At 56.7% G+C, this 57,671-nt stretch carries 40 protein-coding genes and 1 other annotated feature; of the genes, 27 read left to right on the top strand and 13 right to left on the bottom strand.

Annotated features, from left to right (window positions below):
• The first annotated feature begins 432 nt into the window (after positions 1 to 432).
• Positions 433 to 2,655 (top strand): RNA polymerase sigma factor, encoded by a 2,223-nt coding sequence (locus OSO_RS47955; RefSeq protein WP_157605182.1) that lies wholly within the window; start codon positions 433 to 435, stop codon positions 2,653 to 2,655.
• 120 nt (positions 2,656 to 2,775) lie between these two features.
• Here the strand turns inward: OSO_RS47955 and OSO_RS0113930 are convergent, their stop codons facing one another.
• The 5 genes from OSO_RS0113930 to OSO_RS0113905 form a co-directional block, all read right to left on the bottom strand.
• Positions 2,776 to 3,243 carry a DUF421 domain-containing protein gene (locus tag OSO_RS0113930; protein ID WP_010583888.1) on the bottom strand — a complete coding sequence of 156 codons (468 nt, stop codon included), beginning with the start codon at positions 3,241 to 3,243 and terminating at the stop codon, positions 2,776 to 2,778.
• A 132-nt stretch (positions 3,244 to 3,375) separates the two neighbouring features.
• Complete coding sequence (locus tag OSO_RS0113925) at positions 3,376 to 3,843, bottom strand: hypothetical protein (protein WP_029246993.1); 468 nt, start codon at positions 3,841 to 3,843, stop codon at positions 3,376 to 3,378.
• 237 nt (positions 3,844 to 4,080) lie between these two features.
• Positions 4,081 to 5,787 (bottom strand): anti-sigma factor family protein, encoded by a 1,707-nt coding sequence (locus tag OSO_RS0113920; protein WP_010583886.1) that lies wholly within the window; start codon positions 5,785 to 5,787, stop codon positions 4,081 to 4,083.
• Positions 5,788 to 5,887: 100 nt separating this feature from the next.
• Positions 5,888 to 6,466, bottom strand: coding sequence for a sigma-70 family RNA polymerase sigma factor (locus OSO_RS0113910; protein ID WP_010583885.1), 579 nt, complete (start codon positions 6,464 to 6,466; stop codon positions 5,888 to 5,890).
• 405 nt (positions 6,467 to 6,871) lie between these two features.
• Positions 6,872 to 8,488, bottom strand: coding sequence for a hypothetical protein (locus OSO_RS0113905; RefSeq protein ID WP_010583884.1), 1,617 nt, complete (start codon positions 8,486 to 8,488; stop codon positions 6,872 to 6,874).
• Positions 8,489 to 8,968: 480 nt separating this feature from the next.
• Between OSO_RS0113905 and OSO_RS0113895 the strand changes: the two genes are divergently transcribed.
• From OSO_RS0113895 to OSO_RS0113835, 13 genes are all read left to right on the top strand, one after another.
• A complete protein-coding gene (locus tag OSO_RS0113895) occupies positions 8,969 to 11,101 on the top strand; it encodes a 3-hydroxyacyl-CoA dehydrogenase NAD-binding domain-containing protein (protein WP_010583883.1) in 2,133 nt (710 codons plus the stop codon).
• Positions 11,102 to 11,114: 13 nt separating this feature from the next.
• Positions 11,115 to 12,275 (top strand): thiolase family protein, encoded by a 1,161-nt coding sequence (locus OSO_RS0113890; protein ID WP_029246991.1) that lies wholly within the window; start codon positions 11,115 to 11,117, stop codon positions 12,273 to 12,275.
• 35 nt (positions 12,276 to 12,310) lie between these two features.
• Entirely contained in the window at positions 12,311 to 14,002 is a 1,692-nt protein-coding gene (locus OSO_RS0113885) for an AMP-dependent synthetase/ligase (RefSeq protein ID WP_010583881.1), read from the top strand.
• A complete protein-coding gene (locus OSO_RS43455; RefSeq protein ID WP_010583880.1) occupies positions 13,999 to 14,433 on the top strand; it encodes a PaaI family thioesterase in 435 nt (144 codons plus the stop codon). The genes OSO_RS0113885 and OSO_RS43455 overlap by 4 nt, the downstream gene beginning before the upstream one ends.
• Positions 14,430 to 15,185 carry an electron transfer flavoprotein subunit beta/FixA family protein gene (locus OSO_RS0113875; RefSeq protein WP_010583879.1) on the top strand — a complete coding sequence of 252 codons (756 nt, stop codon included), beginning with the start codon at positions 14,430 to 14,432 and terminating at the stop codon, positions 15,183 to 15,185. Before OSO_RS43455 ends, OSO_RS0113875 begins: the two co-directional genes overlap by 4 nt.
• Positions 15,186 to 16,178, top strand: coding sequence for an electron transfer flavoprotein subunit alpha/FixB family protein (locus OSO_RS0113870; protein ID WP_010583878.1), 993 nt, complete (start codon positions 15,186 to 15,188; stop codon positions 16,176 to 16,178).
• Positions 16,175 to 17,464 carry a 4Fe-4S dicluster domain-containing protein gene (locus OSO_RS0113865; RefSeq protein ID WP_010583877.1) on the top strand — a complete coding sequence of 430 codons (1,290 nt, stop codon included), beginning with the start codon at positions 16,175 to 16,177 and terminating at the stop codon, positions 17,462 to 17,464. The genes OSO_RS0113870 and OSO_RS0113865 overlap by 4 nt, the downstream gene beginning before the upstream one ends.
• 8 nt (positions 17,465 to 17,472) lie before the next feature.
• Entirely contained in the window at positions 17,473 to 18,285 is an 813-nt protein-coding gene (locus OSO_RS0113860; protein ID WP_010583876.1) for a (Fe-S)-binding protein, read from the top strand.
• A gap of 92 nt (positions 18,286 to 18,377) precedes the next feature.
• Complete coding sequence (locus tag OSO_RS0113855) at positions 18,378 to 20,141, top strand: acyl-CoA dehydrogenase FadE (RefSeq protein ID WP_010583875.1); 1,764 nt, start codon at positions 18,378 to 18,380, stop codon at positions 20,139 to 20,141.
• Between the two features lie 264 nt (positions 20,142 to 20,405).
• Positions 20,406 to 20,858, top strand: a complete 453-nt coding sequence (locus OSO_RS47950; protein ID WP_083842906.1) for a LuxR C-terminal-related transcriptional regulator — start codon at positions 20,406 to 20,408, stop codon at positions 20,856 to 20,858.
• Positions 20,859 to 21,180: 322 nt separating this feature from the next.
• Positions 21,181 to 22,812: a hypothetical protein gene (locus OSO_RS0113845; RefSeq protein ID WP_010583873.1), complete on the top strand. Its 1,632-nt coding sequence runs from the start codon at positions 21,181 to 21,183 to the stop codon at positions 22,810 to 22,812.
• A gap of 256 nt (positions 22,813 to 23,068) precedes the next feature.
• Positions 23,069 to 23,854 (top strand): hypothetical protein, encoded by a 786-nt coding sequence (locus OSO_RS0113840; RefSeq protein ID WP_157605181.1) that lies wholly within the window; start codon positions 23,069 to 23,071, stop codon positions 23,852 to 23,854.
• A 59-nt stretch (positions 23,855 to 23,913) separates the two neighbouring features.
• Positions 23,914 to 24,642 carry a phytanoyl-CoA dioxygenase family protein gene (locus tag OSO_RS0113835; protein WP_010583871.1) on the top strand — a complete coding sequence of 243 codons (729 nt, stop codon included), beginning with the start codon at positions 23,914 to 23,916 and terminating at the stop codon, positions 24,640 to 24,642.
• A gap of 69 nt (positions 24,643 to 24,711) precedes the next feature.
• Here the strand turns inward: OSO_RS0113835 and obgE are convergent, their stop codons facing one another.
• The gene (obgE, locus tag OSO_RS43445) at positions 24,712 to 25,719 is read right to left on the bottom strand and encodes a GTPase ObgE (protein WP_040591660.1); all 1,008 of its coding nucleotides are present in this window, start codon (positions 25,717 to 25,719) and stop codon (positions 24,712 to 24,714) included.
• Positions 25,720 to 26,055: 336 nt separating this feature from the next.
• On the opposite strand from obgE, the gene OSO_RS0113825 reads away from it, so the two are divergent.
• From OSO_RS0113825 to OSO_RS0113815, 3 genes are all read left to right on the top strand, one after another.
• Positions 26,056 to 28,665 (top strand): PSD1 and planctomycete cytochrome C domain-containing protein, encoded by a 2,610-nt coding sequence (locus OSO_RS0113825; RefSeq protein ID WP_010583868.1) that lies wholly within the window; start codon positions 26,056 to 26,058, stop codon positions 28,663 to 28,665.
• A gap of 163 nt (positions 28,666 to 28,828) precedes the next feature.
• Positions 28,829 to 30,277, top strand: a complete 1,449-nt coding sequence (locus OSO_RS0113820) for a DUF1501 domain-containing protein (protein WP_010583867.1) — start codon at positions 28,829 to 28,831, stop codon at positions 30,275 to 30,277.
• A 165-nt stretch (positions 30,278 to 30,442) separates the two neighbouring features.
• Entirely contained in the window at positions 30,443 to 31,489 is a 1,047-nt protein-coding gene (locus tag OSO_RS0113815) for a peptidyl-alpha-hydroxyglycine alpha-amidating lyase family protein (protein WP_010583866.1), read from the top strand.
• Positions 31,490 to 31,572: 83 nt separating this feature from the next.
• On the opposite strand, the gene OSO_RS0113810 is transcribed toward OSO_RS0113815, so the two are convergent.
• Both OSO_RS0113810 and OSO_RS0113805 read right to left on the bottom strand, forming a co-directional pair.
• On the bottom strand, positions 31,573 to 33,891 hold the full coding sequence (locus OSO_RS0113810; protein WP_010583865.1) for a M56 family metallopeptidase: 2,319 nt from the start codon (positions 33,889 to 33,891) through the stop codon (positions 31,573 to 31,575).
• A complete protein-coding gene (locus OSO_RS0113805; protein ID WP_010583864.1) occupies positions 33,888 to 34,271 on the bottom strand; it encodes a BlaI/MecI/CopY family transcriptional regulator in 384 nt (127 codons plus the stop codon). Before OSO_RS0113805 ends, OSO_RS0113810 begins: the two co-directional genes overlap by 4 nt.
• 192 nt (positions 34,272 to 34,463) lie before the next feature.
• On the opposite strand from OSO_RS0113805, the gene earP reads away from it, so the two are divergent.
• From earP to OSO_RS0113780, 3 genes are all read left to right on the top strand, one after another.
• On the top strand, positions 34,464 to 35,588 hold the full coding sequence (earP, locus tag OSO_RS0113800) for an elongation factor P maturation arginine rhamnosyltransferase EarP (protein ID WP_010583863.1): 1,125 nt from the start codon (positions 34,464 to 34,466) through the stop codon (positions 35,586 to 35,588).
• Positions 35,589 to 35,676: 88 nt separating this feature from the next.
• Positions 35,677 to 36,249, top strand: coding sequence for an elongation factor P (locus OSO_RS0113795; protein ID WP_010583862.1), 573 nt, complete (start codon positions 35,677 to 35,679; stop codon positions 36,247 to 36,249).
• Between the two features lie 533 nt (positions 36,250 to 36,782).
• Positions 36,783 to 38,249 carry a serine/threonine protein kinase gene (locus OSO_RS0113780; protein WP_010583860.1) on the top strand — a complete coding sequence of 489 codons (1,467 nt, stop codon included), beginning with the start codon at positions 36,783 to 36,785 and terminating at the stop codon, positions 38,247 to 38,249.
• Between the two features lie 154 nt (positions 38,250 to 38,403).
• On the opposite strand, the gene OSO_RS0113775 is transcribed toward OSO_RS0113780, so the two are convergent.
• Complete coding sequence (locus tag OSO_RS0113775; RefSeq protein ID WP_040592347.1) at positions 38,404 to 39,672, bottom strand: BamB-related PQQ repeat family beta-propellar protein; 1,269 nt, start codon at positions 39,670 to 39,672, stop codon at positions 38,404 to 38,406.
• Positions 39,673 to 40,045: 373 nt separating this feature from the next.
• Between OSO_RS0113775 and OSO_RS0113770 the strand changes: the two genes are divergently transcribed.
• A complete protein-coding gene (locus tag OSO_RS0113770; RefSeq protein ID WP_010583858.1) occupies positions 40,046 to 41,935 on the top strand; it encodes a metal-sulfur cluster assembly factor in 1,890 nt (629 codons plus the stop codon).
• A 243-nt stretch (positions 41,936 to 42,178) separates the two neighbouring features.
• Here the strand turns inward: OSO_RS0113770 and glgX are convergent, their stop codons facing one another.
• Positions 42,179 to 44,323, bottom strand: coding sequence for a glycogen debranching protein GlgX (gene glgX / locus OSO_RS0113765; RefSeq protein WP_010583857.1), 2,145 nt, complete (start codon positions 44,321 to 44,323; stop codon positions 42,179 to 42,181).
• Between the two features lie 231 nt (positions 44,324 to 44,554).
• Entirely contained in the window at positions 44,555 to 45,745 is a 1,191-nt protein-coding gene (locus OSO_RS52380) for a SpoIIE family protein phosphatase (RefSeq protein WP_010583856.1), read from the bottom strand.
• Between the two features lie 483 nt (positions 45,746 to 46,228).
• Between OSO_RS52380 and OSO_RS0113750 the strand changes: the two genes are divergently transcribed.
• The 6 genes from OSO_RS0113750 to OSO_RS43425 are packed head-to-tail and all read left to right on the top strand — an operon-like array spanning position 46,229 to position 54,876.
• Positions 46,229 to 47,014 carry an Hpt domain-containing protein gene (locus OSO_RS0113750; RefSeq protein WP_010583854.1) on the top strand — a complete coding sequence of 262 codons (786 nt, stop codon included), beginning with the start codon at positions 46,229 to 46,231 and terminating at the stop codon, positions 47,012 to 47,014.
• 6 nt (positions 47,015 to 47,020) lie between these two features.
• Positions 47,021 to 50,122, top strand: a complete 3,102-nt coding sequence (locus OSO_RS43440) for a hybrid sensor histidine kinase/response regulator (RefSeq protein WP_010583853.1) — start codon at positions 47,021 to 47,023, stop codon at positions 50,120 to 50,122.
• 12 nt (positions 50,123 to 50,134) lie between these two features.
• Entirely contained in the window at positions 50,135 to 50,662 is a 528-nt protein-coding gene (locus OSO_RS47945; protein WP_010583852.1) for a chemotaxis protein CheW, read from the top strand.
• Positions 50,659 to 52,902 (top strand): methyl-accepting chemotaxis protein, encoded by a 2,244-nt coding sequence (locus OSO_RS47940; RefSeq protein ID WP_010583851.1) that lies wholly within the window; start codon positions 50,659 to 50,661, stop codon positions 52,900 to 52,902. Before OSO_RS47945 ends, OSO_RS47940 begins: the two co-directional genes overlap by 4 nt.
• Positions 52,899 to 53,969: a chemotaxis-specific protein-glutamate methyltransferase CheB gene (gene cheB, locus OSO_RS0113730; protein WP_010583850.1), complete on the top strand. Its 1,071-nt coding sequence runs from the start codon at positions 52,899 to 52,901 to the stop codon at positions 53,967 to 53,969. Before OSO_RS47940 ends, cheB begins: the two co-directional genes overlap by 4 nt.
• A 4-nt stretch (positions 53,970 to 53,973) precedes the next feature.
• Positions 53,974 to 54,876, top strand: coding sequence for a CheR family methyltransferase (locus OSO_RS43425; RefSeq protein ID WP_162130541.1), 903 nt, complete (start codon positions 53,974 to 53,976; stop codon positions 54,874 to 54,876).
• A gap of 95 nt (positions 54,877 to 54,971) precedes the next feature.
• On the opposite strand, the gene OSO_RS0113720 is transcribed toward OSO_RS43425, so the two are convergent.
• Together OSO_RS0113720 and OSO_RS0113715 are read right to left on the bottom strand one after the other, a co-directional pair.
• Positions 54,972 to 56,339: a hypothetical protein gene (locus OSO_RS0113720; RefSeq protein ID WP_010583848.1), complete on the bottom strand. Its 1,368-nt coding sequence runs from the start codon at positions 56,337 to 56,339 to the stop codon at positions 54,972 to 54,974.
• A 167-nt stretch (positions 56,340 to 56,506) separates the two neighbouring features.
• Complete coding sequence (locus OSO_RS0113715) at positions 56,507 to 57,010, bottom strand: hypothetical protein (RefSeq protein ID WP_010583847.1); 504 nt, start codon at positions 57,008 to 57,010, stop codon at positions 56,507 to 56,509.
• A gap of 416 nt (positions 57,011 to 57,426) precedes the next feature.
• Positions 57,427 to 57,559 (bottom strand) — a sequence feature (16S ribosomal RNA rRNA prediction is too short).
• Positions 57,560 to 57,671: the final 112 nt, after the last annotated feature.

Genomic DNA, 57,671 nt, shown 5'->3' with positions numbered 1-57,671 from the left:
GAGACCGATCAGAGTGAGCATGTCCGAGTCGAGGGGGCTTGGGCGACGGGGCGCTTTGCTTTGTCCCGGGCAGGACTGCTTTTTCGTCTAAGGCCATCAATGATGAATTTCTGTTGCTCGTCATCATTTCTCGGGCCTGTCGGGCCGGCACCCAGGGACCGCTCGATTCGAGTGTGACACGGGGTGACTTGATCATCATTCGTGCCGAATTGAGAGTGCGGCATGAATCGACCACGATCGCAGGGCCGTCCAAAAGTGTGGAAAAATTGTGGGATTCTCGAAAAACTGAGAAAAATCGAGTTCCAAGCAAGGAGATATTCGAGGCGGATGGCTGATGGGTTCCGATGTCGAACCGAACTGACGCGAATTTCAAGGCGCCAGGACCCCAACGCGATTTTCGGCTCAGGGCACCTCTTTGAAAGGGACAACTTGATGAACTGCACTGATCAGCCTGCCGTTGCCGAGGTTCCCATCAAGGACTCTTTGGTGACGGATGGGGAGTTATTGAAACGGTTTGCCGAACATCGCGATCAGCAGGCGTTCGCAGATCTGGTCGGACAACACGGTCCCATGGTCTTTGGAGTGTGTCGTCGCATCCTGCGGAATCATCACGATGCCGAAGATGCCTTTCAGGCGACCTTCGTTGTTCTCGCCCGCAAAGCCAGTTCAATTGCGCGGCCGGCCCTGCTTGCGAATTGGTTGTATGTGGTCGCTCACCATGTTTCGACAAAGGCGCATGCCGTGGTTGCTCGAAGGAGTGTGCAGGTGAAACCAATATCGGACCTTCCTGAACCAGCGACTGTGGAATCCGAATCCTGGATCGAACTGGCACCCGTTCTTGATCAGGAACTCCGCCGCCTGGCCGAAAAGTATCGCACGCCCCTGATTCTGTGTGACCTGGAAGGGTTGACGCGCAAAGAGGCCGCGCGGCAACTGGGATGGGCGGAAGGCACAGTCTCGACACGGTTGATGAAGGCGCGTGCTGTGCTGGAACAGCGGCTGACGCGGCAAGGCTATGCGCTGCCAGCAGGGACACTCGCCGTGCTGTTGTCGCAACAGTCCGCTTCGGCGGCAGTTCCTTCGTCGCTGGCGGCATCGACAATCGCGGCGGCCAGTGCGATATCGGCTGGACAGGCGGTGCCTACGGGGGTCATCTCGGCAAAGGCGACGGAGCTTTCCCGTCAAATGCTTACCACTTTGTTGTTGGGGAAGATCAAGGTTGCTCTGGGGATCATGGTTGTGGTTACGGCTGCCGCAACCGGAGTTAGCAAAGTCGTGTGGATGAAGGCTCCTGTGGTTGCGGTGGCCGCCGATGGGATTCCCGCGAACATTCGGGCGGCCCTTGAACAGAATGCGAACGCGATCAATCCGATTGGGATTCGCTATACGACCGAGATCCGCAGCCGACTGAGTCAGCGCGAGACATTGGAAAAGCTTCAGATCGCCGCGGACCGCGTGTCGCCAATTCTTTTCGCCAAGCGTCCCTATCGGACGATCGTCGAGGGCCAGAAATTTTACTCATCCGGAACCGAGGAGTCGTTGCCGCCGCGAAGTAATCGACTGATTGTCGCTTCTGAAGAGGGGAGCTTCGACGGAGCCGTGCTCTATGGCGGAAGGAAATACAAACGTCTCGGGGACAGCATGGGCGGCGATCTGCGGATGTACGGCTGGGAACGGCAGAAGAAGTCTCATCTGTCGATCCCGACTCATCTACGTGGGCCGTACTTTACGGGCACTCCCACATATTCTGGACTTTCGTTTTCTCGGAAGGCGGGTCAGCAGAGCGAGTTGACGGCCGAATCGGACATTCTTCGTCTGTTGCGAATGAAGGGGAAGGTTCAGTCGGTGGAGAATGTCTCGCTCGATGGGCGATCTCTCGTGAAGATCGAGCTGATTGTCGAGAACCAGACTCGGGACGAAGCGGAGTGGATCGATCTGCGTCAGTTGGAAGGGGACGATTCCGAAGAGCTGGCGACTCCGGACGAGCGACGTCGCACGGCGGAGATCCTGCGCTGGCAACGGAAGCTACCGGCTACCAAGCGGGTCGTTTACTTTCTCGATCCGGCTCTCAACTATGCGGTTCGGCGGCGCGAGGACTGGTATGACCCGCACACGCTGCTGATTCGTTGCGATTGTAGTGAGTTCGAAAAACTGTCCGATCACCCCGTCTGGCTTCCTCACCGTTGTGTGAGCGAGATTCATGAGTTGCAGACAAGGCTTTTTTATCAATGGGACCATTCTCGTTTGCTTGCACCGAAACGGACCTACCAGTTTGACGACTCATTCCTGACAGAAATTGTCGAGGTCACGGAGCTAACGACGACGCCGTTTCCTGCGGAACAGTTCGTGTTGAAGTATACAGAACCGGGCATCTACATTGAGGATCACACGCTTCCAGCAGGGGACAACAGACAATTCGGAGGAATCGGCTATCGAACAGGCCAGACCCCCGCAGAAACGGCGCTGAATCTGGCCCGTGCCACGGAGCAACAGACGAACGGCAAGCGCGCGCAGCGAACCCGTGATGAGTCATCACAGGCGGCCGGTGGCCGCGGATGGACGACTTGGCACTGGTTCGTCGTCGCGAATATATCTGTCTTGTTTCTGGTCACGGTGATCGCCGGTGTGCGCCGGTTTGTTCTACGAAAAGACTAAAGGCGTCAGACCGCGTCGAATGAATGGCACCTGTCGCCCGCGGGGACGGCGTACATTGGGCTGTGTACTCCCCAGGGGCGCAATCCGAGTCGCCTGAGCGTGGCCAGCGATTGGGGGCGTCTACTTCTGGAAGGGGATGACGGAGATGCGGCCGGTGTTTTCTAGCACGGCGAATCGGACATCGGCGGGCCCTGCGCAACCGGCAGTGCGCAGGGCGGAATCCAGTTCGTGCGTTGTCATCTTGACCTGGTGCATCGCGGCGTGATCGATGCAGCCGTCGTGGACCAGAATGACGGGGCGACCTTCGACTAACGCTTCGATGCGGCGGCTGCGGAAGGTCAGCCAGCTTACGGTGGAGTTCAGGGCAATCAGCGTGAACGCCAGAATCATGCCACCGGTGATACTATTGTCGCCGCCGTTCATCGAGTTCTGGACGGCGTTGCTGAGGACGAGCAACAGCACCAGATCGAAGGGGGCCAGCTGGCCGATCTGGCGTTTTCCGCTGATTCGCAACATGACGAGCAATGCGCCATACACAATCATGCCCCGCACCACGAATTCCCACCACGGCAAGCTGGGTTGCCACATATGTTGGTTCCTGATCGAAAGTGGGGTTCGCGTTGAGACTGCAGGCGTCGGATGGCGAGACGCGCTTGATATCAGCGGCCGTTCGTGGACCGTTTGGCAGCAGACCGCGTATCGCGTCGCGATCATAGCGAGTTACGGTGCCGGGCGAGGCGAGCGATCGGCATCTTGCTTGAGTTTCAGGAAATAGCGCTGAATCTCTTGAACGCAGGACCGGCCGTTGGGGGACTGCGTGGTGCAGCGGGCCTCCGAGGACTGGGCTTTGAGGATGGCGGCTTTGGTGCGAAAGACTTCTCCATTGGCGATATCGAGTTCGACGTCTTCGCGTTTCAATCCGAAGCAACTGCAGAGCGGTGCTTCCGCGTCCTTGATGGCGATCAGGCCGTGAAACTCGCGCCGCGTGATCGCCGCCGAATAGTCGTCAAAGTAGACGACGTCGCACTGGCTGTCGGGGCAAAAGTAGGCCGTTTCGGCAAGACTTCGGCGTGTGTCGCTAGGAAGCTGGGCATTCAGCGTTTCCGGTCCAACGGGTTGTCCGATGGACTGGCAGACGGGGCAGCGGCTAGGGAACTCATCCGGTTCCCGCATAAAGGCTTTGTTCATGATCTCACGAAAATAAAAGGCTGGTCGATCCGTCGTGAACGGGAATCGTATTCCTGCGAATCCCGCTCGGAGACTCCGTGTATGGTACTCTCGAATTCTCGTGGAGCTTTAAACCCGACTGACACTTGAAGAACGCGCCACGAGCCGGCCAACGTGCCGATGAAAGAGATTCGAAAACGTGTCCGCTTTGCTGACTGTGCCACAGGCAGAGTCGGTCCACGTCCGATCGACAAGCCGTCAAGGCTGACGAATCGATTGTTCTGGTTTCAAGACGATTAACATTCGCATCCGACGAGGATCGCGCAAATTCAAATTAGAGAGCGCCAATTTCCCGGCCGGTGCCTGACGTCCCTGCACGGTGGAGTTGGCTCGGAATCCGTTGTTGAACATGAGCGAGGTATTTGACGCAGGGCTTTGGCTTAATAGTGTATTCTGCTGAGTGGCGGCCGGCTGATGATCTGTCGCGACGCGAAATGCGGCATAGGACCAGAGCGGGTCACCATTTTCCTGCCGAGCCTTATTGACGTTCAACGCTCTTGCGTCAGCAGTGTTCTCGGCACGAGATTGCTGGCGGTGTCGTAACGACTCGTTTTCACTCGGTTTGCCGGGGGCCTGGGCGACGCTAAGTGGCATGGCTGCACGAGCTCCCCGGGCGGATGTGTGTTGTTTGGGGGCCTCTTTTGCCGATGCGGACGTCTCGAGTGCCGGTGCCTGCGAGTTCACGTAGCGATTGGCGATCAGGTTACCAACCGCCGAAACTTCTTCGGGTTCTGAATTGGCTTCGTCCACGTCCGTTGGCACATTGGGGTTGGCCACGGTCTGTTGTGGATGCCGACGCGCGTCCTCTTGCAGGCTGGCCAGATCGTCAGGAGGCAGTTCGATCGGCGGTCGAGGCGTTAATCCGCGATAGATGTCGGGGTGCTGGTCCATCTGTTCACGAATCGTATCGGCCAACTCGTTTCCTGGTGCCTGAACATAAATCATGAACATGGCGTCCGTCGACTTGGCATTTTTGTCTTCGGTCGACGGGACGGGGCGTGCGTCATTGTAGGCGAGGGCGGTTTGATCGTCATTCTCGCCGATGGAACGCGTCTGCAGCTTGAGAGTCAGCATCTCCATCCCCTTGGGGACATCGACAACTTGCAGTTCAACAACCATGACCATGTTGTCGGGGTTGACCATTTGACGAACGATCACCTGGCCATTTTGAAGCGATTCCCATAAGTCGGCTTCCAGTGGGGGCAGGAACTGGTCGGCACTGACGATCAGATTCTGATCGCCCGATCCCCCGTTCGTTTGTGGCTCGAGGGCGGGGGCTGGCGCGGACCTCATCGTCGCAAGCGACGCGCTGCCATTGGGTGATGCCACGGCGGACGGTTCGGTGACGGTGTCGGCGATGGGTTGTGACAGGGCGAAGTCTGTTGCGGGTATTCCATTCAATGTGGCCGTAGGGTTGGGCGGCGTCGACTCGTACTGAAGCGCGGTGTGGTTGGCGACCGCCGTCGGAAGAGGACCGTTGGCGGCGACCGATTTCGACGCGGGCGACCTGTCTGTGATACTTGATGTACGATCCAACGGAGGATTCGCCGTCGGGTTCATGGTGACATAGACGGCTAGCGAGGCCATGGTCGCCATCATTCCCGCGGCGAAGGCTGACCATTCGCGCCGCAATGTGCGTTTGAGCGGTTTTGCTGGGGTGGCGTGCAGCGCCAGCGAGTTGATTTGTTTTTCGACGTTGGCCGCCAGTGTGGCTGGGGCCGCTTCGCGGGGAAAAGAATGCAGCAAGGCAGACAGCTTGGAGGTGTCGTCGAGCAACTGGCGAAGTTCCGACGACGATTCCAAGACGCGTTCGACCGCCTGACGTTCATCGGGCGTGGCTTCTCCGTCGAAGTACGCTGAGATCAAATCGTCAGGTATCAGATCGTCAGGAACCGAAGGATTCATGGTGCTTGCTTCTTCCCGCTGCCGCGATGGACAGCCTCTGTCGTCGATCCAATCAAAAAGGGAATCAATCCGTTCAGAGGGTGTCCGTTCCGATTTTCACTCACAGTACGTCCGATTGCAGTAATGCGTTCAGCTTGTCTCGCAGCTCAAGTCGGGCCCGATGGATACGGCTGCGGACCGTTCCCACGGGGATGTCCAACGCGTCGGCAATTTCTTCGTAGCTCATTCCATCCAGTTCTTTGAGGATCAGAGCCGTCCGGAATTCCGGAGACAGTTCCGCCAGGGCTTGCTGCACCCGTCGCTGGCGGTCGGCAACATCCATGGCATAAGACGGCTCGCTCGCCGGATTTGCGTCAGACGGCTCCATTCCATTCGATTCTCGTTGGCGATCGAGAGACGTCGACATGCGTTTCGTCTTTCGCTTCTCGGTGACCGCGCGATTGAACGCGATCCGAAACAACCAGGAATAGAATTGAGACTGTCCGCGAAAACTTGCCAGTTTTTCGTAGGCCTGAATAAAGGCATCCTGTGCCGCATCCTGAGCGTCTTCGGCCGAACCCAGCACATGCATCAGGGCGTGAAAAAGCCGGTTCTGGTACCGTTCAACGAGCAGCCCGAAGGCATCGCGTTGACCAGCCAGACATCTTTCGATCAGCGTATGGTCAGGGATCTGATTCACGGTGATTAGAGACTCAGACGCTTGGGGAAGTCACAAAGTTCCCGAATCCCGCGCGATTTCCGCGTGCTGTGTGGGAGGACGATCATAACCGATCGCCAGGGGCCGGGCGATGGAAATTCTCGGCAGTAACAATTGGCGCAGGTTATTGATATGTAATGAGATATGTTTCGCTTGGTTGGTGGCGGGAGGGAGGGGTGGGCGTGGATTCGCGGCGACGTCATGTGAAGACGTGCTTTGAAACGGTTGTCGAGGGGTTTCCCTACCACGTTTTGAACGGCGGATAGCCATCGCTTTCGGGCGGAATGAACGAGTGATGTCTTGTGATACGAAAGAATCCCGAGCGCGTTGGGGCGCTCGGGATTCTGGATTCTTGCAAGCGGGTTTCAAGTTCGCGAATCGGATGCGTCAGTTGTCGCCGGCCAGTTTGAACAGGTCGATTCCGAATTCGAGTGCCGCTTTGATGCCCAGATCTTCGTTCGGCGAAAGTTCGAATTTGAGAACGTCACCAGGGGTGCCAGCAATGCTTTTCGCTCGTTCAATCAGTTTTTGGTCGTCCCTCTCCATGACCAGGACCAGTGCCGCGGGCTTCACGTGCAGCGAAATCGGCACTTCGGTCGCCGCGGGCTTCTTGCCTGACAGGTCGAGTGCTTTCTTCAACGCGTCGAGGTTTCCGCCGCCGATGGCGACCCACAAGCTGTCGGCGCGGATCGCCAGATGGGCGGGGTCGGTGCCAAACAGTGCGGTCTGTTTGTCATTCGCGTCGGGTTCGATCGCATGAATTCGTGCCCCGGCATGCTTCGCCACATCGGGTTTCACTTTCGCGAGCTCGGGGCTCTCTTTTGAGAACTTCATGATGTCGTCGAGCAGTTTTCCGGCGTCGTCACCTTTGGCAACTCGAGTTCCGGCGACGATTCGGGCCGTGTGGTCATCCCCTTCTTCGACTCCCAGGACCGAGTGCAGTGCGCCCGATTTCAACGTTGCTTCGGCAATGTTGAACAGCCGCGTCGCGATGTCCCTGGCTGCCTTTTTGTCGGCATCGTCTTTGAGCCGTTCGTCCTTTTCGATCTCGGCCTCGGCCGTTTTTCGCATCGCGGAGAACAGTTCATTCAACTTGCCGAGGAGGCCCGTGGTGGGATGGGAGATGACGAGTCGCAACGGTGCGTCATCAGAGACGGCTTGTGCAAAGGCGGGCTTCAACTTTTGATATGCCAGCAATGCGGCCGCCAATTCGGTCTTCGGCGTCGACGTCAGTTCGAGGTCCACCGATCCCATGCCGGTTTCGCGGTTCACGTCGAGGCCAAAGGTCAGCAGGTTTCCGTCATTCGTGATGGATTTGACGACGGCCAGCATCCATTCGAGGCCCAGTTCGCGACCGCGGGCTTCGGCCTCGTTTTTCGGTTCAGGATCATCTTCCTGGCTTTTCCGCGCGCCCTGTTCGACGATGTCTAGATATTGGGATTTGGCTTCGACGGGGATGCTCGCCAGGTTCACTTCAATGGCGATATCGTAGTCTTCGTTGGTGATTTCGTCCGGCTCGGCCAACTCATCCAGAGTGTCCGCGGACGTGCTGATATAGCAGTAGTCGTTGGCGAATTTCGCGAACAGAGGCTGGCCGTTCAGGTCGATCGACCATTGATCGTCTTCGGCTTTCAGATCCGGCACAAACTTGCGAACCAGCGCTTCGAATTCGTCTTGGTCCGAAATGGGCAGAAAGCCGACAAGGTTGGCCAGGTCGGCTGCGTTATCGCCATTCATCGACCAGTAAAATCCCAGGCCGCGTGTGCGGTCGATGCCGGCGAGTCCCGCGCCGCCGGTGACCCCTTCGAGATTTTGTTCGGCGAGTGTTTTCAATCCACTCTGGCCAAAGGATTCACCGATGAAATCGGCATCATCCAGGATCTCGTCGATGCTCTTCAGAGTGACGACGAGCGTCGGTGTTTCGGCAAAGGCCGGAATTGCGAACACCGCCGCCATCACCCCAAACGTGAACGCGATCCGAAGTCCCATCGAGAGCTTCATCATTCAATCCCTTTTTCGATAAATACCAGACTCGTTCCGACGTCGAATTCTTCAAACGGCGCATGGCGTCGCGAATGAGAATTCTTGCCAATTGTTCAGGCGTCTTGTGCAGAACGTCTCCACGAGGCAATGGAATACGGCCTTATTTGCGACAGTCCGTCCCGATGGCGGTTCTACGTCGAACGTGAAATCGTCTCAAGCTTGAATTAGATAAGTACTAATGAATTTCACACAATCGAAACAAATCTCGCGTTGAGGGCTCGATTTTCCGGGCGGACAGTGGTGAAACCGATGCAATTTGCGTATTGAATTCACCGACTTTCCTTTCGATTCGTTCACGCGCGGCGTTTCCAGCTCGATAGAATAAATCCTTCGCATTTTGAAACTCGGCTGCCAAACCGGCAGTATTGTGTGGGTATCTCTGGACCCCCGTCCAATTGGTGGGGTGTCTGACAATCTCCCTACGGATATGGCGAAAACTGCATGGGTCACCATCTGAAATTGGAACCGCTGACAGGCGGCTTGGCGATCTTGACCTTCGATACGCCAGGGCAAAAGGTGAATACCTTCTCGGCCGCCGTGCTGCAGGAATTTACCGAGGTCGCGGCAGAACTTGCCAAGCGGACCGATCTGCGCGGGCTGCTGTTTACGAGCGGTAAGGCCGGGCAGTTCATCGCGGGGGCCGATCTGACCGAAGTGTCTGCCTCGCCCGAAGGGACGATGGAAACCATTGGCCGCGGGCATCAGTTGTTTACGGCCTTCTCGCAACTGCCCTTTCCCACGGTCGCACTGATCAACGGGGCCTGCATGGGTGGGGGGACCGAACTGGTTCTGGCGTTTGACTACCGGCTGGCCGTCGACGGGCCGCAAACCAAGATCGGTTTGCCGGAAGTGAAGATCGGTCTGATTCCCGGGTGGGGCGGGACCCAGCGCCTGCCTCGCGTTGTAGGCATTGATGCCGCCATTGAGATGATTACCTCGGGTGAGCCGGTCGATGCGCGCAAGGCGATCGACATTGGATTGATTTATGACGCGGTTCCTGTCGAAAAGCTGATCGCCGAGGCGACCTATTTGATCGACGAAGCCCATCGAACGGGCGAGTGGACGGCATTGCGGCAGCGTCGCAATCAGCCGCTTGGTTTGAGTGAAGACCAATTCAACTTTGCGTTCGGGGTGGCGGAAGGCGCTGTGAAGGGGAAGACGCGCGGTCAATATCCGGCACCTCTAGTTGCGCTCAAGGCGATTCGAGACGGTATCAATCGGCCGCTTGAAGAGGGGCTTGTCATTGAGCAAGCGGCCTTCCGGGAAGTGGGCAGCACGACAATCGCCGCCAATCTGATCGCTCAATTCTTCAATAATACTCGCCTGGCACGAGAATCGGGCGTTGACGATCGAACCGTACAGCCGCGGTCGATTCAGAACGTGGGTGTGCTGGGGGCGGGGCTGATGGGGGCGGGAATCGCCACCGCGTGTGCTCGTCGTGGCGTACGGGCGACGATGGTGGATGTCGATGCGGCACGCGTCGAACTTGGGATGAAGAATGCCCGGCGAGTGGTTGAAGATCGAATTGCCATTCACCGCGCCACGTCCAGCGATCTGGCCGACATGCTGTCGCGATTGACGGCAACGACATCGCGTCAATCGTTCTCGGAGTGTGACCTGGTTGTTGAAGCCGTCACCGAGAATGAAAAGCTGAAGACGCAGATCATCGAAGAATGTGCCAAGGTCGTGCGGCCGGACGCTCTGTTCGCATCGAATACCTCAACAATCTCGATCACGCGGCTGGCCAAAGCGTGGCCACAGCCCGAGTCGTTCGCCGGCCTGCATTTCTTTTCGCCCGTCGATCGGATGCAACTGGTGGAAGTGGTACGCGGGGAAAAGACGAGCGATGAAGCGGTTGTCTCGCTTGTCGCGCTCGCCAAGAAAATTGGCAAGACCCCGATCGTGGTTCGCGATTGCCCCGGGTTTCTCGTCAATCGCATCCTGATGCCGTACATGGCCGAGGCGCTGGTGCTGCTGGAAGAAGGCGTCGACATGGACCGGATCGACAAGATTGCCACCAAATGGGGCATGCCGGTCGGGCCGATCACGCTCTATGACATGGTTGGGATCGATACGGGCCTTTACGCGGGGCAGGTCTTGCAGGCGGGCTATGCCGATCGCGCGGTGGCAACGCCGATTTTGGCGCAACTGGTGGAACTGGGGCGGCTCGGCAAGAAGTCGGGGAAAGGGTTCCGCGGGGTCGACAAGAAAGGCAAGTTTGTTGCCGACCCGGAAGTGCAGCAACTGATCGCCCATCGCGTGACGAAGAAATCCGAATTGTCGGACGACGACGTGGCGGATCGCTTGTTCCTGTGCATGGCACTCGAAGCGATTCGAGCACTGAGCGACAAGATCGCGCGTCAGCCGGGTGACATCGATATGGCGATGATCCTGGGGGTAAATTTCCCCGCGTTCCGTGGCGGTCCTCTTCGTTGGTGCGACACGGAAGGTGCCGCCAAGATCGCCGAGCGGTCGAAAAAGTGGGAATCGCTTGGTCATCGATTCGATGTTCCCGCCGCCCTGGCTGAGGCCGCTAAAAACGGCACGCATTTCTATCCAAAATCCCCCAAATAGTCGTGAGGTCCACGTGAATTCTGCTGTGATTGTGGACGCTGTCCGCACGCCGATTGCCAAGGCATCGCCCGAAGATGGTTTCTTTCGTGACGTCCGTGCGGACGACTTGTCGGCCTCATTGATGACGGCACTCATCAATCGAACGGGGATCGAACCGCGATTGATCGAAGACGTCAAGTGGGGCTGCGTGCAGCAACAGGGCGAACAGGGAGTTGATATCGCGCGAAACGCCGTGCTCATCGCCGGGTTGCCGGTTGAGGTTGGCGGCGAGACGATCAATCGAAACTGTGCGTCAAGCTTGTGCGCACTAAACAACGCTGCGATGAGCATCATGGCGGGATGTGAAGACATCCAGTTCGCCGGTGGTGTGGAGCACATGCACCACGTACCGATGACTAAGGATTACAATCCGGCTCCGTCGATGTTTCGGATGAATAGTTCGGGCATCATGTACATGGGTCTGACGGCCGAATACCTGTCGATGAAGTATCGAATCAACCGCCAGCGGCAGGATGAGTTCGCACTGCGTAGCCATCAGAACACGGCCGCGTCCTACGCGGCGGGCAAGTTCGACAGTGAGATCGTGCCTTCGATGGGGCGTAATCCCGAAGGGCGAAAACGACCGATCGCCAAAGATCAGTGTTTCCGCGCCGATTCGACGATCGAAGCATTGTCGCGGTTGTCGCCGGCGTTCAATCCGGCTGGTGGCTCGGTGACCGCGGGTAACAGTTCTCCGCTGAGCGTCGGGGCTTCGGCCGTGCTGATGATGTCGGAATCGCGTGCGAAGGAGCTGGGATTCCGTCCGCTGGCGCGGGTCAAGGCCATGGCGATTGCCGGCGTCGAGCCCGGCGAGATGGGGATTGGGCCGGTCCCCGCGATTCACAAAGCATTGAAGCGTGCCGGACTTAAGCTGGAGGACATCGGTGCCATCGAAATCAATGAAGCATTTGCCGTTCAGGTTCTATCTGTATTGAAACTGCTGGGAATCGATGAAAGTCGGGTGAACACACGCGGCGGAGCGATTGCGATTGGTCATCCGCTGGGAGCGAGCGGGACTCGCATTGCAACCACGCTGCTTTACCGGATGCGTGATGAAGGCGTGCGCTACGGTCTGGCGTCGCTATGTATTGGTCAAGGCCAGGGTGCCGCGACGATTTTCGAAAGCTGCAATTGAGTTTTGCTCGCGATTCACTCTCGATGGGGCGCTTCATGTCCAAGCCTGATTTCCCAAGCCTGTGTGCCATGCATCGCGCGGCGTGCGCGAAATTGGGCCCCCTGCCCGCGTTGCGATTCAAAGTCGATGGAATGTGGCGACACATTTCCTGGAATGACTACCGGCGTCAGGCCGACGAAGTCGCGGCTGGCTTGATGGAATTGGGGGTGAAGCCGGGGGATCGGATCGCACTGCTTTCCGAAAACCGATGGGAATGGCTGGTTGCAGACCACGCGATTCTGTCGACAGGCGCATTCGACGTGCCGATTCATGCGCCATCGACACCCGCTCAGATCCAGTTTCAATTGGAACACAGCGGTGCATGCGGCGTCGTGCTAAGCTCCGTCGCTCAATTGGAGAAGGTCTTGTCCGTCAAATCGCAGTTGCCTGATTTGCGATTTGCCGTCATTTTCGATCGGTGTGCAGCGACGCCATCGGATCAACTGACGACCTATACGTTCGACGCCATCCGGCAATCGGGCGTTCGCGCAGGCGATGCGGGCCGAAAGGAGATCGCCGCTCGCGAAGCCGCGATCACCGCAGACGATGTCGCCACCGTGATTTATACGAGTGGCACGACGAACCGCCCGAAGGGCGTGATGTTGTCGCAGGGAAATCTGGTGACAAATTCGAAGGCCGGAGCCGAGGCGTACGGGTTTGATTGTACTCGCGTGTGGCTGAACTGGCTGCCATTCAGTCACGTGTTCGCGCGATTGGTCGACGACTATTCGACGACACGAATGGGTGTCACGATGGCGCTGGCAACTTCGTCGGCGACCGTGATGGACGACATTCGTGAAATTCAACCGACGTATTTCACCAGCGTGCCAAGATTGCTTGAGAAGGCCTGGGCGCATCTGGTGTCGTTCCCCGAGTCGGCACGGGTGGGCGAAGCCCGCAAGATGTTCGGGCATCGGCTGATTCATATCTCGTCGGGTGGAGCACCCCTTCCCTCACACGTTGCGACGGATTTGCGTGAGGCCGGTGTGATCGTGCTGGAAGGATATGGTCTTACAGAGTCCTCGCCGATTATCTCGTTCAACCTGAAAGACAGTTGGAAGATCGGGACTGTCGGGCGGCCGATTTCGGGTGTTGAGATCAAGATTGCCGACGATGGCGAGGTTCTGACGCGCGGGCCGCACGTCATGCTGGGGTACTGGCATGATCCGAAGGCGACTGCGGAAGCGATTCAAGACGGTTGGCTGTATACCGGTGACCTGGGAGCGATTGATTCAGAGGGCTTCCTGTCGATCACGGGACGCAAGAAGGATTTGATCGTGACGTCCGGCGGGAAAAATATTGCGCCGTCGGCACTTGAAGCACTGATGATCAGCGACCCATTCATTGAACAAGCTCTGGTATTTGGCGATGCGCGCCCGTATGTTTGCGCGATCATCGTCCCCAAGTTCGAGAAGATTGACGAAGCCGTGAAAGAGTCTGGCGGCGTTTTCACGAACGAGGGCGATGTTGTCATCGACGCGAAACTGATCGCGTGGTTCCAGAAACGTGTCGATACTGTGCTGAAGGTTGTCAGTCAGGTCGAGCGTGTCAAGAAAATTATCGTTTTGAACCGTCCGCTCAGTATTGATGCGGATGAATTGACCGTCACCCAAAAAATCCGACGAACGGCCGTGTTTCGTCGCTATCAAAAGAATCTCGAAGCACTCTACCAGGGTTCGTCTGAATGACCTCGTCTCTTGATCAACATCCTTCTGCCGATGACCATCCTTGGAAAGTGAATCAGTTTGCCAATACGCTGCACTTGCCGACTGTGACGTTCGTCGAAGGCATGTCGCGGATGGAAATGACTGTTGAAGAAATCCATCTGCGACCGGGAGGGCTTGTTCATGGTGGTGTTTTCGCCACATTGCTCGATACGGTGATGGGATATGCGGCGCACCGTGCGGCACCCAAAGATGCCGAGGTTTTGACGATCCAGCTCAATTTGAGTATGACCGCGACGGCGCGATTGGGCGAACAAGTGATCGCCACGGCGAAAGTGGTTCATGCGGGCAGGCGAACCGCCGTCGTGAACGGCGAGATTCGGCGGCCTGATGGCAAGCTACTGGTGACGGGCAATGCGACGTTTTTCATTGTCGAAGGGGGACTGGTTTCTTGAAGATTCTCGTACCTTTAAAGCGTGTCCCTGACTATGACACGAAGATTCGCGTGAACGCGGCCGGATCGGGAATCGAAACGGACGGCGTGAAATATTCGATCAATCCCTTCGACGCGATTGCGCTCGAAGAAGCGATTCGGCTGCGCGAGGGCTTGGGCGACGTTGAAATTGTGGCCGTCAGCATCGGCACGGAAGAGTGTCAGGAACAGCTTCGCGCGGGAATGGCGATGGGTGCCGATCGTGCGTTGTTGGTACGCCACGACGCGTCGCTCGACTCGCTGGCGGTCGCCAAGATCCTGGCTGCCGTCTATCGTCGCGAACAACCGAATCTGGTGCTGATGGGCAAACAGGCGATTGATGACGATGCGAATCAGGCAGGGCAAATGCTGGCCGCGTTGTTAGGAATCGGACAGGCGACATTCATTTCCAAGCTGGAACTGCCCAAAGACGCGAAGCAGGTTGTCTGCTGCCGTGAAACGGATGCCGGTTTGGAAACCGTGTCGGTGCAGTTGCCTGCCGTCATTACGGCCGATCTGAGGTTAAACGAACCTCGATATGTCACCGCACTGGGGATCATGAAGGCCAAGAAAAAGCCGCTGGAAGAAATGACGACAGCGGATCTGGGCGTCGATGCCACTTCGCGTACTCGTGTGCTCTCGCTGCGAATGGCTCCGCAGCGTAAGGCGGGTGTGCGCGTGAAGTCGGTGGACGAGTTGCTGCAAAAACTTCGCGAAGAGGCACGAGTGATCTAGATGACGAACCCGCTCAGTTCAACCAAGATTTTGATTGTCGCGGAACACGATCGCGGTCACCTGAAGCTGGCGACGCTGGCAGCGGTCTGCTGCGCCCAGCAAGTCTGTCAGGCGACGGGGGGAGCGTTCGAGATTCTGGTGCTTGGCGAGCAAGTTGCCGACGTGGTCAGTTCGCTGGCACCGTATGGTGCAGCGGTTGTCTTGAAAGCCGATCACTCGTCACTGCTGAATCCGGTGGCCGATCAATACGCACAGGTCATCTCCAAGGTCGTCAAGGACCGCGGTGCGACAATGGTCGCGGCCGCCGCGTCGACCTTCAGCAAAGACGTTCTTCCACGCGCTGCGGCGCTGGTTGATGCCGGGATGCTTGGTGATGTGGTTTCGGTCACGCCAGACGGTGACGACTTTACATTCGAACGAGTCATGTTTGCAGGGAATGTCATCGCGACCGTCAAGCTGGACGGCCCGCTGAAAGTGTTGACCGTTCGTTCTTCGGCGTTTTCCGTGCCGACCAAGGTGGATGCCGCGTCGCCAGTCATCGATGTCAGCGTGGATTCCAGTTCGCAGTCAGGCCTGACCACGTTTGTTTCGCGTGAAGAGAAGCCCTCGGGACGTCCGGATGCGACGGAAGCACGGATCGTCGTTTCGGGGGGGCGAGCACTCAAGAATTCGGAAGACTTTGAACGTCTGGTTGGTGGTCTGGCCGACAAGCTGGGGGCGGCGGTGGGATCATCGCGAGCGCTTGTTGATTCGGGCATCACTTCGAACACGCTGCAAATCGGACAAACGGGAAAGGTCGTGGCGCCGGACCTGTATATCGGACTGGGGATCTCGGGAGCCATTCAGCATCTGGCGGGGATGAAAGATTCGAAAGTCATCGTGGCCGTGAATCAGGATTCGGACGCGCCGATTTTTGAAATTGCCGACTACGGATTGGTCGCGGACGTCTATCAGGTGGTACCGGAACTCATCGGGAAGCTGGGGCAGAAATGACGCCCACGCGCGAAACATTCGGGAATATCTCGACGTCGTCACAGGTGGTGTTCTACGTCGTCGCGGTCGCGTCGATGGCGGTCTTTGGTTACGGCATCTGGCGTCGTTTCCGTCTGTGGCGGCAAGGGCAGTCGATTTCGCTGAAGCAACTTGCCACCGGAACCGTGTCGCAAATCGCGACCAAGATCGGCCCTGGACTCCGTCGGCTATTGGTCGATGGATTGGGGCAGCAACGCGTGCGAGGCCGGGGATTGCCGAGTTGGGCGCACGGATTGATGTTTGCCGGATTCATGATGTTGTTCCTGGGAACAACGTTGCTCGAGATCAATCATTTGGCGGAAATGGTTTCGAAGAATCTTGGGTTCCATCATGGTTTATATTACATCATTTATGAACTGACGCTGGACCTGTTCGGGCTGCTCTTCATCGTTGGCACGTCGCTGTTTTTCGCGCGACGGCTGTGGAAGCCGCCAAGTGTCGGGCATCGCGGAACAGATTGGCTGGTGCTGATTCTGTTTCTCGCGATTGGCATCACGGGGTACTTCGTCGAAGCCTTGCGAATCGTCTGGCAGCAGCCGACCGGCATCGGCGCGCAGTGTTCGCCTGTCGGTCTGTGGCTTTCATCTGCATTTCGTGGGTGGACCGAAGGTCAGGCGCGTGCCGCACATCTGACGGTCTGGTGGGTGCATGCCCTGCTCGTTTTCGGATTCATTGCGGCGATCCCGTTTACACGGTTGTTTCACCTGATCGCCGGTCCGATCAATTTGTTCCTGTCGAAAACGGTGCTGGGGCAACTCAAGCCGATTACGCTCGAAGAAGCCGAACGCGATGGTCGAATCGGTGTGAGCGATATCCGACATTTGACCTCGCAACAGCTTGTCAGCCTGGATGCCTGCATGGAGTGCGGGCGGTGTGAGGATGTTTGTCCGGCGTTTGCGACGCAGAAGCCCCTGTCGCCCAAACGCGTTATCCAGGACCTGAAGGGTGTGATGGAGCATCTCGCTGATGCTACGCCTGATACTCCGTTAAGTCCGCACGATGTGATCAAGCCGGAAACGCTTTGGTCTTGTACGGCGTGCAGCGCCTGCGTGTTCGTGTGCCCGGTGCGAATTGATCAGCTTACGCTGATTCTCGATATGCGCCGCCATCTGACCAGCGAAGGTGGTTTGAGCGGCACGGCGGCAACGGCTCTGCGGCGGATGCAATCGAGCGCCAATCCGTGGGGATTTCCTCAGAGCGAACGCGCAAATTGGGTGCCTGAATCGACGTCCCCGCCCCCGAATTGAGTGAACGAATGACCGAAGAACAGCAGAGCGAATCCAAGCCGGTCGCACCGACCGTCAAGCAGAATCCCGACTTCGAGATCCTGTATTGGATCGGGTGCGCCGCATCATACGATCGCCGAGCCCAGCGCGTCGCGCGGGCGACGGTGAAGTTGTTGAATGCCGCGGGAGTTAACTTTGCCATCCTCGGCAAAGAAGAGAAATGCACGGGCGATTCCGCTCGGCGGCTGGGTGACGAGTTCCTCTTTCAGGAACTCGCCGAAGCGAACATAGCGACGCTGGCCAAATACAAGGTACGTCGGATCATCGCGCACTGTCCGCATTGTGTGAATGCGTTGCTCAAAGATTACGTCCAGTTCGGCGGTGAGTACGAAGTTTTGCACCATACGCAGTTTTTGTCGCAACTACTAAGTGACGGACGCCTCAAGATTGAGGGTGAGATACCGGCGAGCCTTTCTGGTCCGCTGACGTATCACGATCCTTGTTATCTTGCCCGTGTCAACGGAATCCACGAGGCGCCGCGCGACGTCTTGAATCAATCACTTGCGGGACGCGCGGGCGAACAAGGGGTTCGAGAGATGACGCGTTGCCGCGAGAAAACCTCGTGCTGTGGTGCAGGTGGGGGCCGCATGTGGATGGAAGAACCGCCACAGCAGCGTGTCTCAACTGCTCGCGCGGGAGAAGCCCTGGCGACCGGTGCCACCACCGTCGCGGTTGGCTGCCCGTTTTGCCTGACCATGCTGACCGACGGAGTTGCCGCCAACGAGAGTTCGGCGCGTGTGCTCGATGTCGCGGAAATTTTGACGGAACGACTTGGACTTTAACGCCGTAGCGTATCGCTTGTACGTTGCATTGCATCACGCGATCCCATCGCAATCACCCTTCTCGACAATCTTCAGAGAGAAAGTGCTCGATCATGAAGCCACTGCCATCCCATCTGACCGGCGGACATTTCCTGCTCACCGAAACCGATCCCTCACTGGTGTTCACGCCGGAAGATCTGTCGACGGAAGAGCGTCAGATCATGGACAGTGCGGAGAAGTTCATGGACAAGGAAGTTTTCACGCGGTTAGAAGCGCTCGAACACCAGGAACCGGGGTTGGCCGTCAAGCTGTTCAAGCAGATTGGCGAATTGGGGCTTCACGCCCTCGAAGTGCCGGAAGAATACGGCGGTCTGGGGCTAGGCAAGATCGCCTCCACCGGAGTGGCGCAGCAACTGTCGCGTCTGGGCGGATTCGGTGTCACATGCGGCGCGCACACCGGGATTGGCTCGATGCCGACAACCTATTTCGGGACTGCTGCTCAGAAGCAAAAGTACCTGCCTCGCCTGGCGACGGGCGAACTGATGGCCGCCTATTGCTTGAGCGAAACCGGATCAGGTTCTGACGCATTGGGGATGAAGACCAAGGCGACTCTTTCGGCCGATGGCAAGCACTATCTGCTGAATGGCACGAAGATGTGGATCACGAATGCCGGTTGGGCCGACGTCTTTACCGTCTTTGCGAAAGTGGATGGCGAGCATGTCACGGCGTTCCTGGTGGAACGAACGTTTCCCGGGGTGTCGTTCGGCAAGGAAGAACACAAGCTGGGAATCAAGACGTCGTCGACGCGACGCGTGATTCTCGAAAACGCGGAAGTGCCTGTTGAGAACGTGATTGGTGGCGTCGGCAAGGGCGCCTATATCGCCTTCAATATTTTGAATTTCGGTCGTTACAGCCTGGGGGCCGGTGCCGTTGGTGGTTCGGCTGACATGTTGCGAACCGCGACCAAGTATGCGATGGAACGTCATCAGTTTGGTCGGCCGCTGGCCTCTTTCGGGCTGATCCAGCAGAAGCTGGGAGATATGGCCGCCCGGATCTTTGCGGTCGACAGCGCGGCTTATCGGACGGCGGCTAACATTGACGCGGTGATGGCGACGGGCGAAACGATGGACTTGACAAATCCTCCGTTCCCACGCGGCATGGAAGAGATGGCGGTCGAATGCTCGATCATCAAGGTGACCTGCAGTGAAGCACTTTATTACGTGACGGACGAAGCTCTGCAGATCCACGGCGGCTACGGCTTCACCGAAGAGTTCACGCCAGCACGCGCCAGCCGCGACGCGCGTATCAATCGCATCTTTGAAGGGACGAACGAGATCAATCGTTTGTTCATCACCAGCACACTGCTGCGACGGGCTCAGAAAGGTCGGTTCCCAATTCCGACGGCACCGGAGAAATTTGTACCGGCCGCGACCGATGCAGAACCGCTGCAAAAAGTGGAATCCGTTTTGAGGGGTGCGAAGCAACTCAGTCTGTTGTTGACGGGAATTGCGGTGAAGAAGTTCGGCGACAAGTTCGCGGAACAACAGGAAGTCGTCGCCGCGATCAGCGATATGGTCATGGAAATCTACCTGGATGAAAGCGCCTTGCTTCGGACGCGTAAGGCGCTCAGCAAAGGCCGCTCGGCCGGTACGATGACGGATCTCACTTTGGCGCTGATGAATGACAGCGTGTCGCGTTTGGAGCAACGTGCTGCGACGGTCTTGGCGGCCTGTACGGACGGTGAGGAACTGCAGCGATCGCTGGAACTATCGCGGCGCCTTTTGACGTGGACCCCGCTCAACTTGATCGAAGTCCGTCGCCGAATTGCGGCGCGCCTTTGCGATGTCGGGAATTATCCCGCACTTGTCGGTGGCTGAGATGAACGTCGCGTGAATGGCACATTTCAGGTGCCATTCATTTCAGCTTAAATGCCACGATTGACTTCGCGCCTTGGACACGTTAACGAAGTTTGAGCACGCTTGCTACAAACTTGGGCATGGGCGCGTATTGCGTCAGATTTCGATTTAGCCCATAAAAATAAGGGTTTTGCGCGCACTTACGTCATGCGGTTGCAATCCTTGCATTGCTGAAACGTGGTCAAAGGAGATTTGGAACGCGGGTTGCTTATCAGTCGATCCATCATGATCGCACTTAACGAATACATCACCGAACCGGTCCAAACGACATCCCGTCAACCTTCGCTCCATGTCATTGGTGGCGACGCAACCACTCGTGGTTTCGTTCTCAACCAATTGGCACGAGTCGGATTTTCTGCACAGGAGAGCGCCTCACCGGCGTCACTGCTTGTGCATGAATCCGAGCAGGAGCTTCAGCGACGACGGATGTTCTGGGCCGCAATTGAACACCGCGTTTCCAAGCTGACTGTCAAAGATCGAGAAGTTCTCGATCTGTTGATGGACTGCTTGCCAAACAAGGTGCTGGCAACGCGGCTGGGCATCACCGAGCGGGCCGTCGAAATGCGTCGTGCTTCGCTGATGAAGAAGCTCGAAGTTCGCTCGTTGACGGAACTCGTCCGACTGGTCACACGGTTTGCCGTGGTTCAGCAATACGGGCTGTTGCTTTCGATCGACTGATTCCAAAACAAGGGGATTTCGTTCCCTTGTTTTTGCAGGACCACGGTGTCGGGTTGTGGAGTCCTGTCGAGTCTTTATTGCCAACTCTCATTGTCAGTGGCAGTAGGATCTCGCGGGGCTTGTCTCTCCGTGGTGTTGAGCTGGAACTTCAGTTTTGATTGATAGACAACATCCGTTTGTGCTGCTGTCCCCCGTCAACGTGGCTCGTCGAGTTTTCCGTTGAACAGGGACGGGTTGCGGTGTCAACGTTCTTGCCTGTGAATTTGCGCCGTGACGGCCTTCCCTCACTGGTAATGGAACGAGTTTCGGGTAATGTCGATGCATGCCAGATGACATCACCCCACGACGAATTCGGGTACCGCGCGAAGACCGTTCGCTGCTGGCCATTCCCGAGCTGACTGCCGCACCAAGGCTGATTGCCGAAAACCGTGCCCTGTTTGCCGGGTCATCGTGCGCGCTCAACGGCCGCACGCTCGTCGAACTCCGTGACGAGGCCCGTCGCGAGGCGCTGGATGCGGCTCGGTCATACACTTCATCTTTGCTGCAGACCGAGATTCCCGCGTCGTGCGTCACGTCGCTGGTTGTCGGCGGACATCAACCCGAGCTATTCCATGTGGGGGTGTGGGCCAAGAATTTTGCCCTCGCCGGGTTCGCGCACAACTGCCATTCGGCCGCGATCAACCTCGTGATCGACAACGACACGATGAATGGAAGTAGCGTCCGGGTTCCTGTGGGTTCACGCGATCAACTTCGCATTGAACGGGTCTTATTCGATACCCCGCGTCCGACGCAGCCGTGGGAAGAAGTGCACGTTCGCGATGTGGAACAATTTCGGAAGTTCGGTCCGACGCTTCGCCAGCAAGTCCAGTCCGCATGGCACTTTGAACCTCTCGCCGGGTCAGCGTGGGATGCGGCGGTCAGGCAGCTTGAGGTGTCGTCCAGGCTATGTGATGCGTTCACGGCGCTACGGGCGCATGTCGAGCGGGCGTGGGGCCTTCGCAATCTGGAACTTCCGATGTCCCAGGTTTGCGAAATGCGATCGTTCCACTGGTTCTTCGCACATTTGATCGCGCGGCTTCCAGAGCTTCATGCGATCTACAATCAGACCGTGGCGGACTACCGCCGAGCTCATCGAATTCGCAGCCGCACGCAGCCGGTCCCCAATCTCGATGTCGATGGGGACTGGCTTGAAGCCCCCTTCTGGGTCTGGCGACGCGGTGACCTGCAACGCGGTCGCCTGTTTGCCCGCCGTAAGGGCGACCAGTTGGAGTTGCGAGATGAGCAGACCGTTTTTGCAAAACTTCCGCTGACGGAGGATGGGGCGCTGGATGCCGCGGTCGGCGTGCTGAACGGACTAAAGGCGCAGGGAATTCGCATTCGAACCCGGGCGCTTACGACGACGTTGTTTGCGCGTGTCTGTCTGGCCGATATTTTTGTGCATGGCATCGGCGGCGGTAAGTACGACGAAATGACGGATCGAATCTGCGAGCGTTTTTTCGGACTGCAGGCACCGCGATTCATGACCGTTTCAGCGACGCTCTACCTGCCCTTGGGCGGGCCGTTTGACACGAACGAATCGCAGCTTCGGGATGTGCAGCATCGGATTCGCGATCTGCACTACAACCCCGATCGTCATCTCGAGTCATCGCCGACAACGTCCGCGCTCATGGCGGAGAAGACTCAACTCCTGAATTCCGCCCGTACACTTCGTGAGTCGCATCTGTTGCACGGAAAACTGACGCGCGAACAACATCGGCGTTTGCAGGAAATTCGGACGGACCTGGGACGTGAGACGGCGCGAATTCTGGCGGACTATCAGCGGAAGCGTGACGATTTGCAGACGCAGATCACGGCCAATACGCTTATCAAGAACCGTGAATTTTCGTTCGTTCTGTACCCAGAAGGCGTGCTGCGCCAATTCTTGCAGCCGTTCGCGGAAAAGATCCCGCAGTGAGTCGATTCGATCAGGGGCCGCCATTACCGCTGGTTTTGTGTTGAATGACTCCTGTCTCCGCAAGGGTGTTCTCGTTGACGCGAATTAGGAAAGATTCGCGTGAGATTCAAAACTGCCTCTCGACAACGGTCTGGTACCCCGTTTAGCGTGAATCGAATCAAGGGCTCCAACAGCCGTGTGCGGACCGCTTGCGGTCGGTCAGAGTGAAGCTCGTCCGACGAATCGCGCGGTCCGTATTCGGCTTGTCAGAGACCTCATGGCCGTTTTATTGACGATTGGCCGCAAGGCATCGGGAAAATTGGGTGACATCATGCGATGGGCGTGGAAATCGGGAATGATCGCTGCGGGCCTGCTTTGCCAAGCGGCGTCGATTGGATTCGCGGCCGAAGCCGTGATCTATGAATATGACGACTGGTCAGTGACGATTGCTCCGCGTGGATCGTCGACCGCGAATGCCAAACGGGTTCGCGTCACGACATCGACGGTCAGTCCTGCCGTGCATGCGACGAGCATTGCAGCCAAGGACGACAATCGAATTCAGGTTCGTCCGGTCTCGCTTGAACAAGTCGCTCCCGCCCCTGCTCCCGAGCTCGACGCACCACCGACGCCCGCCGTGGGGGACGTCGTCAAGCCGCGCGGCACACCTGTGACATCGCCAACGACGCCGGAGCAACCGTTATCTCTCTCCGTTGATCCAGTGCCACCCTGCGTGAACTGCAACGAGCCCGTCATCACGCCTCGATTGCGAGAGCCCGATGACGCTGTGACGGCGATTCCGTCACAGGCCCAGTTGTACCGAGACATCTATTTTGGGTTGCCGTTCCTGCGCGCCGAGTACAATGCCAATCCGAGCTATCGTCACGATACGACGATGGAGCTTCTGTTCAACCAGATGCGGCCGACGGTCATTCAGCGAGGCACGACCAACGTCAACAACTACGGCCCTTACGGTGGTGGCTATGGTGCTGGGTATGGTTACGGATCATGGGATCCACCATACTACCCCTTCAGCTATGGTCTGCGGATTCATCACAGCCGATAGTCGAAGCGAGATCCGCAGGCGTTTTCTTCCGTTGAATGGAAGCGAGTACGCCATTGACGATGGATCACGGAGCGACGTGTGATTCGGAATGTTGGACGGACGCCTTGGCGCGCGACGGGTTCACGCTGATTCCTGACGCGGTTTCCCCAAGCGAGGTTGAGAGGCTGAGGGCCGTCTGTGCGTCATTGCGGCAGCAAGACTTTGCCGCCGTTCGTCGGGATTCGTTGTTTGGAATTCGTCGCCTTCTGACCAATAGTCCCGAACTTCGTGCAACGATGGCCAAGCCTCCGTTTGTGAGCTGGGCTCGATCGGTTCTCGGTCCGGCAGCAGTACCCGTGTATGGAGTCTTCTTTGATAAGACGGCGGGCGCCAATTGGCCCGTGCGGTGGCATCAGGATGTCGCAATTCATGCGGGTGGCACTCTTCCGGTCGCGGGCTACGAGGCGCGTCCAGGAAAAGATGGTGTCGCCCATCTCCTTCCACCTGTCGAAGTCTCTCAGCAAATGCTGGCGATTCGCATCCATCTGGACGATGCGCCCTCGAATCACGGAGCACTCCGTGTGATTCCAGGCTCGCACCTTTTGGGGCGACTCTCCAACGACGCATTGCGACATCTGATCGACGGCGCCCAGGCCGTTCATTGTGAGGCGCGTGCTGGTGACGTCATGCTGATGCGGCCGTTGCTGGTCCACGCGTCGTCCCCGTGCGAACTGCCCAGTCACCGAAGGGTGGTCCACATCGAATATTCCGCCTTCCAACTGCCTGATGGGTTGGAGTGGTGCGGTTGATTCGACCTTTCGCAGGTGCGTGGGGGAACGATCTCGCGTGAGGTGATGCGACGCAACAGAACAGTTGCGTCAGTCGATCGGCGGTTCCTGCAGTTCGTCCAGCTTGCGGATCGTTTGTTGCAACAGCTGCGGTAGCCCTTTTCCGGCAACGGACGAGATCTTGAGGACCGGCCGTCCGATGCGTTCTTCAAGCAGTTCTGCGGCAGCATCCGCATCTGCCATTTCACACTTTGTGATGCAGACGATCTCGGGCCGCTTCGCCAATTCTTCGTCGTACAGGCGAAGTTCTTCGCGAATATTCAGATAGTTTTCGACGGGGTCCGACTGATCATCGGGCGCGGGTTCGACCAGATGGATGAACATCTTGGTTCGTTCAACGTGCCGTAAGAATTCGTGACCCAAGCCGATGCCGGCATGTGCCCCTTCGATCAATCCCGGAATGTCCGCCATCACGAACTGGCGCTCGTGGCCGACGTTCACAATCCCCAGGTTGGGATATTTTGTCGTGAACGGATAGTTCGCGATCTCGGGAGTGGCTCGTGACAGTCGGCTGAGCAATGTGGACTTGCCCGCGTTGGGCTTGCCGATCAGGCCGACGTCGGCGATCACCTTGAGCTCAAGGATGACTTCGCGCTCTTCACCAGGCTCCCCAGGCCCAAACTCGCGCGGTGCGCGGTTCGTCGACGACATGAACTTGACGTTCCCTTTGCCGCCGTCGCCGGATTTGGCGATGATCACCCGCTCGTTGTGCTCGACGAGGTCTTTCAGGATGAAGCCTCGGGTTGCATCGCGGATGACAGTCCCGGGCGGCACACGAATGATCGTGTCCTCGCCCATGCGGCCGGCCTTCAGTGTAGGCTGGCCGGGATGACCGTTTTCCGATGTGCAATGACGCAGGCCTACCAAATGGACCAGGCTGCTGATGTTTTCGTCGGCTTCGATAATGACGTGACCGCCGCGACCGCCGTCGCCGCCGTCAGGACCACCGCGCGGAACGTGAGCCTCGCGCCGGAAGCTACAAGAACCCGGGCCACCGTCGCCTGCTTTACAGATGATTTTTACTTGATCTACGAACATTTGGCAGATGATAGCTGACAGGCCAGACAATCACGAGTGACCCGCGCCGACAACCGCGTTTGTACCCTGCCCGTGGTCAATCCTCGTTTCACCGCGACATACCCAGGTGCGTGCCTTTGGTTGTTGACGCTGACGATACAAAGACTGAATGCAAAAGAAATTAGATCAATAGATTTGTCATTCGATCGACGCCTGCATCCCCAAAACGCAGGGCGCGAAGAATCCCTGCGATCTCCGAAGGATCTCCTAATCCAGCCTCATCTCGCCATTGCGAGAAAGCCAATCATCCAACATAATTGATGCGTGCTACGTTCCTTCCCGCCGAAAACACCCGCCATGAAAACACCCGCCCGCTGCAGTGTGTGGATTGCCTTGGTCTGGTTGAGCAGTGCCGTCGCGACGGCCGACTCGCCTGGCGATTTGGTCTATGAATCGCATGTGCGGCCGATTTTGAAGGCCAACTGCTTTCACTGTCACGGCGAAGAAGAAAAAGTGGAGGGGCACCTTGATGTGCGGCTTGCACGTCTGATTGCCCATGGAGGGGATAGCGGGCCCGCAATCGTGATCGGTCAGCCGGAAGAGAGCCCGTTGCTGCAGCGCGTCATTGCGGGCGAGATGCCACCCGGTGATAAGAAGCTGACCACGCAACAGATCGACATAATTCGTCGTTGGGTCGCCACGGGTGCCAAGACTGCGCGGCCCGAGCCAGAGCATCCTCCGGTCGATGACTTCACCAAAGAAGAACGCGCCTTCTGGTCATTTCAGCCAATCCAGAATCCGCCGGTTCCTCTGGTTCAGCAGGCGAACGTCGTTCGTTCAGCGATCGATCAGTTCCTGCTCGCGAAACTCGAATCACAGCAACTGGGATTTTCCGACGAAGCCGATCGGGTGACATTGATTCGCCGTTTGACTTTCGATCTTCATGGCTTGCCACCAACGGTGGAGTCCATCGAACGATTCACGAATGATCTATCACCAGATGCGTACGAACGCCTGTTGGACGAATTGTTGGCGTCGCCGCATTTTGGGGAACGCTGGGGGCGGCATTGGCTGGATGTCGCCGGGTATGCCGACAGCGATGGGTACACCGAAACCGACCCGGTGCGAGCCTATGCGTACAAGTACCGTGATTATGTGGTCGGTGCGTTCAACGCCGACAAACCGATTGACCAGTTCATCGTCGAGCAATTGGCGGGCGACGAATTGCTGCCGTTGCCGTACGAAAACCTGAGTGCCGATGCGGCGGACAAGTTGGCGGCGACAGGATTCCTGCGCATGGCACCCGATGGAACGGGCGCCGGTGGTGTCGATGCGAATATCGCGCGCAATGACGTGATGGCCGAGACGATCAAAATCGTTTCCACCTCGCTGTTGGGACTGACCGTCGGATGTGCTCAGTGTCACAACCACCGATACGATCCGATTGCTCAAACCGACTATTACCGTTTTCGAGCCCTGTTCGAACCCTCTTATGACTGGAAGAACTGGCGCGCTCCGCAGTCGCGTCTGGTGTCATTGTGGTCGGCCGACGAACTGAAGCTGGCCCAGGCCGTCGATGTGGAGATTAAACAACAGTCCGACATTCGCCAGACAGAGCTTGACGCGATCGTTCAGGAAGTGTTCGAACGCGAAGTCGGCAAGCTGCCGGAAGAACAACGGGAATTGGCGCGGACCGCGCGCACCACGGCGGCCGACAAACGCAGTCCCGAACAGACGCAACTTCTGAAGGATCAGCCGAGCCTAAATGTCGATCGCGGCAGTGTGTATCTCTACGAACATGCTCGGGTTCAGAAGTTCAACGAAACGTGGGACAAGCAGATTGCCGACATTCGCGCCCGCCGCCCGAAAGAGGACTATGTTCCCTGCTTAACGGAAGTGCCGGGACAGATCCCGCCCACGCATCTATTCAGCCGAGGCGAATTCGCGCAGCCCAAGCAGGTCGTGGAACCTGGGGAACTTCTGATTCTGAATTCGGTTCATTCGGCCAGCGTTCCGCACGATGATCCGCAGTTGCCCACCAGTGGCCGCCGCCTCGCCTATGCCCGGCAACTGACGGATGGCAACCATCCGCTGCTCGGTCGTGTCTTGGTCAACCGGTTCTGGTTGCATCACTTTGGGAAGGGAATCGTGGCCAGCCCTGGGGATTTCGGGTTTCTGGGCGAGCGGCCCACGCATCCGGAGTTGCTTGATTGGCTTGCCACGCGTTTCACCACCGATGGTTGGCAGTCGAAGCGGTTTCACCGATTACTTCTCAGTTCGACCGTGTACCGCCAGCAGTCGGTTCGTCGAGATGAGATCGACCGTGTTGATCCCGAGAATCGCCTGTTAGGGCGAATGCCTGTTCGAAGGCTTGAGGCCGAATCGATTCGCGATGCGATTCTCGCGAGCTCCGGTGTGCTCAGTGACAAGATGTGTGGTGAGCCGTCGCCGGTTACGGTTGATGATGTCGGACAGGTGGTGGTGGGAATTGATACGCGTGATTCCGCTGGGCGCCCGACAGGAAAGACCGTCGGGCTGGGCGAAGAAGAGTTCCGCCGAAGCGTCTACGTTCAAGTTCGCAGAACACTGCCATTAGGGATGCTCGAACCATTCGACATGCCATCGCTGTCACCCAATTGCGACCTGCGACCCGTTTCGACCGTCGCACCTCAGGCGCTGTTGATGATGAACAACGATTTTGTGATCAATGAATCGGTCCGATTCGCAAAGCGACTTCAAGCAACAGTTGGGACCGACACCGCGACACAGGTCACTCAGGCCTGGTGGATCGCGTTTGGACGCGCTCCAACACCAAATCAACTAACGGCCAGCCTGACCTTCATTGAAGATCAGCGGCAACAAATTCCCGCGCCTCAACAACCAAGTGAACTGCCCGTTGCTGAACGCGCGTTGGCAAGCTTCTGCCAAGCCTTGTTCAGTTCAAACTCCTTCGTCTACATCGACTGAGTCTTGGATTTCCTCTGCGTCTCCGTGCCTCTGTGTCTCCCGCCCCACCACTGGACCTACCTCAACGTCAAACGTTGTTTGGACCACATTGGTGGGTTGAGAGACACGGAGATACAGAGGCACAGAGAATACGGCTGGACATGAAATAGAAAGTGATCGTTTGATGGCTTCTTCCGCTCATCACCGTCGGCACTTCCTTGCGACCACGGGCTTTGGACTGTCGTCTTTGGCATTGACTCATTTGCTGCAGGAAGAGGCACGGTCGGCGCCGATCAAGCCGAATCTGGAACGACCGACGTTCGATCTGACCGCCAAGCGGCCGCCGAAAGAACCGCAGGCCACGGCCATGATCTCGCTGTTCATGCAAGGTGGACCCAGTCATATCGATCTGTTCGAGCCCAAGCCGGAACTCGACAAACGGCACATGCAGACCTTTTCCGGCCAGATTCAATACGACAACGCGGCCGAAGCCAGTTCCAAGCTGTATGCTTCCCCTTGGAAGTTCGCCAAGCATGGTGAATGCGGGACGGAACTCAGCGAACTGTTGCCGCATCTGGCTACGGTTGTAGACGACATTTGTCTGATTCGTTCGATGCGCACGGGCGTCAACAATCACGGCCAGTCGATTAACGCACTGAACAATGGTCGCATCCAGGGTGGCCGGCCCGCGCTGGGATCATGGATGGCGTACGGACTGGGGTCCGAGAATCGCAATCTGCCGGCGTTTGTGATTCTGACCGATCCCCAAGGATTGCCAGTTCTTGGGGTCGAGAACTGGAACAACGGCTGGTTGCCGTCGCTCTATCAGGGCACGGTCATTCGCCCCAAGGAACCGCGGATTCTGAATCTTGATCCGCCGGTGAATGCACAGGGGCCCATTCAGAAACGGTATCTCAGTTATCTGCAGCAACTCAATCAGGATCATCTCTCGAATCATCCCGGTGAGCATGACCTGGCCGCACGGATCTCGAGCTTTGAATTGGCCGCACGGATGCAGACGGCTGCGAAAGAGGCACTCGATCTGTCTCAGGAAACGGAAGAAACTCAAAAGCTTTACGGATTGGACAACCCGGTCTGCAAGGAGTACGGCACACGTTGCTTGATCGCGCGACGCCTGATTGAGCGTGGAGTTCGGTTTGTGCAGATTCATACTGGGAATCAGCACTGGGACCATCATGGCGGCATCTTGACCGGCCTGCCGAAAATGTGTCAGGTCACCGACCAGCCTTCGGCGGCGCTCGTCAAAGATCTGAAACAACGCGGGTTGCTCGATACGACCTTGGTCCACTGGGGTGGCGAGATGGGCCGACTGCCCGTGATTCAGAATGAGAAGAACATCGGCCGCGACCACAACACGCATGGTTTCAGTATGTGGCTGGCGGGGGGCGGCACCAAAGCCGGCTTGGCCTATGGGGCAACCGATGAATTTGGTCATCAGGCCGTCGAGAAAATCGTCAATCATTTCGACTATCACGCGACGCTGTTGCATCTGTTTGGGTTGGAGCCCGAAAAGCTGACATTCCCGCGTCCGGGCGGCGTAGGCTCGCTACTCGACGGTCAGGATGGCAAGATTGTCTGGGACATTCTGCGACGTGGTCCGGCCAGTGCATGAATCGGCCTCGTCGATCGTGTTCGTCGTTGCTGTGTCTTACCAGTCTGTTGAAGTAACGGGGACTGGCTCCTGCTAGCTTTAAAAAACGCCATGACATCGTCAACGCCAAGGTGCCTGTCCCCCTGACTTCAACAGGCTGTTACATCATTGCTGGAGAACCGAACCGTGATCGTCTGCTCCTTCTTTGATCGCTGCTTTGTTCGGAACGCGTTTTTTGTTTTGAGTCTCTTGGCCGTGGCGTTGATTGCCGCGCCAACCTGGGCGGCCAAAGACGACGATCCCGTTGTGACAGAATTTGACGTTGATCCGGCATGGCCGAAGCGGCCGGACCATGTCAGCGGCAAGGGCTGGGTTTCGGGGCTGGCGGTGGATGCCCAGGACCAAGTCTGGTTCTTTCGAAAAGGTCCTGACCCGGTCCAGGTCTATACCGCTGACGGCGAATTTGTCCGGACGTGGGGTAAGGAGCAGTTCTTGAATCCGCATCAGATGCGGATTGATCCAGAGGGCAATGTCTGGGTTGCCGACTTTGGTCTGCATGTCGTCCAAAAATTCTCGCCCGAAGGCAAGGTATTGATGGTTTTGGGCACGCGCGGAGAGAAAGGCCAGGACGAGACCCATTTCAATATGCCAACCGACATGGTGGTGACTCCGGCAGGAGACATCTTCGTCACGGACGGCTACGGCAATCGTCGGGTCGTGCATTTCACGAAAGAGGGCCAGTATGTGAAGACGTTCGGAGCGGCGGGACCCAATCCCGGTCAGTTCGTGCTGCCACATGCGATCGTGGTTGATTCGAAAGGTGTCCTGTACATCGCCGATCGCAATAGCGGTCGGATTCAACTCTTTGATCAGGATGGAAAGTTCCTCGATCAATGGTCGAATGTGCTCATGCCGTGGGGGCTGTCGGTCACGAAGGACGATCAATTGTGGGTTTGTGGATCGTCTCCGCATTGGTGGTACCGTCACGGAGTTTATCCCGAGTACAAGGACCAGGTCTTTATGCGGTTTGCCACCAACGGTCGCGTGCTGCAAACGTGGATGTTGCCGTTGGGAGACATCGGCACCAATAAGGACGTCCCCGATACGTCGCGATTGAAGCCTGGAGAAACAGTGGGCGCCCACTGCATCGCTCAGGACTCCAAGGGCAACGTGTACGTCGGGGACATCTACGGCGAACGGGCTCAAAAGTTCGTCCCGATTTCGAAACGCTGACGGGGTTAGGAGCGGACTCGTGGCCGCGACGCGTTCGATCGATTGAAATGTCGCTTGAGACGCCTTGTTGCCCAAGACGGAGATTAGTCGACCTTCTCAACCTTATCGGAAACGACGGCTGCAGCGAAAAGTTTTGCAAAAGGCACCGATGCGTTGATCCGTAATTCCGTTGAGGCATCGTCCACTTTATTGATCTCGTATGATGCCGCTTCGAAGAGCGATTTCATGAGCTCAACTTGCACGAAGCTGCTCATTCGATCAGGTTCGTTTCCACTGCGGTTCAAGTATTCGGTAAGTTCGGTCTGCCAAAGTTCAAGGAGTGCTTTCAGATTGCCCTCAGACTTGGCGGCCGATTCCGGTGACGAGTGAACCATGCTGACACGAATGCTGACTTGGGGCGTTTCTCGAGCGATATCGAGGGATATCCCGGTCATCAAGCAGAGTGCACAGAGTTCTTCGTATCGTCGTCCGATTGATCGATAGGACTCTGTTTGGAGGTCCGCGCGATTCTTGAAGTCGGCCAGGGCTCCGCTGTTGTCGCACTTAGGCATGACGACACTGAACAATCCGCCGTCGATACGGTTCCAGGGCTCTGCCCATGAATTGGTTTCGGTGGCTCCAGGCACGAAATTCGTGATGGTCACGTTCGATGTCGATAATGGTGGTTTGGGGGATAAATCCAAGTCCGACAATTTTGTGTCAGCGGTGATCGCAGTTCCCTTCGAACTGATCTGAATCGTCAACGGATCTTGCATCCAAAATTGAATTGGAACCGGGCCTAAGACCGCCGACGTAAATTGATAGACATCCATCGTTTGACTAGGTTGATCGCATTCCAATGTAAACTTTGAAATCTCGATGGCGTTCTGATTGATCCAGTGGTTCAAATCGAGAGGTTGATTCAGCTTAATGATGAATCCGCCTGCTCCAAACATGACCTTTGACTTGGTCGTGTCCGTGGCAGATTTGGTGGTAAAGCAAGGCCTTGCCGCGATCCACTCGATCGTATCAACATTGATGGCCGGTGCTGTTTTTAACTTCGCTGCGGCGGCGAACTGTGATGAAAAAATGTCATTTAACGCAGCGCGGTAGGGCTGCATGGCGGGGTTCTCAAACAGTTCGCGGACCCGAATGACCACCATCCCGTAAGGATTTGATGATCCCACTGTCTCGGGATCGAGTGGCTGACGGTGAAACATCTCATTCGCCGTTCGGGGTGTTGTTGGTCTCGAGATGTTGAGGTTTCCTCTGGTCGAAACCGGCTGCACTGTCAGTTTCGGTTTCGATTCGTCAGGTGGTGATTGAGCGATTCCCCGCGTGGCGATTGCTGCCAACCCAGCCACCAGAAACGCTGCGGAAATCACTGCGGATGCGGCCGTTCGTCCTCTTCGACTGTTCATTGCTCGGATTCCTTCCTTGGAATGCAACACTTTGATCCTCTTGATCAAATGTCCCGAAAACACCGGCAGAATGCGGGGTGAAACATTTCGCCCCCATTGGTCATCCCGTCGGATCGCCAGACTCGATAACGACCGTAGATAGTCTCGTCGGCCCATCACTTCGGCCGCCATCTGATCGGTCGACAATTCCTGATAGAGCACTGCGCGGCGGAGCAGCCAGTGGACGATCGGGTTGTAGAAATGCATGGCCAGGACGCACGATGCCATCATTCGCCAGGGAGCGTCATGACGGACGATATGGGCAATTTCATGTGTGATCACCGCGCGTTGCTCGCAGGCGGTCCACTCATCCCACTCGCGCGGCAGGATCAGCATTGGTCGAAACCAGCCGATGATGGCAGCGTCACTGAACTCGGGATGGACTCGCACATCTGGAACCATTCGGCATCCCAGATTCGTCGCGGCGACGTTGACTTCACCGAGCAACGCCGCATTGTCCAGTGCCATGCTGGCGCGACGCGTTCGCAGGACATGCAGCACCTCGGCTGTGAGTCGCAATAAACCCAGCGAGATCATCGCCAGCAAAAGCAGGCTGCTCCCGTACACGATGGGACGATGTTGTTCTTCGAGTATCTCCACACGTCGGGCGACGGATTGCAACCCGACGAGCAGTCCCCTTGGATCGAACATCAGATGAGCCGTCGACTCCAATGTCGCCGCCGCCGTCTTGGAATCGGAAATCGACAATGACAACTGCGCTGAACGACTTTGAGCCGCGTCGTGCTCGAGCGAGTCGCGGCCCGCGTTAACGACGAATAGACTGTGAATCGGCAAGGGGGCCAGCACGGTCAGTACCGCCGCGGTACTCGCGGCAGAAAACAGGACCGAGCAGGCCAGTGGCGCGGAGCGACGGGCAATGAGCGAGGCAATCGTGACACCAATCAAAGCCAGCAGGCTGACCTGCAAGGCACACCAGGTCATCGTCGAGATCACATCATTCATGGCTGGTCCTCCAGGATCTGTTCCAACAGCTTTCGTTCCGCTGCAGTGAGACGGCGATTGCCGCCGAGCAGATGAACCAGCATCTTTTCGCGTGAGCCTCCGAAGACTCGGTCGATCAGATCGCCGACAAATCCGCGCGACACCTCTTCGCGGGAACGAACTGGCGCGTAGGTGAATGGTCGCTCGTCATTGGTTGCGCTGAGCGCCCCTTTCTCGATCAGAATCCGGACCAGGTTCGCCACGGTGACGTAGGCTAGATCGGTCCCCTTCTCGGCCAGTCGATCACGGGCCTCAATGGCTGTCATCTCGTTGCCGTCCCAGAAGACGTGCATTAATTGCAGTTCCCGCTCGGTCAAATCCTTTTGCGCCGGTCGACTCATTCGCCCCCCCTCCTTCGTTGTTTGATTAACCAAATTTGGTTCCGCAAACATGTAATCGAACTCAAAAACGCGAACAAGGGCAATTGCGAGATAAAATGTCTCACGTCCGATAGACTGCTGATCGCCTCAGCCGGGTTGAGGGCCACGATGGCTGCAGCACGGCGGCTTTTTTGAAACGAAACCTTATTGGCCATGAACGTTGAGCGTTGGGATCTTTTTTGTCGCGTCGTCGACAATTTCGGTGACATCGGAACTTGTTGGCGATTGGCCAGGCAGCTTTCGAGTGAATACCATTTCAAGGTGCGGTTGTGGGTGGATTGCCTCCAGACGTTCGCTCAACTGAACGCATCTGTCGACGCGGATGCCCCGGTCCAATTGATCGAGTCCATTGAGGTTCATCATTGGCATCCAGATTTTCCCGAGGTCGAGCCGGCAGATGTGGTGATTGAGGCGTTCGCGTGTGAACTTCCCGCTTGCTACGTGCATGCGATGTCGCAGCGGGCCGCCCCCCCGATCTGGATCAACCTGGAATATTTGAGTGCCGAAGAGTGGGTGGAGGGGTGTCACGAACTGGCGTCACCTCAACCCGGCTCATTGGTCAAGAAGTATTTCTTTTTCCCGGGATTCACGCCGCAGACCGGCGGGCTACTTCGCGAGCGAACGCTTCTTGAACAACGGGCGGCGTTTGATGCGCCAGCCGTCAGCGCCTTCTGGCAGGAACTGGGAATCGTTCCCGGGGCTAATGACGAATTGCGGGTCTCGCTGTTCTGCTACCCCAACCCATCGCTGCCGGGGCTTCTGGATTGCTGGGAACAGGGAACTCAGCCAGTTCGATTGTTCGTCACCGCCGGCCTGGCGACGGAGCATGTTTCAGAATGGTTGGGCGAGATGGTTTCGCCGGGAACGACGATCAGCAGGGGCTCGTTGACTGTGCATGGGTTGCCGTTTCTGGGTCCCGAGGACTACGACCGGTTGCTTTGGGCGTGCGACGTCAATTTCGTCCGCGGTGAAGAGTCATTTATTCGGGCGCAATGGGCACAAAAACCGTTTGTCTGGCAAATTTATCCGCAAGACGATGGCGCGCATCTCGTGAAACTAGATGCATTTCTGATAAGATATCTCGATGGATTTCCTGACGAACAGGCTGTTCGCTCGATTTGGCGATCGTGGAACGGTCTGGGCGATGCGGGTTCGGACTGGTCGGAATTCGCGGCCAGACGACAATCTGTACGACGGCACAGCAAAGACTGGGTCGGGCAACTTGACCGATTGGGGGATCTCGCCCACAATCTGGTGCGCTTCGTGCGTGAAAAATGAGGTCAGTGCCGGCGTGCATTTCCGTGCATCATTTTCACAGTGGGAAGATGCGAGTTTTTCACTTCGAAGGTCACATTGGACAAGTCTCATGAGTGTTAAAATCGTCGGCGAATTGCAATCGGGCAATGTTATCATCATTGACAACAACCCTGTGATTGTGATCAAGGCTCAGTACAACAAGTCGGGCCGTAACGCAGCCGTGGTCAAGCTGAAAGTCAAAAACCTGATGACCAACCGGGTTTCCGAGCTGGTCTATAAGGCTGACGAAAAAGTCGAAGGCGTGATGTTGGAAAAGAAGGAGTGCACTTACTCCTACTTCGCACCGCCGAACCACGTCTTTGTCGATGCCGAATTCAACCAGTACGAAATCGACGCGGAAACCATCTCGGACCTGGAGAAGTATCTGGTGCCGGACATGACCGATGTCTGCGAAGTCACCTTCTACGAAGGTCGCCCCATTTCGGTAGTGCTGCCAAAGATTATCATTCGCGAAGTCGAATACACCGAACCGGTGGTGCGTGGCGATACCTCGGGAAAGATCACGAAGGCCGCAATCCTCAAGGATTCGAAGCACGAACTACAGGTCACTCAGTTCGTCGAAATCGGTGATAAAATCGAAATCGACACCGAAAGTGGTGAGTTTCGTCGTCGATGCACGTGATGTTTTGATTCAATGCCTGTCCGAGTTCCGGCCGATGTTGCGTCGGAATTGGCAGATGGATTTCCCGTCAGGCGCCCTTCAATGGGGCGCCTGACTACATTTGCGGGCGTCTCTTTTTGTCGCATTCGCTCGCATGTCAGAATCGCAGCTCTCACATCGCGCGTCCGATCGGTACAGTTGTGATGATTTTTCTCTTTTTGCGGGCAGGCTGTGCAGCGCCGTCCGTTGTGAACGCGACAAATTCGCCATGCCGCGGATGCGAGGCGTGAGGCTTTTCCCAATTCCCGTATCTCCTGTTGGAAATATTGAGATAGGTTTCAGCCGGGAGCCTTTTGAGGGCGTGCTGATCGGGATGTTCATGGTCGCCATCGTCCATGGATGCGAGCGTCGACTTCAACAGTAGCGCCGCGACGCCGGTTGGCTCGCCGCGTGACCCTAGCCGGTTGGCGCGTCAAAGGGGCGTCCTTGTGGACGCGGCCTTTGGGGATGAAGCATTCGAAATCCGTATCTGCTCCGAGTGACAGGGCGCTTTCATGACGACTTGCGAACTTCAGATTGATGACCTTGAAGACTTGGTTGGCCGCGATCTCGATGGCCGCTATCTGCTTGAGGAATTCATTGATCGCGGCGGATTTGGGGCGGTCTATAAAGGCACAGATCGCAAATTCAATCAGGCGGTGGCCGTGAAGGTCGGGATGTCGTCGCGCGAATTCATGAAAGAAGCGCGACTGGCGGCCGAGGTCAAGCACAACCATATCGTCCAGGTGACCGACTTTGGCAGCGACAATGGCCTGGCCTATCTGGTGATGGAATATCTCGAAGGTGAAGACCTTGAGAAATTATTCAAGAGACAAGGCAGCCGACTGACGGACGCGCAGCTCCTCAAATTCGTGAGCGAGGTGGGGGATGCACTCGCGCACGCTCATGATGACAACTTGATTCACCGAGACTTGAAACCGCGCAATATCATCCTACGAGGATACAGCGGCAAATCGGGGTTGCTGATCGACAAAAGTAAGTTTGTACTATTGGATTTTGGGATTGCCGCGAAGCTCGATTCCGAAGGCACCCAACGAAACCACACACAAGATGGTGCTGGAACCGCCGAGTACATGGCCCCGGAATTGTTGTCGAGACAACCGCGAGCGACGACGTTGTCAGACATCTACGCGTTCGGAGTGATTCTATATCAAATGATGACGGGCCGTGTCCCGTTTCCACAGGCCGATTCTTCACACCTTGCCCTCGCTGAATGTCTCAGTGCCATTGTCAGAAATCCCGCTCCGAGATTCACCGAGGTCAACGGAGAGGCGATCTACCCCGTAGAACTCGAAGAGTTGGTTTTGCAGTGTCTCGAAAAGGATCCGGCATGTCGTCCACAGAGCATGGCGGAGTTGCGTCAGCGATTTCTGAACGCGATGAGCCAAATTGTCCCGGCAAATGAGCCACAGCGTTTGACTGACACGTTTCGAACATCAGCCAGGAACACGTCCAATTACAGCCACTTCGCTTCCGGAGCGCTGCCGCAATCACGACCTGTTGTTCGTCCATCCCAATTTCCCCGGGGCCTGTTGCTGGCAGGGGCGGGCATGGTCGTGTTGCTTGCGACGCTCGCTGCGGTCGCACTCTTCGTGTACTCGGCCGGGCAAACCCCCGCATATCCCGTTTTGACGTACGAACACGGGCACGTGTACGGACAGCAAGTTGATGAAAGTGTGCCACTGCAATTGGAATTGGGGGGAACGATTCGTCTCACGTACTTGATCGAGGGCCCTCCCGATGATGTCGTGCATTTCGAGCAACCGACGTTTCCTGACGGAATGAGTGTGCAAACGACGAATGGCCCGGTACCGAACAAGTCGAAGTGCTTTACGATTAACTGGACGGGCGAAAGCTTGCCGACGTCAACGCTTGAGCCAATCGTACTGAGTGCTCGCAGTGCCAGTTGCAAGCACCCATTCATGAAGACGCTGCGAATCAACGTCACCCCCGCCAAGTAGGTGGTCACCCGTCTGCAAAACGTGCCATATCTGCTCGCTCGAAAATAAGAATGCCCACCGCTCGTTCCGATCGGAACGAACGGTGGGCATTAAGCGTTGATCTTGTGATGAACCTGCCGAGCGAAGACGCGAAAGTCGAAGCGCGCTTCGTTCGTCACTTGGCTTTGGCAATACAGTAAAGGTTGTTTTCCCCGCGAATGAAAAGCTCGTTGTCGACGGGTGCCGGGGTGGCGCTCAGTGTTTCCTCGATATTGTTTGTCGCGACCACTTCGAATTCGGGAGAGTCCTTGATGACCACGATGTGGCCCGAGCGGGAGCTGAGGAAGACGTAACCGCCGGCGGCAACCGGTGATCCATAGGTGCTGTCGACACCATCAATGCGTCGTGCAAAATAGTGGCCTTTTCCTGTGGTGGCGTCGACGCACGACAGTAGACCGGACTTCCCTTTGTGGAAATAAATCCGGCCAGACGAAAGCGCCGGCGAGGCGATGTCAGGGCAATCGTGGTCAATGGTCCAGACGACCTTGTCGGAACCCTTGATATCCCCATTCCCGTCGAGTCGGAATGCGCCCATGTACGCGCCTTGAAAGCCACTGCCCACGATGACCATCTCGTCCAGATGGATGGGGCTTGCGACGGGGCGTTTGGTCTGCCCCGAACATTTCCAGATCTCTTTCCCCGATTCAAGGTCATAACTTCTGGCGAAGTTCGAACCGTTCATGATGACTTGTTTGCGTCCCGCATGTTCGACGACCAGAGGTGTCGACCAGCAAGTCGGCTCTTCTCGATCGGCTTTCCAAATTGTTTCCCCGGTCAACTTGTTGAGGGCATACAAGGCTGACGGGCCTTGATGGTCCCACGGGACTAGGATCTTGTCGCCTTCAAGAGTTGGCGAGCTTCCTTCGCCGAATCTGTTGAGCGTCTGCATTTGGCCAAAGTCGTCGCGTTTCCATTTCAATTCGCCATCAATGGTATAACAGTACAAGCCGCGCGAGCCGAAATGGGCGTAGACGTGCTTTCCATCAGTGCAGGGTGACGCGGATGCGAATCCATTCGTATTGTGCGTTTCCTGATGTGGGATGGCGACGGTGGCTGTCTTTTCCCAGACGAGCTTGCCGTCTTGCCGGTTCAAGCAGATGACTTTGAATTCCAGCTTGGGCAACCCCGCGCCACTCGCTTCGCCGACGGGAGCGGCGGTGACCACGAAGACCTGCTGTTCCCAAATGATCGGCGACGAGATTCCACGTCCCGCGATCGGGACTTTCCATTTGACGTTCTTGGTGGTGCTCCATTCCGTCGGTGGAGTCGCCTGCGGGGCTGCTCCATTTCCGGTGGGGCCACGCCAGTGCGTCCAATTGTCTGCAACAGCCGACGATGTCACGGTGACGAGAACTAAGAACGCTGTGACTGCAGCGATTCGCATGGAAATCCCCTGTTCGTCATGGAAAGGAGTGTTCAGCCGATTGCAGAAATCGAGTTTCGACATCGTCGAGTTGCCCATCGATTTCGCTCGAGATACCAGCACCGGGAGCGTGCGTTGCCAAGCCGGGCCATCGATGTCAATTGAGTTTCAGATCGTACGGACATCAGAAACCCTTTGCGCCAGATAGCGATGAGACGAGTTTACGAAAGCGATTCGGATCGCGCCAAGCAAGCGCTTCGGTAGATTTCAGTTGAATTCAATGTAACACTCTGAGAACGCTGCCGATCTGCTGGTCCCGAAAACCACAGGCCGCAAACTTTGTCGAGGTCACGAGCGTCCAGACGCCGTTCAAGAAGGAAGCAGAGAAACTCACATGTTGAATCCGCCAATGGTCTCTCGGTGCGCGGTCTGGGTGGTACTGGTTTGCGTGTTCTGGTCAAAGGGGGGATTGCTCGCGCAAACTTCCGTCGCCCCCGCGGGAATCCCCGCCGCCGCTCGCAGTGACTCCTTCGAAACCAAGATGAAACTCTTGCAAGAGGCCTGGGATCGAAAGGATTTCGATCTCGTTCGGTCGCTGACGCATTCCCTGCGCGATACCGCCGTACAGACGCAGACGGAAGAACAAGCACCACCAAAGTCCGTGATTGAGACCTCGCACTGGCGGACTGTCGAATCGTACGGTCCGTCGATTGCGAAATGGGCACGCGGATGGAAGTACGCGAAAGAGCTGCAAGTGCAAGAATCGGCCGGGGACGCTCGAGTGTCCGAGCCCATCGAGATGACGCTCAGCTTTCCCGCGGATCAGGTGGAGTCGCTCGCGCGTGAGATTCGACTGGCGCGGTACGTGGACGGTACGCTCACCGAACTTCCCTGTCAGGTGTTTCACGAAGTCCGCCGCGACCATGAACGCGTAGGATCAATTCTGTTTCTGTGCGATAGTCGGCCGAAGGAACAGCAGCGATTGCTGGTCTTTTACGGCAATCCCCATGCAGAGCTTCCGGAGTATCCCTCCGATTTGAAAACCGAAGGCGAGGGGTTTGGGCTGGATATCTCAAACGCCTTTTTCAAAGCCTCACTTTCGCGGCAGACCGGACAGCTCGAACGGCTGACGCTGCAGCGCGAGCACGGACTCGAAATGTTCTCGGGTGGTAAAGGTCACGGGGAACCACCGGGTATCGATTGGGCACACGACTATGTCGATGCGGGCAACTTTCAGAAGATGCGGATTTCGTTGTGGGAAAAATGCCCTGACTACGAAGTCATTCGCGGTCCGCTCTGCACCATCGTAAGACGCTGGGGCTTTCCCTATTCACCTGTGCATCCTGTCTACACACCCAGCCGCCTGAAGATCGATGTCGAGTACCGGTTCTATACCGGCTTGCCGTGGTTCCACAAATTTGGATCGATGAAAGCGATTCAAGATCTCGAAGCAGAAGCGCTGCGGGATGACGAATGGGTCTTCTCGGGACAGTCGTTCAACCATTCCCTTTGGATGGGACGCGATGGCAAGCTGAAAACGGGCGATGTCGACGCGGAGCATCAGACTGATCTATGGGGTGTCGGATTCTATCATGATGTCAGCCGCGACTCGTTCATGGCGCTCTTTCTCGAGCATCAGGCAACCGGACTCCCTGAACTAAAGCACACTGGAGTTCCACTACCGTTCTATCGCTGGCATGGGGCCGTCTGGAGCCGATATCCATTACCGGTGAAGCGGGTTCCCAAAGGCGCGGAACTGCGGCAAAAGAACGCCTACGTTTCGATCCCGTTCACTCTAAAGGATGGGGCTCCGGTGATTGAGCAACTGCGTCGATGTCTCATGACGCCCCTGAGTGTTTCCGAAGGATCAACGACCGACAAGGGGAGTGTCGATCACGTACCCACGTCAGGGCAATTGGCACGCACGGGAGAAGCTGGCGACCTCACCTTAAAGACGGCAATCTGGAGTGCGCTGCGCGATTGCAAGGATGCGCAGCTTTACACAGCGGATATTAACGTCGTCGAACTGGGACTGGTCAATGATGTTCGCGTGCGCGGCGACGTCGTGACGCTGGTCATGTCGATGCCGCATCGTGGCCGTCCCGTGTTGGGCTACTTTGTCGATGGCTCGATCTCGGTACATCCGACGTTGTCCGTTCCCGTGCGTGAACGTGTCATGAAGGTTCCTGGAGTCAGGCAGGTTGTCGTCGAACAGACGTGGGAACCGGGTTGGAACTCCAATCGTTTAACTCCAGAAGGTCGGAAGAAACTGGGACTCGACTGACGTGCGATCTGAAGATCTCGAAGTGATTGCTCCGCCATCGATCCTGGCGAGCCGAGCAGCGTCAACTCTCGGTTTACCTGCGTTGCATTGCGCGATCTCGCCAGGCGCAAAGTGAAATCAGAAGCCCAAATATCCGAGAGCTAACGCTGCTCGGCTCGCCTGAGTTTCGCTTTTTATGGGGTATCACGGCACCGAACAACGTTGAGGATGCGAACTATTGCCACGAAGAATCCAGTTGCACTGTTACTTTCGCAGGGTTGATTCAGAGCCGACGATCTGATGCCGGAACAGGGCCATGCTGCGTGGCCGCAGCACATACGGTTTGGTGACATCGACGGGAAGAATCTCGGTCTCGCCTTCGTAGGTATCAAACAGCCGGTCGAGCGTACGGAACCTGCGAACCTCCGGCGGAAGGTTGAATGTGACGGGCGTGAAGTGGGCGTTCATCAGGATCAGCAGGTTGTCGCCGATAATGCACGCTCCTTGATCGTCGATCTGACTGCAATGTCCGAGCAACAGCAGACCCAGCGAACTTCGCGTTGGCGATTCCCAGTCTGCAGGCGTCATCTGGCGTCCGGTACTGTCGAGCCAATAAATGTCGTCGACATCGTCGCCATGAACCGAGTTCTTAAAGAACCGACGGCGTGACAATGCAGGTTGATCTCGGCGGATTTCAATCAACCGTTGCAGGAATGCCAACTGTTTTTGGGCGGATTCTGTCGTGTCCCAATTGATCCATGACAGAAAATTGTCCTGAGCGTAACAGTTGTTGTTGCCTTGGGCGGAATGAGCGACTTCGTCACCGGCCAGCAGCATGGGAACGCCTTGCGAGACAAACAGCGTCGCCATGAAGTTGCGCATCTGACGGTCGCGCAGCTCCAGGATTTCCGTCTTGTTGGTTTGGCCTTCGATCCCGCAGTTCCAGCTGAGATTATGATTGTTGCCGTCGCGATTTCCCTCGCCGTTTGCTTCGTTGTGCTTGTCGTTGTAGCTCACCAGATCGCGCAAGGTGAACCCGTCGTGGCAGGTCACAAAATTGATGCTTGCTGATGGCTGTCGGCCGTTGTCTTCGTACAGATCACTGCTGCCCGCGAGACGCGTCGCCAATTCGGGCACTGTGCCCTCATCGCCCTTCCAGAAGCGACGGATGCAGTCACGATAACGGCCGTTCCACTCGGTCCAGATAATCGGGAACCGGCCGGATTGATAGCCGCCTTCGCCGATGTCCCACGGCTCTGCGATCAGTTTAACCTGCGAGAGGATGGGGTCTTGATGGATGACGTTGAAGAACGCGCTCATGCGATCGACATTATGGAATTGCCGTGCGAGCGTCGCGGCGAGGTCGAAGCGAAATCCATCGACATGCATCTCGGTCACCCAGTAACGCAAGCTGTCCATGACCATTTGCAGTACGCGTGGATGTCGCAGGTAGGGCGAGTTTCCGCAACCGGTGAAGTCGGTGTAGTACCGGCGATTGTTGTCGTTCAAGAAGTAATAGCTGGTATTGTCGATGCCGCGCCACGACAACGTGGGGCCGCGTTCATTCCCTTCGGCCGTGTGGTTGTAAACGACGTCCAGGATGACTTCGATGCCGGCCGCGTGCAGTGTGCGGACCATCGACTTGAATTCCTGCAACATGAGCTCGGGCTGGTGAGCCGCACAGTACCGCGGCTCGGGGGCAAAAAAGCCGAGCGAGTTGTATCCCCAGTAGTTGACGCGATGCTGCTGGGTCAGAAAATGCTCATCGATATGAAAATGGATCGGCAGTAACTCAACGGCGGTGACCCCAAGTTTTTTCAGGTGGGCAATCGCCGGGGGACTGGCAAGGCCGGCATAAGTTCCGCGAAGCTTTTCAGGCACATCGTGCATCAGCTCGGTGAAACCTTTGACGTGCACTTCATAGATGACGGTGCGTTCCCAAGGGGTTTCCAGCCGATGGTCATTGCCCCAGGTGTAGTCGGTGTCGACGACCATCCCCAGGGGGGCGAAGGGAGCCGAGTCGCGATCGTCGAACGACAGGTCGGTTGTGGCATCGCCAAGCCGGTAGCCAAACAGCGAATCATCCCATTTCAATTGACGCCCGACGGCTCGGGCATAAGGATCGAAGAGCAATTTGTGGGGATTGAATCGCAGTCCATTCTGCGGATCATAGGGCCCGTGGACACGAAACCCATACAGCGTGCCCGGTCGCATGTCCGGAAAGTAACCGTGGAAGACGTTGTACATCCGCTCGGGTAGCGTGATCCGTTCGGATTCGATGTGATCATCGGGCGAGTTGAACAAGCACAGTTCCACCTTCGTCGCGGTATCCGAAAACAACGCGACGTTGACGCCACTGCCATCCCAGGTGGCTCCCAGTGGATAGGGGTGTCCAGGCCAGACGCGCATGGGAATCTCCCTTGAAGCGAACGTAGGAACGACTTGAGATGAGTGTTGTCTATTCTCCGTCCCGGTTCTCATTCCGCCAGTGCTGACTTCGTCAGGACGATAGACCACATTCCGAAATCCGTGTACGGCAGCAGGGTGTTCGTTGCAATCGTCAGAAGCAGATCATCGTCGTTTGCATCGGAGCCGCGACATCGACTGGAGCCATGACGAATTCGTGATTTGAACAGGTCCTTAGACGAATTTGATCTCCAGGATCGAAAAATCGTCGACGAAGGGAGCCCCGCCCTGGACGTCGCGTCCCACGGAATGGATCCGCTCGATGGCAGATTCGCCAGGGGGAGGCGGTGCCGAGATTGCCTCCACAAATTCGCCGAACGGCCACATCGAACCATCGGGTTTGTGCAGTTCGCAAATCCCGTCACTGTAAAGGTACAACAGCGAACCCGGCGCCACATCGACCCGTTGACCGTCATACGGCATATCCTCGACGACACCTGTCATGGGGCCCTGACTTTCGAGCTGCAGGCATTTTCGGGGTGACGCACCGTCGCCGGAGAGCAGAATCGCGGGCGGATGCCCCGCTCCGGAATAGTTGAGCTCGCGCGTGTCCGTGTTGTAAACGCCGTACCAGATTGTGAAGTACATCTCGTTGTGCTTCTCCATCAGGAACGCGTTATTGAGCGCGGACAGGACCTGGCTGGCGTCTCGGAAGTCGCATCCTGCCAGACTTTGGGCTCGCAAGACGTTCATGGCCGAAACGGACATCAGGGCTGACTTCACGCCGTGCCCACAAACGTCGAGCAAATAGCAGGCGAAGTTTTGATCGTCGAGCCAGTGATAACCAAACGAATCGCCGCCCAGTTTTGACGAGGGAATAAACATCCAGTCGGTGATCAGGCGATCGCTGTTGAGCTTCTCGGGCAACAGCGACGTCACATAGCGTTCCGCCTGCGCGAGGTCTTCTGCCAGTTCTCGCTGACTCTCACGTAAGGCTTCAAACGCTTCGTTTCGCTCGAGGAGATGGATATAGCCGCTGGAATGATGTCTAATCCGGGCGATCAATTCGACGCGATTCGGCAGTTTGACGAGATAGTCACTCGCACCCAGGCCAAACGCTTTGGCTTTCGTCACAGGTTCTTCTTGTGAGGACAACACGATGATGGGGATATCGCGCGTCGCCTCGTTGGCGCGATAGAATTTCAGCAGTAGCAGGCCGTCGATGTCCGGCATGACGAGGTCTTGCAGAATGACCGTTGGCGACAGTTCTTTCGCACGAAGCAATGCCTGTGCGGGATCAGAACAGTAATGGAATTCGATGTCGTCTTCGCTTTCAAGCATTCGACGAATCGCCTCGGCCACGATCTGCTGATCATCAACCAGCAGCACTTTGATTCCGTGATTTCCCGGCGGCGATTTCAACATAAAGGGCAGGGCTTTTTCGTGATGGAGAAACGAAGACAGGTCGCGACTTCATCTCAAGACGACATCCTCTCTCTGTGTCTCCGTGCCTCTGTGTCTCCCTCACAACCAATGCGTGCCCGGTCGACACAAAACGTACCGGTGGGCCCAGCGGGGGAAGGGGAGTCGCAGAGGCACGGAGACACAGAGATCGGCAAAACTTAAAATGTGATGAGTTCTGGTCAACTGGAATGACTGTATCAATCAAAAACGATGTCGGGCAATGACCTCCATCTTTCTCAGGGCCCTAACCTGACTAGTTGTTGGAATTTGATGGATTTGCCGATGATTTGGCCTGTAGTGATTTTAGCGGAGCCGTGAACTTGGCGGGCGTAATTCCCAGGCATCCCGTCAAAGGTTGCCATGAAAAGTTTGTCCGTCCCCTGTTCACCTAGTAAAACAAGGAGGGTTCTTGAAATGTGCGATCGATGATTCTCGGGGCCGGCCATGAGTGGCGAGATATTCAATGACGGTTCGATGCTCGAGATCTTCCGAGCGGAAGTCGAGACGCACGCAGAAACGCTGACGTCGGGGCTGCTGTCGCTTGAACGCGATCCTCAGGACACGCAACAGATCAGCGAGATGATGCGCGGCGCGCATTCGATCAAGGGTGCCGCCAGGATCGTCGGGATTGATCCGGCAGTGCGTGTGGCCCACGTCATGGAAGACGGTTTTGTCGCGGCGCAGAACGGTCAACTGTCGTTGCGGCCCGAGCAGATCGATGTGCTGCTGCGTGGCGTCGATTTTCTCAGTCGTATTTCTGCGGCGTCGAAAGAAGCCAGCCTCGATTGGAGTCGCTTTGATGGCGATGCCGCTCAACTTGTGAGCAGCATCAGCCACGCGCTTTCGATGGCTTCGGAGACGTCACGACCCGTTGCGATGGCGTCGAATGCCGGTTCTGTACCTGTTGTCAGCACGGTCACTCCGCCAACTGTTCCGCGACCCGTGACGGACACGGTGACCGTTTCCGTCGCTCCATTTCTGGATACCGCAGAGGCTGAAGTGGTTCGACGAGGGTACGTCGACGCCTGCAATTCGTCGGCCCAACGATTTATTCTCGATCTGTCGCAAACGGTCGATCTGGATGCCACGGGGCTCGCGCTGTTGGCTGCGTTGCGTGACACGCGCGGGGGGCAGGGGCCGCACGTGGAATTTACGGGTGTCGGACCTGATGTCCAGTTCGTCTTGAGAGTCACGGGCATTCAGCCATCGCCTGATTCGGGAGGCCCGTGATTCCCGATGACTGATCGAACTGATGAATTCATCATTGACGCGCGCGAGCACTTGGGCGTCGTCGAAGATTCGTTGCTTAGCCTTGAAAAGCAGCCCGCGGCAGACAAAGCCTCGGCCATGATCGATCGTTGCTTTCGATCGATTCACACGATCAAGGGTGACGCAGGATTCCTGGGCCTTTCTCGAATTCACGAGCTGGCGCATGCGATCGAGTCGCTGCTCAGCGGAACCAAGTTCCCCGTTGCTCATCGAATGATCGAGCTGCTTTTCAGCGCTCGCGATCGCCTGGCGGCACTGGTTGACGACGCCTATCAAAGTTCTCAAGTCGATATTCAGGACATCATCGATCAGTTGGCGACCGCGTCGGCGAGCAAAAGAACGGATGCCGAGTTTGACGTCGATTTGTCCGATTGGAGTGCCAAGGCTGAGGGAGGACGTCTGGTCCGTCGGATGCGAGAGTATGTCGCCCAGAGAAATGTCGGTGATGCGCGATTGCAGCTCGGACCCAGTCGTTTGAGCCAGTGTCTTCCCACCGGTCCCGTGCGTTGGTCGGGTGTGTTGATCAAACCGCGTGAGGAACACGCGCCACCCGTTTTCGAACCGTTTGTGCGCGAAACCCGACAAAGGCGATCGGTTCGTTTGAACGCGGATCTGTCTGCGTGGTCTCGTCCGCATCAGGGTGTCGTTGATGCGTTTCTGAAAGTGGCAACAGCAGTCAATGTTGTGTCCGGACGCTTGACGCTGCCCGTCGTCGATCTGTTTGCCGTGCTGCCCTCGGGGAACGTCACTTGGACGGCCGAGTGCGAAGCGGAACGATCGAGCGACCAATTGCATAAGGAGCTCAACTGCCGAGTTACGGACCTTGATTGTCAGGGGGCCGCGACGAGTTCACGCGGCGACACGACGACGTCTGTGGCCGCGTCATCCTCGGGAAAGTCGGCAATCCCCGCGAATGCACGTACGCCCTTTAACGCCCCTGCCGTTGGCGCGTTGACAATGCCCAGTCTCACCGAAAAGTCATCGACACTGCGAATTCAGGTTGAGCTTCTGGATCGAATGATGACGCTGGTCGGCGAATTGACGCTGGTGCGAAACCAATCCTTGCTCTCGTTTTCGGACGAGGACGCGACGCATCGTTCAATCATCCAGCGGTTGAACTCGGTAACTTCTGAGCTGCAGGACGTCACGCTGCGTGCACGGATGCAACCTGTCGGAAACTTGTTCGCCAAGTTTCCCCGCATGGTGCGTGATCTCGCCCGGCAGCTCGGCAAACAGGTGGATCTCGAACTGCTCGGTCGTGACGTCGAACTCGATAAGTCGATCATCGAACAATTGAGCGACCCTTTGATGCACTTGATCCGCAATAGCGTCGATCATGGCATTGAGATGCCAGCAGAGCGTGAAGCGCAGGGAAAGCCACCCGCTGGTCGAATCGTTCTGTCGGCCACGCACGAAGATGGGCAGATTCAGATTCAAGTGCGCGATGACGGTAAGGGAATTGATTCGGCGGCCGTCAGGGCGAAGGCGCTGGCTGTGCAACTGCGAACGGCGGCCGAGTTGGATCGCATGGTGCCCCGTGAATTGTTCTCACTCATTCTCCTGCCAGGATTCTCAACGGCGACTCACGTAACGGAAGTATCGGGGCGTGGCGTCGGTATGGATGTCGTCAAGACAAATATTGAACAACTGGAAGGCACAATCAGCATCGATTCCGACGTTGGACGCGGAACGACAATGACGCTGAAGCTGCCCCTGACGCTTGCCATTATTCGCTGTCTGATCGTCACCGTCGGGCCAAATCGCTTCGCGGTTCCTCAGCGAGACCTCGAAGAAGTCATCTGTTTGCATCCGAAAGCCAGTGGTCATATCGAACTTGCCTTTGATACCGAAGTCTATCGGTTGCGGGATCGCCTGTTACCGATCGTTCGGTTCTCGGATGTCGTGGGCCACCATCAGAGATTTACGGCAGAAAAGAAGGCGGAATTGCTTGCCGCGCGAACGATTGCAGTCGGTGAGAGGCCCATTGAGTACATCCTGGTCCTGCGGCAGGGCAGTCGCCGTTTCGGACTGGTGGTCGATGAGGTTCGCGGCACGCAAGAAATTGTCGTCAAGCCGATGCATCCTTCGATGAAACGGGTCAACCTGTTTGCCGGCGCGACAATCATGGGGGATGGCCATGTGGCGCTGATCGCCGATGTGGATGGGATCGTTGATCACGCAAATCTGAGCTTCGATTCCGCAGTCGAGACGCTCGATGAGCGCCATACGGCACGTGACGCCGCGCAGGTTCATCGCGTCTTGCTGTTCGAATATGGTCCGCGGGAACAATTTGCATTGCCCCTCATTCAGATTCGGCGAGTTGAACTCATTCATCGCGATCGAATCGAGCGGGCGGGGGATCACGAGTTCGTTACGGTCGACGGAGTCTCGACGCGCATCTTGCGACTTGACCGATTGATTCACACGTCGACGCTGGAATCCGATCCTGCGCTGATGACGTTGATCCTGCCAAAATTTGTGTCGCTGCCAATGGGGATTCTGGTCTCACGAATCGTCGATACCGAGTCACTTGCACTCGACATTCAGCAGCATCCGGATCTGCCGGATGGGATTCTTGGTTCGGCCATCGTGCGTGATCGACTGACGCTGTTTCTTGAGCTTCATCATCTGTCGGAAAAGCTGTTCGGCACGGCGGGGACTGTTTCATCACCGGGGCGAAACTCTGAACGCACGTCGCGACGCGTGCTGCTGATCGACGATACGGCGTTCTTTCGTGAAGTCGTCAAACGGTATCTGGTCGCCGAGGGATTCGATGTCACGACCGCCATTCATGGGGCGGATGGCTTGAAGATCCTTTCGACGGGGCGACCGTTCGATTTGATCGTGTCGGATATTGAGATGCCGGTAATGGATGGCTGGGAGTTTGCACGCGAAGTCCGTCGCCGGGGGATCAAGACTCCCATGCTTGCCCTGACGTCATTGAGCGGCGAGCAGAACGAAGCGAAGGCCAAAGAGTGTGGATACGACGGGTATGAAGTGAAACTCGATCACGACCGTCTGGTCCGCAAGGTGAGTTTGATGTCCGTGAGTCAAGCGAATTCGAACTGAAAGGAGGCCGTCATGGAATCGCTGCGATTGTTCTGCACGTTCCGCTTGAACGGGCAACTGTTCGGCGTCGATACGCTGGACGTCAAAGAAGTGACGAATGAACCGACGTGGACGCCTGTTGCACATGCGCCGGAAGAAGTGCTAGGTCTGGTCAATATTCGCGGACATATTTTCCTGGCATTGGATCTCAGGCAATTGCTCGGGATGCCGTCTCAGCCAGTGACGGCACAGACGCGGCTGGTGCTTTTCAAGCCGCATGTCGGTTGTGCGTTTGGCGTGGTTGTCGATGAGATCTCCGAAATTCAAAGTGTCAACGCCGACCGACTCGAGGGGTTCGCCTCAATCCACCGCGACGACCTGAAGCTCGAGCTAACGCGGATTGATCTCGTTTCCGCAATCTGTAAGCAATTTGACGAGCTCATTGTCATTCTCAACCCACGACGGTTCTTGACGGTCGTGGAGCAAAACTTTGCGCGGTCCGACCGACGCGATTCTCTCCATCCGGTCTCAGGACCCCATTTGTCACAGGTGTCACCGTGAAGAACTTAAAACTGACGACGAAATTGTTGCTGCTCACGATGATCCTGATGACGTCGGTCGTCGTCGTCGCGTATGTCGCGATTCATCGCATCTCTTTTTTCAGCCTCCAGATTCGGCAGATCGTCGAATCGACAATCGTGAAGTCGAAACTGACATCAGAGATTCATGTCAAATTTCTTTCGAGCGTTCGAGCGCAGAAGAACGCTGTCTTATCGACCGACGATGACACTTCGAAGTCCTTCGCGGCGATTTCGCGATCGGAACTTGTCGAGGCCCACAGCCTACTTGATGAATTGCGAGAAGTTGTTGCCAAGGATCGGTTGGCCGGCCAGGCGAAGGGGGTCGAAGATGTGGGGAAGAGTCTGGATGTCGCCGAGAAGGTCAACAATACGATCCTCGACCTGGCGATCGAGAACACTAACAACAAAGCGAAAAAGCTGCTTTCAAGCGAAGTGCAGCGACAGCTCGATTTGCTCGCGAGTCGCTTCCATGTTTGGCAGGAAGAGGCCACGGCCCAGTTTGGTTCGAGCGAACAAGAGCTGAAACGACTGAAGACCGTCGATGAGCTGCAAGAAAATCTCATGGGGATCTTCTCGACCACCTTAAGGCACATCGATTCGGTCGATGACGACGAGATGCAGACCTACGAAAAGAAATTGGACGACCTGCTCGAACAGACCAAAAGTGGTCTTGGAGTTGCGTCTGGTGGATCGGTCTCGAATCAGTTCGACGTTCCGACACTTGTTCTGGATTTGAAGGCAACGCTCGCCCGCGTCATCAAGCTGTCTCGATTGAATACTAACAATCGGTCGGTCGAGATTTCATTGACGGAATCACGGGTGGCGGCCGACGAATGTGTCAAACGCATCGACGAACTGGAAAAGCTATTCGCGGTCGAGGCGAGAAACGGTCGAGATCTGGGAATTGCCGCGTATCTCAGTACTCTCTGGTGGATCATTGGTGTCGCGATCGCCGGGCTCGTACTGGGACTCGTCGCGGCCTACTTCGTCAAAGAATCCGTAACGCGTCCGGTCTTTGCCGTTCGGAATTTGGCTCAATCCATGGCGGATGGGGATCTGACGCAGCGAATTCTGCTGAAGCAGCGCGACGAAGTGGGCGAGCTCGCGACATCGACCAATTCACTGGCGGATTCATTGACGACGATCGTGACACAAATCAAATCTGTTTCGAATGGTCTGTTCGATTCGGCGATGGATCTGAATGGTGTGTCGGATCAACTGGTGTCCCAGAGTGAGACGACTTCGCTGAAGTCGTCGAGCGTCGCCAGTGCGTCCGAACAGTTGTCCTCAAATATCAGCACAATGGCTGCGGCGGCGGAAGAAATGAGCGTGAATGTCGCCTCGATCAGTTCTGCCAGTGAAGAGATGAGCGTCAACGTGGGCACGATTTCGTCTGCAGCCGAACAGACTTCGAACAACGTTGGGATTGTGTCGACGGCTGTGGGAGAGATTTCGAACTCGTTTGAAGACGTTCTGAATGACGTCCGTGAAGGATCGCGCGTGGCCGAGGATGCCAGCCGGATGGCGGATTCGGCGACGGCGACGATTCAACTTTTGAATCAATCGGGAGTGGAAATCAGCAAGGTCACTGAAACGATCAAGATGATCGCACTGCAGACGAACCTGCTGGCACTGAATGCAACGATTGAAGCGACTTCCGCGGGCGAGGCAGGAAAAGGCTTTGCTGTCGTGGCCCATGAAATCAAGGAACTGGCGAACCAGAGCGCCAAGGCGGCGGAAGATATCGCTCGTAAGATTGAAGGGGTGCAAAATGACACCCGGCAGGCTGTGCAGGTCATCCAGAATGTGTCACAAATCATCAAGGACATCAACGCGTCGGCCGGTCGCATCTCGCTTTCGGTGGAGAAGCAGACGCGGTCTGCAACGATGATTTCTCAGAATGTTGGTGAGGCGAATAAAGGAGTCAGCAATATCGCCCGGTCAATTGCCGAATTGGCCAAGGCGGCCGGTGACATGTCGCGAAACGTGGCCGAGGCGGCACGCGGTGCGACCGACGTCTCACGAAATGTCGGTGAAGCTGCCAAAGCAGCGGGGGGAATCTCGGCGGATATTCACGGTGTCAGTGTTGCTTCGAATCTGACCAACCAGTCAGCGACGAAAGTCCATGATTCCGCGAAACGTCTCGATCAGATTGGCAAAGAACTAAAGAAACTCGTGGGGCGATTTAAGATCAATCCGGGAAATGCTGATCTCGAATGAGTGGTGAACCTCTCAATGTGTTGATCGTGGATGACTCCCGTATCTTTCGAGGCGTCATTGAGGAGGCTCTTTCGCATCGTGTCGATGCCCGCGTGGTGGGTTCAGTCTGGAGTGGCGAAAAGGCCCTCGAGATGGCGCGACAGAATCCCCCCGATCTGGTGACGCTCGACCTCGAAATGCCCGGAATCGGTGGAATGCAAACCCTGAGGGCATTGCGGGAACTGTCCCGCAACTTCGGGCGATCCATCGGTGTGCTCCTGATCAGTTCACACACGCAACGAGGTGCGGCGGTGACGATCGAAGGGTTGGAGGAGGGGGCGTTTGATTTCATTACGAAACCTGATGGGCCCGATTCCCGCGCAAATGAAGAGTCGTTCCGCCAGCAACTGTTCGCAAAACTGGACACGTTCAAATCGAGCCGCAGGATTGAACCACGAGATGTCATTTCTAACGCTGCTCCGCCTGTATTTTCGAAACGAGTGGCAACTCGGTTTCGCGCCGTCGTCATCGCCTCGTCGACAGGCGGCCCCGATGCGCTAACGCGCCTGCTGCCTCAGTTCGCGCCCCACTGTCCCGTGCCGATGTTTCTGGTCCAGCATCTGCCGACGGGATTCACACAATATTTTGCATCAAGTTTGTCACGGCGTTGTAACATACCGGTCGTCGAGGCGCGAGAAGGCGGGATCGCAGAATCAGGAGTCTTGCACGTCGCACACGGCGGGACACATCTGGTTCTGCACGCACGTGACGGACGGATCACCACCGGTTTCAGCGATGCACCACCAGAGAATGGGTGTCGCCCCGCGGCGGATGTGTTGTTTCGATCCGCTGCGGTTGCATACGCCGGACAGGTGTTGGTGGTGGTGTTGACGGGGATGGGCACGGATGGAGCGAAAGGTGCAGGCGTGTTGAAACGAGCGGGCGCGCACGTGATTGCTCAGGATGAGGCGACCAGCATTGTCTGGGGGATGCCCGGCAGCGTTGTTGCCGCAGGAATCGCCGATCAAGTTTTGCCGCTTGCGGAGATTGGCCCGGCACTGATGTCTCAACTTGGGATCGGACGGTGACCGCGTGGATGTCTCGCCCCAAGAGTTTCGTGAGGTCCAGAAGCTGGTTCGGTCGCTTTGTGGCTTGGTCTTGACCGATGACAAGATGTACCTGGTGAAGTCGAGGCTCGAATCCGTCGTTCGAACTCATGGGCTTAACTCATTCGCCGAGTATTTGTCGCGTGTCGTCCACTTTAGTGCTGTGAAGATGCGGGACGAACTCGTTGAGGCTTTAACGACGGGTGAAACCTCGTTCAACCGTGATGGACATCCGTTCGAGGCACTTCGGCGGCAGATCCTTCCTGAACTGGAGGTGAAAATTCGCCACCGGCGCCAAACGAACTATCCCGTTCCCTTATCACGGATCTGGTCTGCCGGATGCTCGACGGGGCAAGAGCCTTACAGCATCGCGATGGCGATTCTCGACTACGTCGCGGGTGAGGCAGCGAATGGAGTCAGTGCCAAGTCGTTTCCCATCTTGGCGACAGATGTCTCGGCTAGAAACCTGAACATTGCGAGGGCGGGCCGATACACCGAGCGTGAACTTGATCGCGGCGTGACAATGGATCAAAAGCGACGGTTCTTTCATCGAGCCGACGACGGCTGGGATGTGAATGACAGTCTGCGAAGTCAGATTGAGTTTCGGAGGCTGAATTTTATGGACCCCGTCGATCAGATTGGACCTTTCGACATGATCTTCTGCCGCAACGTCCTGATCTATTTCGATGATGCATCACGTCAACGACTGTGCGATTTGTTCCACCGACTCTTATCAGACGAAGGTATGCTGATTCTTGGTGCGGCAGAAAACCTTTATGGTCTGGAAACAGACTTTCAGTCTGAGCCGATCGGCGGAACCTATGTGTATCGCAAACACCATGATCCATCGCACGGCGGATTCGCAACGAGTGAATCGCCTCGCGCCTGAATGCCTTTCGCTCCCGCGATGAAGCTGGCGATTCCAATTTCATCGCCGAATGTCTTGCCCGCTTCGTCTCGCGCATCGCATGGCCATCGAGGCGATTATTTGAGCAGCTTCTGGATTGCAGGCATCAACACGTCTTCTACTTCCGGTGCGGTTCGCGAAACGTTGCTGGTCTCGTAGCCACCCTGCGAATAGGCAATCTTGGTTCCGATGTAGCCTGGCCCATAGTCTCCATACCCCGCAGTGCAGATGAACCGGTCCGGCTGCATGGCTTGGGCGGCCAACTGGTATTCGACGAAAATCTCACCAGGAAGGTTCAGGATCATGGCGGACCCAAGTCGAAGTGCGCTCAGCTCGACCTGATGGCCGGATTTGATGCGTGTGGCGTAGGCGAAGTCTCGAGCGGCGCGACCGCGTTCCCGTGGAATGACGTTCGTATCGAGCATCACTTTTTCGATCTCGGTTAGATTCAGCAATCGATCGCGCAGCGGTAACGAGACAGGCTCGACGCGCCATTCCACATCGCTGGCCGAAATCGGCGAACGCTGAGTGTTCTCGCGGGCTTTCTTCATTCCTTCGGCGAGTCGCTGAGTTAATTCAATTCGAGCTTCTGGCGAGCCGTTGTTGTATTTCCCCGCGGCCAGATTACCACCTGCCCCATTGAAATGAATATGAAACACGCCAGGTTCGTCACGGTCGCGGGTCGCACGCGCCAGCCCAACAAAATCGGAACTGACGGCCCCTTTTCCGTAGTGGCTTTGTGGATGAGTCGCATAGTACGTCACGGTCGTCAACAACGAGTCGCCGTTCCAAAAGCTGATCATCTTCAGATTGGGATCGATCACGCCTTCAGGAGCAGCGATGGCCTCGGGATCTTTTGTTGAGCTCAGGCGCACAATCTTGATCTTGCCGTCATCGCCGAGAACGCGGCGATTCGAGGCGACGCGATCGACTCGTGCTTGGCCAGTTCCGATATGTGTCAGAGGATGCGCGTTCGACAACGAGGCTTTAGCGGCGGTTTCCACTCGTTGAATTGCGGACTTGAGAAACGGAATGTCGTTGATCTTTCCGCTGAGTCCTTGTGCGGCAAGAATTTCTTCGGCATCAAACTCACAACCTGGTGCATCGTGTTGATGCAAAGATTGCACGGCGACTCGAGCTCGCGTCGTTCCCACCGCACGTGCCAAGGCGTCTCGCCACGCATCGTGTCCCGTGTTTCCGATTCCGACAAAATCGACGGCGCACAACACAATCGGATCACCGGCGCCGAGCAGAATCAATCCACGTGCGAACAATGGATCATCGACCTTGGCCGCTTCGGGTACCAACCCGTCACACAGCGGTGAACCCATCGGAGGCGTGACATCAATTTGAAATGTGGCGATTTGTAGCGGGGCGGCTTCCGCAACCACAACAGCCACAAACAAGATCACCAGCGCCGACATCACCGTCCAAGGCCGAATCATAGAGATACCTTTATGCCGCGATCCAAATTGCTAATCTCGCTGCGCGAGATGAAAGTCGGGGCCAGCGTGGCACCATCCCCGGGGCAATGCTCACGCATGCTGGCTACGCGAAAGACGATCCTTCCGACTTTGTGAAGAATCCATAATGCCACGACCGCCCAATGTCCTCAAGCAGAGGCGGGTTCCGATGCGGACGACGAATCTGCCGGCTTGACGGAGATTCGCCGATTCCATGGCATGCGACGGCCGAGCAGCAACCATGCGGACAGGATCATTGATGGCACGACAATGCACATGTACGAGACGAGCCAAAGCTTTATTTCGTCGGCATCCTTCCCGATTTTCGGGAACTCATGGCTACCCAAAGCAAAGATCCCCAGTCGCCAGGTCACACAGTCATCGTGATATTGATGATTCGCCACCTCAAGGCCTGGCGAAAGCATCGTCGTCCAACGAGGAAAGAACCTCTCGTGGCTCGCTTGTTCCCTGATACGTGTCAGAAGCAGGAATCCATTTTCAGACTCAAGATAGATACGGGTGTGATCACCGCCGTGAAACTCAACACCATCCGAGAATGTGCGGCTTCGCGCCCAGACGCAGAGTGAGATACACGCCAATGCCAGAAACGCGACCCCGACCCGATGCCGCGCAGTATGCCAATCACCTGCCATTTACATCCGCCCAACTGCCACCGACGCACCTGAAACCGCTGATGAATTCGATCTCAGCCGCCTCGATCCCACATCGACGCACGACAAGTTGTCGATGACACCTGACGACAACAGCCCCCACCGCATTGTACAAAAAGTGATGGCAATTCGACGACGAAATTCCCGGCCGTACAATCAATTGCAGAGAGGCAACGAGCGACCACCAGCAAACGAAAAAAGCCCACTCAGGTTAAGGCCTGAGTAGGCTTCGTATAAACAGATTGGAGGTTTGAGAATCGGAATTACGCTTGATGCGGACTGTTTGTTATTGATTTGATTCGCTGGAAGATACGGGTTTCAGAAACGATTGCTCGAATCATCACCCCAACCAACGTCTCTGGCGCAATTGACCAATATCCTTTAGAAAGGAGGTGATCCAGCCGCAGGTTCCCCTACGGCTACCTTGTTACGACTTAGTCCCAATCACGGAGTTCATCTTCGGCACCTGTGTCCTTGCGGTTCACGCAGCGACTTCGGATGCCCCCCGCTTTCGTGGCTTGACGGGCGGTGTGTACAAGGCTCAGGAACACATTCACCGCAGCAATGCTGATCTGCGATTACTAGCGATTCCGGCTTCATGCAGGCGAGTTGCAGCCTGCAATCCGAACTGGGGGACGCTTTT

Origin of the sequence: Schlesneria paludicola DSM 18645, assembly GCF_000255655.1 — a bacterium.
Taxonomy (GTDB): Bacteria; Planctomycetota; Planctomycetia; order Planctomycetales; family Planctomycetaceae; genus Schlesneria; species Schlesneria paludicola.
The sequence above is the reverse complement of the archived record's forward strand: the minus strand, read 5'-3'. Positions and strand labels throughout refer to the sequence as shown.

Coding starts and splice junctions, on each gene's coding strand:
- OSO_RS0113845 (WP_010583873.1), top strand. CDS start 21,181: ATGCCAGATGACATCACCCCACGACGAATTCGGGTACCGCGCGAAGAC.
- OSO_RS0113775 (WP_040592347.1), bottom strand. CDS start 39,672: ATGCGAATCGCTGCAGTCACAGCGTTCTTAGTTCTCGTCACCGTGACA.
- OSO_RS0113810 (WP_010583865.1), bottom strand. CDS start 33,891: ATGAATGATGTGATCTCGACGATGACCTGGTGTGCCTTGCAGGTCAGC.
- OSO_RS52380 (WP_010583856.1), bottom strand. CDS start 45,745: ATGTTGAAATCGCCGCCGGGAAATCACGGAATCAAAGTGCTGCTGGTT.
- OSO_RS47950 (WP_083842906.1), top strand. CDS start 20,406: ATGATCGCACTTAACGAATACATCACCGAACCGGTCCAAACGACATCC.
- OSO_RS0113825 (WP_010583868.1), top strand. CDS start 26,056: ATGAAAACACCCGCCCGCTGCAGTGTGTGGATTGCCTTGGTCTGGTTG.
- OSO_RS0113750 (WP_010583854.1), top strand. CDS start 46,229: ATGAGTGGCGAGATATTCAATGACGGTTCGATGCTCGAGATCTTCCGA.
- OSO_RS0113780 (WP_010583860.1), top strand. CDS start 36,783: ATGACGACTTGCGAACTTCAGATTGATGACCTTGAAGACTTGGTTGGC.
- OSO_RS0113840 (WP_157605181.1), top strand. CDS start 23,069: ATGGCCGTTTTATTGACGATTGGCCGCAAGGCATCGGGAAAATTGGGT.
- obgE (WP_040591660.1), bottom strand. CDS start 25,719: ATGTTCGTAGATCAAGTAAAAATCATCTGTAAAGCAGGCGACGGTGGC.
- OSO_RS0113855 (WP_010583875.1), top strand. CDS start 18,378: ATGAAGCCACTGCCATCCCATCTGACCGGCGGACATTTCCTGCTCACC.
- OSO_RS0113930 (WP_010583888.1), bottom strand. CDS start 3,243: ATGTGGCAACCCAGCTTGCCGTGGTGGGAATTCGTGGTGCGGGGCATG.
- OSO_RS0113895 (WP_010583883.1), top strand. CDS start 8,969: ATGGGTCACCATCTGAAATTGGAACCGCTGACAGGCGGCTTGGCGATC.
- OSO_RS0113860 (WP_010583876.1), top strand. CDS start 17,473: ATGACCGAAGAACAGCAGAGCGAATCCAAGCCGGTCGCACCGACCGTC.
- OSO_RS47955 (WP_157605182.1), top strand. CDS start 433: ATGAACTGCACTGATCAGCCTGCCGTTGCCGAGGTTCCCATCAAGGAC.
- OSO_RS47945 (WP_010583852.1), top strand. CDS start 50,135: ATGGAATCGCTGCGATTGTTCTGCACGTTCCGCTTGAACGGGCAACTG.
- OSO_RS0113905 (WP_010583884.1), bottom strand. CDS start 8,488: ATGATGAAGCTCTCGATGGGACTTCGGATCGCGTTCACGTTTGGGGTG.
- OSO_RS0113720 (WP_010583848.1), bottom strand. CDS start 56,339: ATGATTCGGCCTTGGACGGTGATGTCGGCGCTGGTGATCTTGTTTGTG.
- OSO_RS0113885 (WP_010583881.1), top strand. CDS start 12,311: ATGTCCAAGCCTGATTTCCCAAGCCTGTGTGCCATGCATCGCGCGGCG.
- OSO_RS0113715 (WP_010583847.1), bottom strand. CDS start 57,010: ATGGCAGGTGATTGGCATACTGCGCGGCATCGGGTCGGGGTCGCGTTT.
- OSO_RS0113920 (WP_010583886.1), bottom strand. CDS start 5,787: ATGAATCCTTCGGTTCCTGACGATCTGATACCTGACGATTTGATCTCA.
- OSO_RS0113835 (WP_010583871.1), top strand. CDS start 23,914: ATGGATCACGGAGCGACGTGTGATTCGGAATGTTGGACGGACGCCTTG.
- earP (WP_010583863.1), top strand. CDS start 34,464: ATGAACGTTGAGCGTTGGGATCTTTTTTGTCGCGTCGTCGACAATTTC.
- OSO_RS0113870 (WP_010583878.1), top strand. CDS start 15,186: ATGACGAACCCGCTCAGTTCAACCAAGATTTTGATTGTCGCGGAACAC.
- glgX (WP_010583857.1), bottom strand. CDS start 44,323: ATGCGCGTCTGGCCTGGACACCCCTATCCACTGGGAGCCACCTGGGAT.
- OSO_RS0113925 (WP_029246993.1), bottom strand. CDS start 3,843: ATGAACAAAGCCTTTATGCGGGAACCGGATGAGTTCCCTAGCCGCTGC.
- OSO_RS0113795 (WP_010583862.1), top strand. CDS start 35,677: ATGAGTGTTAAAATCGTCGGCGAATTGCAATCGGGCAATGTTATCATC.
- OSO_RS43455 (WP_010583880.1), top strand. CDS start 13,999: ATGACCTCGTCTCTTGATCAACATCCTTCTGCCGATGACCATCCTTGG.
- OSO_RS0113865 (WP_010583877.1), top strand. CDS start 16,175: ATGACGCCCACGCGCGAAACATTCGGGAATATCTCGACGTCGTCACAG.
- OSO_RS43440 (WP_010583853.1), top strand. CDS start 47,021: ATGACTGATCGAACTGATGAATTCATCATTGACGCGCGCGAGCACTTG.
- OSO_RS0113805 (WP_010583864.1), bottom strand. CDS start 34,271: ATGAGTCGACCGGCGCAAAAGGATTTGACCGAGCGGGAACTGCAATTA.
- OSO_RS0113770 (WP_010583858.1), top strand. CDS start 40,046: ATGTTGAATCCGCCAATGGTCTCTCGGTGCGCGGTCTGGGTGGTACTG.
- OSO_RS0113820 (WP_010583867.1), top strand. CDS start 28,829: ATGGCTTCTTCCGCTCATCACCGTCGGCACTTCCTTGCGACCACGGGC.
- cheB (WP_010583850.1), top strand. CDS start 52,899: ATGAGTGGTGAACCTCTCAATGTGTTGATCGTGGATGACTCCCGTATC.